This window comes from Caulobacter sp. BE264, from assembly GCF_031457805.1.
Taxonomy (GTDB): domain Bacteria; phylum Pseudomonadota; class Alphaproteobacteria; order Caulobacterales; family Caulobacteraceae; genus Caulobacter.
On sequence record NZ_JAVDXI010000003.1, the window covers coordinates 333,757 to 390,606 of the forward strand.

General features: G+C 67.5%; 51 protein-coding genes, 1 tRNA gene and 1 riboswitch (2 of these 53 cut by a window edge). Of the genes, 12 read left to right on the plus strand and 40 right to left on the minus strand.

The features are described 5' to 3' along the window. From infB to rimP, 4 genes are all read right to left on the minus strand, one after another. Window positions 1-2,103, minus strand: partial view of a translation initiation factor IF-2 gene (gene infB, locus J2X45_RS09910; RefSeq protein ID WP_310214138.1) — the 5' portion only. The gene continues 924 nt to the left of window position 1, outside the view; 2,103 of the gene's 3,027 nt are visible here — the first part of the coding sequence; its start codon is at window positions 2,101-2,103; the stop codon falls past the left edge of the window. A 276-nt stretch (window positions 2,104-2,379) separates the two neighbouring features. Beyond that, window positions 2,380-3,030 carry an RNA-binding protein gene (locus tag J2X45_RS09915; protein WP_310214139.1) on the minus strand — a complete coding sequence of 217 codons (651 nt, stop codon included), beginning with the start codon at window positions 3,028-3,030 and terminating at the stop codon, window positions 2,380-2,382. Between the two features lie 78 nt (window positions 3,031-3,108). Then, window positions 3,109-4,761 (minus strand): transcription termination factor NusA, encoded by a 1,653-nt coding sequence (gene nusA / locus J2X45_RS09920; RefSeq protein ID WP_310214140.1) that lies wholly within the window; start codon window positions 4,759-4,761, stop codon window positions 3,109-3,111. Window positions 4,762-4,763: 2 nt separating this feature from the next. Next, window positions 4,764-5,339 carry a ribosome maturation factor RimP gene (rimP, locus tag J2X45_RS09925; protein ID WP_268066133.1) on the minus strand — a complete coding sequence of 192 codons (576 nt, stop codon included), beginning with the start codon at window positions 5,337-5,339 and terminating at the stop codon, window positions 4,764-4,766. Between the two features lie 258 nt (window positions 5,340-5,597). On the opposite strand from rimP, the gene ppa reads away from it, so the two are divergent. Beyond that, entirely contained in the window at window positions 5,598-6,131 is a 534-nt protein-coding gene (ppa, locus tag J2X45_RS09930) for an inorganic diphosphatase (protein WP_062097522.1), read from the plus strand. Window positions 6,132-6,173: 42 nt separating this feature from the next. Here ppa and trmB read toward each other — a convergent pair whose 3' ends face one another. The 15 genes from trmB to J2X45_RS10005 all read right to left on the minus strand — a co-directional run bounded on the left by trmB (window position 6,174) and on the right by J2X45_RS10005 (window position 18,622). Next, window positions 6,174-6,854, minus strand: a complete 681-nt coding sequence (gene trmB, locus J2X45_RS09935; RefSeq protein WP_310214144.1) for a tRNA (guanosine(46)-N7)-methyltransferase TrmB — start codon at window positions 6,852-6,854, stop codon at window positions 6,174-6,176. A 119-nt stretch (window positions 6,855-6,973) separates the two neighbouring features. Continuing rightward, complete coding sequence (gene metK, locus J2X45_RS09940) at window positions 6,974-8,197, minus strand: methionine adenosyltransferase (RefSeq protein WP_310214146.1); 1,224 nt, start codon at window positions 8,195-8,197, stop codon at window positions 6,974-6,976. Between the two features lie 120 nt (window positions 8,198-8,317). After that, window positions 8,318-8,752, minus strand: coding sequence for a helix-turn-helix transcriptional regulator (locus J2X45_RS09945; protein WP_310214147.1), 435 nt, complete (start codon window positions 8,750-8,752; stop codon window positions 8,318-8,320). Between the two features lie 28 nt (window positions 8,753-8,780). Further along, window positions 8,781-10,373, minus strand: coding sequence for an apolipoprotein N-acyltransferase (gene lnt / locus J2X45_RS09950; protein ID WP_310214149.1), 1,593 nt, complete (start codon window positions 10,371-10,373; stop codon window positions 8,781-8,783). Next, window positions 10,370-11,287, minus strand: coding sequence for a hemolysin family protein (locus J2X45_RS09955; protein ID WP_310214150.1), 918 nt, complete (start codon window positions 11,285-11,287; stop codon window positions 10,370-10,372). Before J2X45_RS09955 ends, lnt begins: the two co-directional genes overlap by 4 nt. 8 nt (window positions 11,288-11,295) lie before the next feature. Further along, on the minus strand, window positions 11,296-11,763 hold the full coding sequence (gene ybeY / locus J2X45_RS09960) for an rRNA maturation RNase YbeY (protein WP_310214417.1): 468 nt from the start codon (window positions 11,761-11,763) through the stop codon (window positions 11,296-11,298). Window positions 11,764-11,782: 19 nt separating this feature from the next. After that, complete coding sequence (locus J2X45_RS09965) at window positions 11,783-12,727, minus strand: PhoH family protein (RefSeq protein WP_310214151.1); 945 nt, start codon at window positions 12,725-12,727, stop codon at window positions 11,783-11,785. Further along, a complete protein-coding gene (gene miaB / locus J2X45_RS09970) occupies window positions 12,724-14,070 on the minus strand; it encodes a tRNA (N6-isopentenyl adenosine(37)-C2)-methylthiotransferase MiaB (RefSeq protein WP_310214152.1) in 1,347 nt (448 codons plus the stop codon). The genes J2X45_RS09965 and miaB overlap by 4 nt, the downstream gene beginning before the upstream one ends. Before the next feature lie 239 nt (window positions 14,071-14,309). Next, on the minus strand, window positions 14,310-15,059 hold the full coding sequence (locus J2X45_RS09975; RefSeq protein WP_310214154.1) for a DUF3800 domain-containing protein: 750 nt from the start codon (window positions 15,057-15,059) through the stop codon (window positions 14,310-14,312). A 63-nt stretch (window positions 15,060-15,122) separates the two neighbouring features. Continuing rightward, complete coding sequence (locus tag J2X45_RS09980) at window positions 15,123-15,530, minus strand: Fur family transcriptional regulator (RefSeq protein WP_010917946.1); 408 nt, start codon at window positions 15,528-15,530, stop codon at window positions 15,123-15,125. A 45-nt stretch (window positions 15,531-15,575) separates the two neighbouring features. Further along, window positions 15,576-16,028: a ribosomal protein S18-alanine N-acetyltransferase gene (gene rimI, locus J2X45_RS09985; protein WP_310214157.1), complete on the minus strand. Its 453-nt coding sequence runs from the start codon at window positions 16,026-16,028 to the stop codon at window positions 15,576-15,578. Between the two features lie 8 nt (window positions 16,029-16,036). Next, complete coding sequence (tsaB, locus tag J2X45_RS09990) at window positions 16,037-16,672, minus strand: tRNA (adenosine(37)-N6)-threonylcarbamoyltransferase complex dimerization subunit type 1 TsaB (RefSeq protein WP_310214159.1); 636 nt, start codon at window positions 16,670-16,672, stop codon at window positions 16,037-16,039. Window positions 16,673-16,675: 3 nt separating this feature from the next. Then, window positions 16,676-17,308 (minus strand): DUF1131 family protein, encoded by a 633-nt coding sequence (locus tag J2X45_RS09995; RefSeq protein ID WP_310214162.1) that lies wholly within the window; start codon window positions 17,306-17,308, stop codon window positions 16,676-16,678. Between the two features lie 85 nt (window positions 17,309-17,393). Then, a complete protein-coding gene (locus tag J2X45_RS10000; RefSeq protein WP_310214164.1) occupies window positions 17,394-17,981 on the minus strand; it encodes a malonic semialdehyde reductase in 588 nt (195 codons plus the stop codon). Between the two features lie 68 nt (window positions 17,982-18,049). Next, entirely contained in the window at window positions 18,050-18,622 is a 573-nt protein-coding gene (locus J2X45_RS10005) for a NifU family protein (RefSeq protein WP_096052919.1), read from the minus strand. A 121-nt stretch (window positions 18,623-18,743) separates the two neighbouring features. On the opposite strand from J2X45_RS10005, the gene J2X45_RS10010 reads away from it, so the two are divergent. Then, a complete protein-coding gene (locus tag J2X45_RS10010; protein WP_310214167.1) occupies window positions 18,744-20,012 on the plus strand; it encodes a cytochrome P450 in 1,269 nt (422 codons plus the stop codon). A gap of 75 nt (window positions 20,013-20,087) precedes the next feature. Here J2X45_RS10010 and trpS read toward each other — a convergent pair whose 3' ends face one another. The 8 genes from trpS to tsaD all read right to left on the minus strand — a co-directional run bounded on the left by trpS (window position 20,088) and on the right by tsaD (window position 26,637). Further along, window positions 20,088-21,122, minus strand: coding sequence for a tryptophan--tRNA ligase (gene trpS, locus J2X45_RS10015; RefSeq protein WP_310214169.1), 1,035 nt, complete (start codon window positions 21,120-21,122; stop codon window positions 20,088-20,090). 78 nt (window positions 21,123-21,200) lie between these two features. Continuing rightward, window positions 21,201-21,248: a hypothetical protein gene (locus tag J2X45_RS10020; RefSeq protein ID WP_310214420.1), complete on the minus strand. Its 48-nt coding sequence runs from the start codon at window positions 21,246-21,248 to the stop codon at window positions 21,201-21,203. A 42-nt stretch (window positions 21,249-21,290) separates the two neighbouring features. Then, on the minus strand, window positions 21,291-22,853 hold the full coding sequence (gene murJ, locus J2X45_RS10025) for a murein biosynthesis integral membrane protein MurJ (RefSeq protein WP_310214422.1): 1,563 nt from the start codon (window positions 22,851-22,853) through the stop codon (window positions 21,291-21,293). 170 nt (window positions 22,854-23,023) lie between these two features. After that, window positions 23,024-23,797: a class I SAM-dependent methyltransferase gene (locus J2X45_RS10030; RefSeq protein ID WP_310214171.1), complete on the minus strand. Its 774-nt coding sequence runs from the start codon at window positions 23,795-23,797 to the stop codon at window positions 23,024-23,026. 57 nt (window positions 23,798-23,854) lie between these two features. Next, window positions 23,855-24,223 carry a Rieske (2Fe-2S) protein gene (locus J2X45_RS10035; protein ID WP_310214174.1) on the minus strand — a complete coding sequence of 123 codons (369 nt, stop codon included), beginning with the start codon at window positions 24,221-24,223 and terminating at the stop codon, window positions 23,855-23,857. A 4-nt stretch (window positions 24,224-24,227) separates the two neighbouring features. After that, window positions 24,228-24,509: a YciI family protein gene (locus J2X45_RS10040; protein WP_310214176.1), complete on the minus strand. Its 282-nt coding sequence runs from the start codon at window positions 24,507-24,509 to the stop codon at window positions 24,228-24,230. A 17-nt stretch (window positions 24,510-24,526) separates the two neighbouring features. Then, entirely contained in the window at window positions 24,527-25,537 is a 1,011-nt protein-coding gene (locus tag J2X45_RS10045) for an NAD(P)H-dependent glycerol-3-phosphate dehydrogenase (protein WP_310214177.1), read from the minus strand. Further along, entirely contained in the window at window positions 25,534-26,637 is a 1,104-nt protein-coding gene (gene tsaD, locus J2X45_RS10050; protein ID WP_310214178.1) for a tRNA (adenosine(37)-N6)-threonylcarbamoyltransferase complex transferase subunit TsaD, read from the minus strand. Before tsaD ends, J2X45_RS10045 begins: the two co-directional genes overlap by 4 nt. A 72-nt stretch (window positions 26,638-26,709) precedes the next feature. Here tsaD and hemC point away from each other — a divergent pair, with 72 nt between their 5' ends. The 6 genes from hemC to J2X45_RS10080 all read left to right on the plus strand — a co-directional run bounded on the left by hemC (window position 26,710) and on the right by J2X45_RS10080 (window position 31,319). Continuing rightward, window positions 26,710-27,678, plus strand: a complete 969-nt coding sequence (gene hemC / locus J2X45_RS10055) for a hydroxymethylbilane synthase (protein ID WP_310214179.1) — start codon at window positions 26,710-26,712, stop codon at window positions 27,676-27,678. A 4-nt stretch (window positions 27,679-27,682) separates the two neighbouring features. Continuing rightward, window positions 27,683-28,369: a uroporphyrinogen-III synthase gene (locus J2X45_RS10060; RefSeq protein ID WP_310214181.1), complete on the plus strand. Its 687-nt coding sequence runs from the start codon at window positions 27,683-27,685 to the stop codon at window positions 28,367-28,369. 43 nt (window positions 28,370-28,412) lie between these two features. Continuing rightward, window positions 28,413-29,309 (plus strand): hypothetical protein, encoded by an 897-nt coding sequence (locus J2X45_RS10065; RefSeq protein WP_310214183.1) that lies wholly within the window; start codon window positions 28,413-28,415, stop codon window positions 29,307-29,309. Beyond that, window positions 29,306-30,841: a heme biosynthesis HemY N-terminal domain-containing protein gene (locus J2X45_RS10070; RefSeq protein ID WP_310214184.1), complete on the plus strand. Its 1,536-nt coding sequence runs from the start codon at window positions 29,306-29,308 to the stop codon at window positions 30,839-30,841. The genes J2X45_RS10065 and J2X45_RS10070 overlap by 4 nt, the downstream gene beginning before the upstream one ends. A 41-nt stretch (window positions 30,842-30,882) precedes the next feature. After that, a tRNA-Thr gene (locus tag J2X45_RS10075) sits at window positions 30,883-30,958 on the plus strand. A gap of 64 nt (window positions 30,959-31,022) precedes the next feature. Then, window positions 31,023-31,319, plus strand: a complete 297-nt coding sequence (locus J2X45_RS10080; protein WP_310214186.1) for a hypothetical protein — start codon at window positions 31,023-31,025, stop codon at window positions 31,317-31,319. A gap of 61 nt (window positions 31,320-31,380) precedes the next feature. Here J2X45_RS10080 and J2X45_RS10085 read toward each other — a convergent pair whose 3' ends face one another. The 6 genes from J2X45_RS10085 to J2X45_RS10115 all read right to left on the minus strand — a co-directional run bounded on the left by J2X45_RS10085 (window position 31,381) and on the right by J2X45_RS10115 (window position 38,884). Next, window positions 31,381-33,579 carry a 3-hydroxyacyl-CoA dehydrogenase NAD-binding domain-containing protein gene (locus tag J2X45_RS10085; protein WP_310214189.1) on the minus strand — a complete coding sequence of 733 codons (2,199 nt, stop codon included), beginning with the start codon at window positions 33,577-33,579 and terminating at the stop codon, window positions 31,381-31,383. A gap of 126 nt (window positions 33,580-33,705) precedes the next feature. Then, the gene (locus tag J2X45_RS10095; protein ID WP_310214191.1) at window positions 33,706-34,911 is read right to left on the minus strand and encodes an acetyl-CoA C-acetyltransferase; all 1,206 of its coding nucleotides are present in this window, start codon (window positions 34,909-34,911) and stop codon (window positions 33,706-33,708) included. A 63-nt stretch (window positions 34,912-34,974) separates the two neighbouring features. Next, window positions 34,975-35,361, minus strand: coding sequence for a hypothetical protein (locus tag J2X45_RS10100; protein WP_310214192.1), 387 nt, complete (start codon window positions 35,359-35,361; stop codon window positions 34,975-34,977). After that, window positions 35,358-36,521, minus strand: a complete 1,164-nt coding sequence (locus J2X45_RS10105) for an acyl-CoA dehydrogenase family protein (protein ID WP_310214193.1) — start codon at window positions 36,519-36,521, stop codon at window positions 35,358-35,360. Before J2X45_RS10105 ends, J2X45_RS10100 begins: the two co-directional genes overlap by 4 nt. Window positions 36,522-36,523: 2 nt before the next feature. After that, window positions 36,524-38,317: an acyl-CoA dehydrogenase C-terminal domain-containing protein gene (locus J2X45_RS10110; protein WP_310214195.1), complete on the minus strand. Its 1,794-nt coding sequence runs from the start codon at window positions 38,315-38,317 to the stop codon at window positions 36,524-36,526. Window positions 38,318-38,404: 87 nt separating this feature from the next. Next, window positions 38,405-38,884 (minus strand): MerR family DNA-binding transcriptional regulator, encoded by a 480-nt coding sequence (locus J2X45_RS10115; protein ID WP_310214198.1) that lies wholly within the window; start codon window positions 38,882-38,884, stop codon window positions 38,405-38,407. Window positions 38,885-39,076: 192 nt separating this feature from the next. Here J2X45_RS10115 and J2X45_RS10120 point away from each other — a divergent pair, with 192 nt between their 5' ends. Further along, window positions 39,077-39,718, plus strand: coding sequence for a helix-turn-helix transcriptional regulator (locus J2X45_RS10120; protein ID WP_310214200.1), 642 nt, complete (start codon window positions 39,077-39,079; stop codon window positions 39,716-39,718). Window positions 39,719-39,751: 33 nt separating this feature from the next. Here J2X45_RS10120 and J2X45_RS10125 read toward each other — a convergent pair whose 3' ends face one another. From J2X45_RS10125 to pgm, 3 genes are all read right to left on the minus strand, one after another. After that, window positions 39,752-39,961 (minus strand): hypothetical protein, encoded by a 210-nt coding sequence (locus J2X45_RS10125; protein ID WP_096052901.1) that lies wholly within the window; start codon window positions 39,959-39,961, stop codon window positions 39,752-39,754. Between the two features lie 180 nt (window positions 39,962-40,141). Beyond that, window positions 40,142-41,800 carry a lysine--tRNA ligase gene (locus tag J2X45_RS10130; RefSeq protein WP_310214202.1) on the minus strand — a complete coding sequence of 553 codons (1,659 nt, stop codon included), beginning with the start codon at window positions 41,798-41,800 and terminating at the stop codon, window positions 40,142-40,144. Window positions 41,801-41,971: 171 nt separating this feature from the next. Then, the gene (gene pgm, locus J2X45_RS10135; protein WP_310214204.1) at window positions 41,972-43,609 is read right to left on the minus strand and encodes a phosphoglucomutase (alpha-D-glucose-1,6-bisphosphate-dependent); all 1,638 of its coding nucleotides are present in this window, start codon (window positions 43,607-43,609) and stop codon (window positions 41,972-41,974) included. Window positions 43,610-44,514: 905 nt separating this feature from the next. Continuing rightward, window positions 44,515-44,595: riboswitch (ZMP/ZTP riboswitch) on the plus strand. A gap of 25 nt (window positions 44,596-44,620) precedes the next feature. On the opposite strand from pgm, the gene purH reads away from it, so the two are divergent. Beyond that, window positions 44,621-46,210 carry a bifunctional phosphoribosylaminoimidazolecarboxamide formyltransferase/IMP cyclohydrolase gene (gene purH, locus J2X45_RS10150; RefSeq protein WP_310214205.1) on the plus strand — a complete coding sequence of 530 codons (1,590 nt, stop codon included), beginning with the start codon at window positions 44,621-44,623 and terminating at the stop codon, window positions 46,208-46,210. A 19-nt stretch (window positions 46,211-46,229) separates the two neighbouring features. After that, window positions 46,230-46,982, plus strand: a complete 753-nt coding sequence (locus J2X45_RS10155; protein WP_310214207.1) for a prolyl oligopeptidase family serine peptidase — start codon at window positions 46,230-46,232, stop codon at window positions 46,980-46,982. Here J2X45_RS10155 and J2X45_RS10160 read toward each other — a convergent pair. The 3 genes from J2X45_RS10160 to J2X45_RS10170 form a co-directional block, all read right to left on the minus strand. Continuing rightward, window positions 46,965-48,167, minus strand: a complete 1,203-nt coding sequence (locus tag J2X45_RS10160; protein ID WP_310214209.1) for a DUF418 domain-containing protein — start codon at window positions 48,165-48,167, stop codon at window positions 46,965-46,967. The two genes, J2X45_RS10155 and J2X45_RS10160, sit on opposite strands and share 18 nt — an antisense overlap. 114 nt (window positions 48,168-48,281) lie before the next feature. Further along, window positions 48,282-53,108, minus strand: a complete 4,827-nt coding sequence (locus tag J2X45_RS10165; RefSeq protein WP_310214211.1) for an NAD-glutamate dehydrogenase — start codon at window positions 53,106-53,108, stop codon at window positions 48,282-48,284. A 284-nt stretch (window positions 53,109-53,392) separates the two neighbouring features. Continuing rightward, window positions 53,393-54,502, minus strand: a complete 1,110-nt coding sequence (locus J2X45_RS10170) for an AI-2E family transporter (protein ID WP_310214213.1) — start codon at window positions 54,500-54,502, stop codon at window positions 53,393-53,395. Between the two features lie 103 nt (window positions 54,503-54,605). Between J2X45_RS10170 and J2X45_RS10175 the strand changes: the two genes are divergently transcribed. Continuing rightward, entirely contained in the window at window positions 54,606-56,150 is a 1,545-nt protein-coding gene (locus J2X45_RS10175) for a DUF853 domain-containing protein (protein WP_310214215.1), read from the plus strand. Between the two features lie 46 nt (window positions 56,151-56,196). Here the strand turns inward: J2X45_RS10175 and J2X45_RS10180 are convergent, their stop codons facing one another. Further along, window positions 56,197-56,850, minus strand: the 3' end of a protein-coding gene (locus tag J2X45_RS10180; protein ID WP_310214217.1) for an EAL domain-containing protein. 1,776 nt of this gene lie beyond the right edge of the window; only the last 654 of its 2,430 coding nucleotides appear in the window; its start codon lies beyond the right edge, outside the window; it ends in the stop codon at window positions 56,197-56,199.

Sequence of the window (56,850 nt, forward strand, 5' to 3'; positions counted from 1 at the left end):
CAGGACGGTCGAAACAGCGCCGCGACCCTTGTCCAGCTTGGCCTCGATCACCACGCCGTCGGCGGTGCGGTCGGGGTTGGCCTTGAGGTCCAGGACTTCAGCCTGCAGCAGGATGGCGTCGAGCAGGTCGTCCAGACCCGTGCGCGCCTTGGCCGAGACCTCGATGATCTGGGTGTCGCCACCCAGGCTTTCGACGACGATCTCGTGCTGCAGCAGCTCGTTGACCACGCGGGTCGGGTCCGAGCCCGGCTTGTCCATCTTGTTGACGGCCACGATGATCGGCACCTCGGCGGCCTTGGCGTGTTTGATCGCCTCGATCGTCTGGGGCATCACGCCGTCGTCACCAGCCACGACCAGCACCACGATGTCGGTGATGTTGGCGCCGCGGGCGCGCATCGCCGAGAAGGCGGCGTGGCCTGGCGTGTCGAGGAACGTCACGCGTTGGCCGTCCTTCAGGCGAACCTGATAGGCGCCGATGTGCTGGGTGATGCCGCCGTGTTCGCCAGCCGCCACGTCCGTCGAACGCAGGGCGTCGAGCAGGCTGGTCTTGCCGTGGTCGACGTGACCCATGATCGTCACGACCGGAGGGCGCGGCTCCATGTGATCGTCGATGTCCTCGGCGCCGATGAAGCCTTCTTCGACGTCGGCCTCGGACACGCGCTTGACGGTGTGACCAAACTCGGTGGCCACCAGCTCGGCGGTGTCGTTGTCGATGACGTCGTTGATCTTCAGCATCACGCCCTGACGCATCAGGAACTTGATGATGTCGACGCCGCGCACGGCCATCCGGTTGGACAGCTCCTGGACGGTGATGACGTCCGGGATGACGACTTCACGCGCGACGCGGGCCTGTTCGGCCACGCCGCCGCGACGCTTTTCCTTTTCACGTTCGCGAGCCCGGCGGACCGAGGCGAGCGAACGCATCCGGTCGGCGGAATCCCCGTCGCCAGCGACAGCCTGGATGGTCAGGCGGCCTTCGCGGCGCTGCGGGGCGCCCTTGACGCGCGAGACGGCCTTGTTCGGCGCGGCGCTCTTGCGGCGATCATCATCCTCGTCGGGGCGACGGCTGACTTCACCGCCAGGACGCGGAGCCGAGCGCATGGCGCGCTGGATTTCCGGCGTCGCCGGGGCCGAGGCGGGCACGCCAGGGCGAGGACCCCGGGGCGGACCGCCGGGACCGCGCGCGCCACCGGGGGCCGGGCGCGGAGCCAGGGCCGAGTAACGCACAGTCTGCTGCGGACGATCGCCTTGCGGGCGGTCACCTTGCGGGCGGTCGCCGCGATAGCCGCCGCGATCGCCCTGCGGACGGTCGCCGTCAGGACGGGGACCGCGCGGACGGTCACCCTCGGGACGCGGAGCGCGTTGGCCGAAGTTGGCGCCCGCATCGGGGCGCGGAGCGCGCTGGTTGAACGGGCGGTCGCCTTGAGGGGCCGGACGATAGGTCGTCGTGCTGGGACGATCATCGCGCCGATCGCGGCTGGGCTCGTAGGTCCGGGTCTGGCCCGGCGCGGCGGGGCGCGCGTCTTGACGCGGGGAGTCCTGGCGCGGCGCCGACGGGGCGGCTGGAGCCTGGGCCACGGGGCGCGGCGCCTGCGGGGCGGCCGGCGGCGGCGTCACGGGAGCCGCAGGGGCGGCCGGAGCTTGAGCGACGGGCGGCGGAGCCGCTGCGGCGCGTTCAGCGGCGGCCTTGGCGGCGGCTTCACGTTGGGCGGCTTCCGCCGCCGCGCGGGCGCGAGCCTCGGCGGCGGCCTGTTCGGCCGCCTGGCGGGCCTGGGCCTCCCGGGCGGCGTCGACGACGCGCTGGCGGGCGCGCAGTTCTTCCTGCGACAGGCCACCGGCCGAACCGCCACCACCGCCGCCTTGCGGCTGCGACGGACGCGGCGCGGGCGGATCGCCCTGGCGACGCTCGGCCGAGGACGGCGCGGCAAGATTGCCTGCTGCAGGCGCGTGGGTGCGCGTCCGCTTGGTTTCCACCACCACCGTCTTGGTCCGGCCGTGGCTGAAGCTTTGCTTCACGACCCCAGCGCTCACTGAGCCCTGGCGGGGCTTCAGGGTCATCGGGGTGCGTCCGCCGGGTCGGCCGTTTTCGTTCTCGTCGCTCATGCGCTCGCTTGTACTTCCGCCGGGCGGTACCCGGCTAAAAAACCGTTCGTTCCATGTGAGAAAGGGGCCCGGACGTACCTCCAAAAGGAAGCCGTTTCCCCGACCCTTCACTCACGAGCCCGGCCGAACACCTGGGCTCACTCAAAGATTCTAGAGCTTTTCCATCTCACCGGAGGCCCGGTGGGATGGAAAAGCTCTAGCGCCTGCCAAGGTCGGCGAACCGACCGGGCGGACAGGCCCGCCGTCTTGTCCAGGGACCGCCATAGGCGAAGACCCCTAGTCGTTCTCGCGTCCGTTCGCCGACCATTCGGGAGGCAGAAGCGGGCGGAAGCCGGATAAACGCTCGACATCCAAAGTCCAGCGTTCGATCCCACGCCCAGCGAGAAGCGCCGTGTGTATCACATTCTCCCCGCCCAAGGCCAAACCCAATTCGTCGGAATTGAATGCGCCCAGCAGTCGCGGCTGATTTGCGGCCCTTCGGGCGGCCGCCAGGACCTTGCGGCGACCGTCTTCGGCGCCGTCCGAGGCCTCGATCAGCCAGGCGACCTTGCCCGTTGCGAGAGCGGCCACGACCTTTTCGAACCCGGAAATAATGGCCCCAGCCTTACGCGCAAGCCCCAGGCCCTCAAGAACGCGCCGCGCCAGAAGCGCCTCGACCTGGTCGGCCAGATCCGCCGGCGGCGTCAGCTTGGTCTTGGCGGCGCGCGAGAACAGCCCTTTTTTGGCGGCGGTCGTGATCGACTCGCGGTCGGCGCCGACCCATATGCCGCGCCCGGGAAGCTTACGCGCCAGGTCCGGCACCACAACGCCGTCCGGCCCGGCCACGAACCGGACCAGGCGCGCCTCGTCGGTCGCCTCGCCCAGGACGATGTCCTTGCGCAGGCGATTGGCTTCGGCGTGGGTCCTGGACGCGGGGGCTTCGGTCATGGTCTTGCGGGCGGCCTTAGGAGCGCGAACGGCCCCGCGGATTGCTCCGCGAGGCCGCCCAGCACAGCGCCTGGGCGCTTAGGCCTCTTCCTGCTCAGCGGTGACGTCGCCTTCAGCGGCGGCCTGTTCAGAGGCGTCGCCCTCGACGCCTTCGTATTCCGGCTCAGGCGGAGCCTCGACCCAGCCCATGGCGATACGAGCGCGCATGATCAGGGCCTCGGCGTCTTCCGGCGACAGGTTGAAGCTTTCCAGGATGCCCGGCTCGCGCACGCGCTCGCCGCCCTTGTTCTCGAACCAGCCGCGCATGTCGTCGGGCACCAGACCGGCGAGATCTTCGACCGACTTCACGTCGCCTTCGCCCAGAGCCACGGCCATGGCCAGGGTCACGCCCTCGATGGCCAGGACCTCGTCCTCGACGCCCAGCGCCTTGCGCTTGGCGTCCAGCTCGGCGGCTTCCTTCTCGAGGAATTCGCGGGCGCGAGCCTGCAGCTCCTCGGCGGTTTCTTCGTCGAAGCCTTCGATCGAAGCGATTTCATGCGGCTCGACATAGGCGACGTCTTCCACCGCCGCGAAGCCCTCGGTGACCAGCAGCTGGGCGATGACTTCGTCGACGTCCAGGGCTTCCTGGAACAGGGTCGTGCGCTCGGCGAACTCGCGCTGACGGCGCTCGCTCTCCTGGCTTTCGGTCATGATGTCGATCTGCCAGCCGGTCAGCTGCGAGGCGAGGCGGACGTTCTGACCGCGACGGCCGATGGCCAGCGACAGCTGCTCGTCCGGCACCACGACTTCAACGCGCTCGTCTTCCTCGTCCATGACGACCTTGGAGACCTCGGCCGGGGCCAGGGCGTTGACGATGAAGGTGGCTTCGTCTTCCGACCACTGGATGATGTCGATCTTCTCGCCCTGCAGTTCGGCCACGACGGCCTGAACGCGTGAGCCGCGCATGCCGACGCAGGCGCCGACGGGGTCGATCGAGCCGTCGTTGGAGATGACGGCCATCTTGGCGCGCGAGCCCGGGTCGCGAGCGACCGCGCGGATCTCGATGACGCCGTCATAGACTTCCGGCACTTCCTGGGCGAACAGCTTGGCCATGAAGCCGCCGTGGGCGCGGCTCAGCATGATCTGCGGGCCCTTGGTCTCGCGGCGGACGTCGTAGATATAGGCGCGGATGCGGTCGCCGACGTTGAAGTTCTCGCGCGGGATCGACTGGTCGCGGCGCATGATGCCTTCGCCGCGGCCCAGGTCGACGATGACGTTGCCGTATTCGACGCGCTTGACGCTGCCGTTGACGATCTCGCCGACGCGATCCTTGTACTCGTCGTACTGACGCTCGCGCTCGGCCTCGCGGACCTTATGCATGACGACCTGGCGGGCCATCTGGGTCTGGACGCGGCCGATTTCGAACGGCGGCAGGATCTCTTCGTAGACCTTGCCGATCTCGGCGTCGCGCCAGGTGCGCTTGGCGATCGAGAACGGCATCTTGCCAATCTCGCCTTCCAGATCGGTCTCGTCGGCGACGACTTCGATCACGCGCTTTTGCGTCGTCTCGCCCGTCTTCGGGTCGATCTTGACGCGGATGTCGTGCTCGGCGCCGTAGCGGGCGCGGGCGGCCTTCTGCAGCGCGTCCTCGATAGCCTCGATGACGACTTCCTTCTCGATGCCCTTTTCCCGGGCGACCGCGTCGGCGATCTGCAGGAGTTCAAGCCGGTTGGCGGCGATGCCGATGGCCATGGTCAGTCCTCTTCACTTTCGGACAGGTCTTCGTTTTCGGATTCGAGGCGGGCGGCCCGTTGCTTGGCCCCCCGCTCCATCAGGGCGTCGGTCATGACGAGCTTGGCGTCGATGACCCACGCGAAGGGGAAGTAGACGGTGACGTCGTCCTCGCCCTCGATGTTCAAGCCCACCTGGTCGTCCTCGACGCCGGCCAGCTCGCCCTTGAAGCGCTTGCGGCCCTCGGCCACGCGGTCAAGTTCGATGCGAGCCTCAAGGCCGGCATAGTCGTCGAAGTCCTTCAGGCGGGTCAGCGGCCGGTCGATGCCGGGGCTGGAGACTTCCAGGGTGTATTCGCCGGCGATCGGATCGGCCGCGTCGAGCACTTCGGAGACGGCGCGCGACAGCTTGGCGCAGTCCTCGACGTTCATGTCGCCGCCGCTGCCATCTTCCAGCAGCGGGTGCTCGGCCATGATCTGCAGTCGGCGTTGCTCGGTCCCGCCCATCAGGCGCAGACGGACAATCTCGTAGCCGAGGCTCTCGGCCACGGGATCGAGCATCTCGATCAGGTCACGGTCTTCCTGCGTCTTCCCGCGCACGGTCTCTCAACTCAAGTTCTGGGCCGGCGGCGCTGAGACCGTTCGGCCAAACAAAAAGCGGCAGCCTTTCGGGCCGCCGCTCGAAAGCGCCATCTAGCGCTAACGGACGATGTAGAACGCTTTGTAGGCGAATTGCCGGCCGTTGTCGACTCATGGCGGGGAAATCTCCGGAGTCGTCTTCCGCGTCGCAGCATTTTGGGCCTATAAGCCCAGCCGCGCAGGCCGCTCCCCAAGGGCCGCATCTGATAAAGAGTCAAAATGGACCTGTCCAAGATCGCCGTCGGCGTGAACCCGCCGTACGACCTGAACGCCATCATCGAGATCCCGCAGGGCGGGGAGCCGGTGAAGTACGAGATCGACAAGGAAAGCGGCGCCCTGATGGTCGACCGTTTCCTGCATACGGCGATGTTCTATCCGGCCAACTACGGCTTCATCCCGCACACCCTGGCCGACGACGGCGACCCTGCCGACATCATGGTGGTGGGTCCGACCCCGGTGGTGCCCGGCGCGATCATCCGCTGCCGTCCGATCGGCACCCTGATGATGGTCGACGAAGCCGGCTCGGATGAAAAGATCCTGGCGGTGCCGGTCGACAAGCTGCACCCGTTCTACACCGGCGTGACCAGCTGGCGCGACCTGCCGACCATCCTGACCGAGCAGATCGCCCACTTCTTCCAGCACTACAAGGACCTGGAAAAGGGCAAGTCGACCAAGATCACCGGCTGGGCCGATCCGGACGAGACCGCCGAGATCATCCGCACGGCGATCAAGCGCTATAATGAAAGCTACTGAGTTCTGAAGGGCCGGCCGCAAGCCGGCCCTTTTTCTTGGCCCCTACGCGCGGATGAAATCCAGGAACACCGGCGCGCAGTCGCCCAGCTTCTTTTCCTCATAACGCGTGGTCACGTGATCGGCCGGGATCGCGTTGCGGTCCGCCGCCTCATCGGCGAAGCGGAAGCCTGGATCAGCCAGAACACGTTCGGTCGTCCACTCGGCGTAGTCGGCCCAGTCGGTGGCGAAGCGCAGCGCCGCGCCGGGCTTCATCACGCGGGCCAGCTTGGCCACGAATTCCGGCTTGATCAGGCGGCGCTTGTTGTGGCGCGCCTTGTGCCAGGGGTCGGGGAACATGATGAAAACCCGGTCCAGACAAGCGTCGGGCAGCCAGTCGACCACGTCGCGGGCGTCGCCCTCGTGGATGCGGACGTTGTTGAGCGCCTGCTCCTCGACGTGACGCACAGCGCTGGCCACACCGTTCACGAAGGGCTCGGCCCCGATCACCAGGGTCTCGGGATTGCGGCCTGCCTGGGCGGCCATGTGCTCACCGCCGCCGAAGCCGATCTCGAGCCAGACGGCCTTGGCCCCCGGCATCAGGTCGAGCGGCTGGAACGGCCCCTGGGGGACGGCGATCTCAGGCAGCAGGGTGTCCAGCAGGGCCTGCTGGCGCGGCTTCACTGGGCGCGACTTCAGACGGCCGAACGAGCGCAGTGGCCCATGGGGTTGTTGGGGGTTGGTCATGGGGGCCTAATAGCTGTCATCCCGGACGGCCGAAAGGCCGATCCGGGACCGCGACGAGCGCCAGCGTTTCTGGCGGTCCCGGCTCGGCGCGCTCCGCGCTTGGCCGGGATGACAGATTTTTACACCAGGCCCTTCAGGTCGCCCACCAGATCGGTCTTCTCCCACGAGAAGCCGCCTTCATTGTCCGGCGTGCGGCCAAAGTGGCCGTAGGCGGCGGTGCGGGCGTAGATCGGGCGGTTCAGTTGCAGGTGCTCGCGGATCGCGCGCGGGGTCGCGCCGCCGATCAGCTGAGGCAGGGTCTTTTCCAGTACCGCCGGATCGACCTTGCCGGTGCCGTGCAGGTCGACGTGGAACGACACCGGCTGGGCCACGCCGATGGCGTAGGCGATCTGGATGGTGCAGCGGTCGGCCAGACCTGCGGCCACGACGTTCTTGGCCAGGTAACGGCAGGCATAGGCGGCCGAGCGGTCGACCTTGGTCGGGTCCTTGCCCGAGAAGGCGCCGCCGCCGTGCGGCGCCGCGCCGCCGTAGGTGTCGACGATGATCTTGCGGCCGGTGAGGCCGGCGTCGCCGTCCGGGCCGCCGATCTCGAAGCGGCCGGTCGGGTTGACCAGCCATTGGGTCTTCTTGGTGATCAGGCCGTCCGGGAAGATCGGCAGGATATGCGGCTTGATCAGCTCCAGCACGCGCTTGGAGGTCGCGGCCTTGCCGTCGATCTTCTTCTTGTGCTGGTGCGAGACGACGATCGAAACCACGCGCTGCGGGCGGCCGGCGCCGTCATACTCCAGCGTCACCTGGCTCTTGGCGTCGGGCTCAAGTTCCGAAAGCTCGCCCGAGTGGCGCAGCTCGGCCAGGCGCTTGAGGATGTTGTGGCTGTACTGCAGCGTGGCCGGCATCAGCTCCGGGGTTTCCGTGCTGGCGTAGCCGAACATGATGCCCTGGTCGCCGGCGCCTTCGTCCTTCTTGTCGGTGGCGTCCACGCCCTGGGCGATATGAGCGGACTGGCCGTGCAGGAAGTTCGAGTATTTCGCCTTCTGCCAGTGGAAGCCCTTCTGCTCGTAGCCGATGTCCTTGATCGCCGCCCGGACCTTGGGCTCCAGCGAGCCAAGGATATCCTTGGTCAGCTGCTTGTTGGCCTTCTTGTCACCGTCCGGCTTGCCGGCGCGGACCTCACCGGCCAGCACGACGCGATTGGTGGTCACCAGCGTCTCACAGGCGACCCGCGCCTCGGGATCGACCGAGAGGAAGGCGTCGACCACAGTGTCGCTGATCCGATCGGCGACCTTGTCGGGGTGGCCCTCGGAAACGCTCTCGCTGGTGAAGATGTAGGACGAACGGCTCAAGAGACAGCTCCGGTCATGAAGACACGCACGGGCGCGCGGGCGCCCAGTTGGAGTCCAGTTAGACCAGAATCATATAAAGATATGTTTATGCGAGCAAGGCGAGCTTATCTAACAGCCGCATCAGTCGTCGGTCTCAGCGGCTGCGTCTTCCGCCGCCATGGATCGCACCAGCTCCAAGATCCGGCGACGAACCCTTTGCCTGCCGATCTTGGGAAACAGCGTGGCGAGCTCCAGCCCCTCCGACGTCATCAACAGGTCGTGCGCGAAGGGCTCCCCGCGCTCGGCCATGCCGCTGCTTGTGGTGTCCTCGAGGCCCTCGAAGAAGTAGTCCACGGGCGACTGCAAGCTCTTGGCGATCTCGTAAAGCTTGCTGGCGCTGACCCGGTTGGCGCCCCGCTCGTATTTCTGAACCTGTTGAAAGGTGAGGCCCAGGTCCTCGGCGAGCCGCTCCTGGCTGACGCCCAGGATCCGCCGACGCATGCGAATACGGGCGCCAACATGCAGGTCGACGGGATTGGGGCGGCGTTCGGTGTCCGACGGTTCGCTCATGCCCACGCCAGAAGCTGAAACTTGATTTTCAAGTTCAGCTTAAGTTTCGCCGGCGCGCAATAGAGGATGAGGTTTTGACGATCCAAGGGCGAGCTGATGCAACCCCTGATATGAGTATAAACACCAGAAGCGCCAAATCTCCGAAGTCGTCATAGGGCGTAACCTGGCCCATACCCGGTATTTGCGCGTCGATGACGCCACTTTTTCCTAACGCGAGCGATGCCGCAGGTACGATTCGCCCGCGCGCATCGACAACGGCGCTGATACCGGTCGGTGTCGCGCGCAACATCGGTTTGGCGCTTTCGATCGCACGATAGCTCGCCAGGTTCAGATGCTGAGGCGGGCCGGAGGTAACGCCGAACCAGGCGTCGTTCGAAACATTGATCAGGGCTCGGACATTGGGATCTGGCTTGGCCAAGCCTGGAAAGAGGCTTTCGTAGCAGATCAGGGGTTGAACCACGAGATCAGGCGAAACCTGTAACGGCGCGGGCGAGGGGCCTGTGGCGAAGCCGTCGCCAAGGTGCGCCAGGCTCTTGAAGCCGATCGCGGTCAGGAACCTGTCTGCGGGCAGGTACTCGCCGAATGGCACCAGGCGGTGCTTATCATAGACGCCGACCAGTTCGAGGTCCGCAGCGGTGCGTCGCAAGGCGATCAGGCTGTTGAAGTAGACCGCACGATCGGCGGGACCCTCGTAGCGGTAGCCGCCGATCAGCAACAACTGTCCAGGACGCAAGCTGTCGGTGATCGCCTGACGCACCCAGGTTCCTGGCGCGAGATAGTCGTTGATCGCGGCCGGCAGCGCGCCTTCGGGCCAGATCACGATGTCAGCGGGCTTGTCCGGATAGGGCTTGGCGGTCAGCGACACATAGGCCTGGACGATCTGGGAGAAGCGCACGGCGTCCCACTTGGCGTCCTGCTGGATGTCGGCCTGAACGATGCGCACCGTGGTCGGCGCGCCTGTCGCGACGGGGCGCGATAGCGCGACCGCGCCATAGCCATTGAGCCCGATCAAAGCACTGACGGCGATTCCCAGCGCGATCCGGCCGGCGCGACCCTCGCGCCAGACGGCGGCGGCGGCGGCCATGGCCAGGGTGATCCAGGTCAGGCCATAGGCGCCGACCAGAGCGGCGGCCTGGGAGGGGGGCGAGCCTGCGCGCCAGGTCTCGCCCGGCAGGTTCCAGGGAAAGCCGGTCAAGACGTGTCCGCGCGTCCACTCCAGAGCCGCGAACGCGCCGGCGAAGACCAGCACGCGCGTCACGCCGGTCGGCCGGACGAGACGGTAGATCAGGGCGGCGAGACCCCAGAACAGGGCAAGACCGGCCGCCATCGCCGAGACCGCGAACGGGGCCATCCAGCCCTGGTTGGCGGCGTCGACCATAAAGGCCTCGCCGATCCACCAGGTGCCAAGGCCGAAATAGCCAAGCCCCGCGAGCCAGCCCCGCCAGAACGCCGAGCGCAGCGGACGTTCGACAGAGGCGTCATCGATCAAGAGGAGCAGCGCCGCGTACCCTAACAGGCCGGGCAGCAGTCCGAACGGCGGGTGCGCCAGGGCGGCCGCAAGGCCCGAGGCCAGCGCCAGCAGCGGTCCGCTCCAGCGGCGTTCTCGAAACTGTGTCCAGGTCTTCACGAGGACATTGCGTCGCTTACGGGCGTTTCGAGGGCGGTGTCCGAGACGGGTCGGGTCGGGCCGCCGCGAACCCGGACGCGCCGAACCCTGCGCGGGTCAGCTTCGACGACCTCGAACTCGAACCCGTCCGGATGGGCGATCACCTCACCGCGCTGGGGCACGCGCCCGGCCAGGGCCACGACCAGGCCCGCCACCGTGTCGATATCCTCGTCCATGTCGGGAGGCGCGAGGTCGTGGCTTAGGGCGGCCTCCAGCTCTTCGAGCGGCGCGCGGGCGTCTGCGTCAAACACGCCGCCCGGGCGCGCGATCACAGCCACGGCGGTGGCGTCGTCGTGCTCGTCGTCGATCTCGCCGACCACGGCTTCGATCAGGTCTTCCATGGAGACCAGCCCGTCGGTGCCGCCGAACTCGTCGATGACGAGGGCCATGTGAATACGACTGGTGCGCATGCGGAGCAGGAGGTCAGCGGCCTTCATCGAAGCAGGCACGTACAACGCGTCGCGGCGCAGCTTGTTCAGCACCAGATCGCCCGGCGCGGGCCGCTTGGCCTCGTCGGCCAGCAGGCGGAACACATCCTTGACGTGGACGACGCCGACGGGATCGTCGAGCGTCTCGCGATAGATCGGCATGCGAGAGTGTTCGGCTTCGGCGAATTGGGCGGCGACAGCTTCGAACGGGGTCGACAGCTCGACAGCGACGATGTCGGCGCGCGGCGTCATCACGTCGGCGACCCGGAGGCTCTGGAACGCCTCGGCCTGATCCACGAGGTCGACCGCCGCCGACGACGCCGGGGTTTCGGGCGGACGAGGCGACTCCACGCCGCCCGTCAGTCGCTTGCGCATCCGTCGGAAAAACGCCCGCACGCCCCGGCTTCGACGGGCGGCGGGCGGTTGACTAGGCTCGTCGCTGGGCATGGCCCTGGTCAGCGTCCCTCTTCATCGCTGGCGTAGGGGTCAGGAACGTCCAGACCCGCCAGGATTTCGCGTTCGAGCGCCTCCATGGCTTCCGCCTCGTCGTCGCGCTCGTGGTCATATCCTAGGAGATGAAGCACGCCGTGCGCCACCAGATGTTGCAGATGGTGGGCGAGCGGCTTGCCTTGCTCGGCCGCTTCGCGCGCGCAGACCCCATAGGCGAGCGCGATATCGCCGATCTGACCTTCGGGATTGGCTTCCGGCCCCTGGGGGGACGGGAAGGACAGGACGTTGGTCGCATAGTCCTTCTGGCGAAAGTCGCGGTTCAGGGTCTGCACGCTGTCATCATCGGTCAGCAGGATCGTGATCCCCTGGCCCTCGATGTCCTCGTGCGCGTCCAGCACCGCCTGGGCGGCGCGCCAGACCAGCGCCTCGGTGTCGGCTTCCGCCGTCGTCCAGGCCGGGTCCTCGATCTCGATATCAACGGTAATAGTCATGTTACCGGGGAGTACTCTGCGCCGCGTCCGCGTCATAGGCCTTGACGATGCGTTCGACGAGCGGATGGCGCACGACGTCGGAGGCGGTGAACCGCGACACCGCGACGCCCTCGACGCCTTCCAGAATCGACACGGCGTGGGCGAGGCCGGAGTCGCGCGGGTTCAAGAGGTCCACCTGCGTCGGGTCGCCGGTCACGACCATCCGCGCGCCTTCGCCGATGCGGGTCAGCACCATCTTCATCTGCAGGCGCGAGCAGTTCTGGGCTTCGTCGACGATGACGAACGCGTGCGCCAGCGTACGGCCGCGCATGAAGGCGATCGGCGCGACCTCGATCTCCAGCTTCTCGCGGCGGCGGCGCAGCTGGTCGGCGCCCATGATGTCGGTCAGGGCCTCCCAGACCGGCGCCATATAGGGATCGACCTTCTCGTTCAGGTCGCCCGGCAGGAAGCCGAGTTTTTCGCCGGCCTCGACGGCGGGGCGGGTGACGATCAGGCGATCGACTTCGCCGCGCATCAGCATGCCCGCGCCATGGGCCACGGCCAGGAAGGTCTTGCCGGTGCCGGCGGGACCCAGGCCAAAGACCAGCGGATGGCTGGCCATCCGCTCCAGATACTGGGCCTGGCTCTTGGTCTTGGGCGAGACATTGCCCTTACGAACCGCGCGCGGAGAGGCCTGGCCGCTGGTCTCATGCGCGCCGCCGATGGCGATCCGCACATCGGCATCGACCACCTCGTCGCCGGCGTCGGCGCGAGCGGCCAGGGTCTGCAAGGCGCGCTTGGCGCTGGTGCGGCCGCGTGCGTCGCCGGTGATGGTGACACCGCCGCCCGGCGTCTCGATCAGCACCTTGAAGGCGTCCTCGATCAGGGCGGCGTGACGGCCGCTGGGGCCGGAGACGGCGTGGACCGCGTCATCCGACAGCGGCAGGAACTCAGGGGTGCGGCTCAAGCGGTCTCCAGCACGGGTTCAAGACGGCCCGCCAGGCTCATCTTGGCGGCGCTCTCGATATGGACGGGAACGATCTTCCCGATCAGATGCTCCCCGCCTTCGGCGTGGACGGCCTGCAGATAGGGGCTGCGGCCGACGATCTGGCCAGGGTGACGCCCGGCCTTCTCGAACAGCACCGGCAGGACCTTGCCAACTTGGCTGGCGTTGAACGCGCGCTGCTGTTCGTCGAGCAGCTGGTTCAAGCGCTCCAGCCGTTCGGCCTTGACCGCTTCGTCGACCTGACCGGGCATGGCCGAGGCCGGCGTGCCCGGTCGGCGCGAATATTTGAACGAGAAGGCCGACGCAAAGCCGACCTCGCGGACCAGCTCGAGGGTCTTCTCGAAATCGCCGTCGCGTTCGCCGGGGAAGCCGACGATGAAGTCGCCGCTCATGGCGATGTCGGGCCGGGCGGCGCGGATCTTCTCGATCAGCTTCACATAGCTCTCGGCCGTGTGGTCGCGGTTCATGGCCTTGAGAATCTTGTCGCTGCCCGCCTGAACCGGCAGGTGCAGATAGGGCATCAGTTCCGGAAGCTCGCCGTGGGCCTCGATCAGGTCATCGCCCATGTCGCGGGGGTGGCTGGTCGTGTACCGGATGCGGTCCAGGCCGTCGATCTTGGCCAGCTGGCGCACGAGCTTGGCCAGGGTCGAACCATCGCCGTCATAGGCGTTGACGTTCTGACCCAGCAGGGTGACCTCGCGCACGCCGGCGCCGGCCAGGCGCCTGGCCTCCTCGACGATGTCGTTCACCGGCCGCGACCACTCGCCGCCGCGCGTATAGGGCACCACGCAGAAGGTGCAGAACTTGTCACAGCCTTCCTGCACGGTGAGGAAGGCGGTCACGCGGGTGACATGGCGCTCGGCCGGCAGCGCGTCGAACTTCTCATCGGCGGCGAAGTCGGCGGCCAGGCGTTCGCCGGTCGCGCGGTGGGCGCGGGCGATCAGCTCGGGCAGCTGGTGATAGGCTTGCGGACCCACGACCAGATCGACCGCCTTCTGGCGGTTCATGATCTCCTTGCCCTCGGCCTGGGCGACGCAGCCGGCCACGGCGATGGTCATGCGACCGCCGGCCTCGGCCTTCCGGTCCTTCATCTGCTTGATGTAGCCGAGTTCGGAATAGACCTTCTCGGTGGCCTTCTCGCGGATGTGGCAGGTGTTCAGCACCACCAGGTCCGCGCCCTCAGGCTCATCGACGACCCCATAGCCCAGCGGGCGCAGGACGTCGGCCATGCGCTCGCTGTCATAGACGTTCATCTGACAGCCGTAGGTCTTGATAAAGAGGCGCTTTTGCGGGGTCTCGCTCATGCGGCGAGGTTATGGGGTCGAGAGGCCCGTTCCGCAAGGGCGGCGGGATCGCAGCCAAAGCTCAAGGCATCCGTTGTGGGTCAATCAAATCGAGTCGCGCGGACTCCGAACAGTCGAATTGTCAAGCATCATTATTGACAATTCAAAAACTTGCGATAAATACAATAGCGTAGTCTGAAACTGGGCACGACCTAGAAGTAGGACCGCACCGGGGAGGAGCTGCGGCTTCTCCCCCTTTTCTAGAGCGCTACTATACCCAAGTCGCTCGTTAAACTCGCTCTCAAATTGAGCACCGGTCGCAGCCTATCATAATAGTTCTTAGCTCCAATCTTCCGCACGTACGAACACGGATTCATTTTCTGATGAAGAAAATAGGCACATACGTCGGCGGATTGGATGAAGTAGCTCGTGGCTGAATCCTTTGGATGTGGATCTTCGATAACCCGCAGTAGAGGGAGGTCTCGATAGCCTCCCCCGTGCATGTTTGGAACGGGATTGTAGACCGCCATTTTGCGCACCATGTTCTGCAGCTTCTGGCCATCAGTGTTGTCGACGAACACCATACCCTTGTCGGCGCGATGCCGCCCTGGGAAGTTGCCATATCCAATCGTGTTTTCGAAACGCTGAAAAAGCGCCTGCCACGCCCGCGCGAAGACGTCATAAGTGTCAGGCTTCCCCGCCTTATCAACGACAACCGACGTAATGGATATAAAGTCAATCTTGGCTAGCTCATCAATATATTGCCTGAGTATTGCTAGACGAACATGCTTTGGCATCCCATCGACGGGAGCACGCCTAACATAGTCAGAGGCGTGAACTTCGGTCCGGACTGGCAGCCCATGAACATCGCGCATTATTCGCCGAAAGGACACCAAGCGACTATGCAGGTCCTTCCATCGGCTCTCGTGTACGGTTATGCCGACGAGCGAGAAATAGCGGGTGGGCGAACGCGACAAGCCAATGTCGCCGCTCTCATCGACATACATCATGTACATTTAGCCAAGCTAACACCGCCCAGCCAATACTAGCAATAGTAGCAGGGAGGTGGCCTACTACTCCTCCAACGGCATCCCGTAGAGCTCGAGGCGGTGGTCGATCAGCTTGTAGCCGAGCTTCTTGGCGATCGCGTGCTGCAGGGCCTCGATCTCCTCGTCCACGAACTCGACGACCTTGCCGGTCTTCATGTCGATCAGGTGGTCGTGGTGATGGTCCGGGCTCTGCTCATAGCGCGAACGGCCGTCGCGGAAGTCGTGGCGTTCGATGATGCCGCTTTCCTCGAACAGGCGCACGGTGCGGTAGACCGTGGCGATCGAGATGTGCGGATCGATGGCGTGGGCGCGGCGGTGCAGCTCCTCGACGTCCGGATGATCCTCGGCCGACGACAGCACGCGCGCGATGACCCGACGCTGGTCGGTCATGCGCATGCCCTTTTCGATACAGGCCTTTTCGAGTCGATCCACGGCGGAGCCTCCGTCTGAGTCGCCGGCAAGATAGGCGGTTGACCTTTAAGTGTTAAGCGCCCGTCGCATCACCAGCGCGTCCTTGGCGCCATCGGGATGGGGATAATAGCCCTTGCGCAAACCCACCTTGAGGAAGCCGGTGGTCTGGTAAAGCGCGATGGCGGCGAGGTTGTCGGCGGCGACCTCCAGGAACATCGCCTCGGCCTTGGTCTCCGCAGCGATCCCGGCGGCCACCTCGACCAGGGCCGCGCCCCAGCCGCGCCGGCGGGCGGCGGGATCGACCGCCACGGTCAGGATCTCCGCCTCGCCGGCGATCGCGCGGCACAGGATGAAGCCCTTGGCCTCCGCCGGCTCGCCGGCCTCGCCGAGGATCGCGAAGGCGCCCGGGGACTTCAGCAGGTCGTCGAACTCCAACGCCGTCCAGGGGCGGTCGAAGGCCTTGTCGTGCAGGTCGGCGAGATCGAAGGCGGCTTCTGAGCCGACGGGACGCAGGTTCATGCTGAAGTCTAGGTCGTAGGCAGGGTTGCGTAAGGCGCGCGCAGATAGAGCGGCCGGGGGGTATAGGCCGGAGCGGGTCGGCTGGCGGCCAGGCGCGCCACGGCCACGGGATCGGGCGCGGCGGGGGTCAGGATCACCGCCCCCCTCATGGTGTCGGCCAGCAGCGGTGCGCCCGAGCCGATCAGGGTCGCTGGGCCGCCCCGATACAGCTCAACAAGGCGCGCTGAGGCTTCGCCAAGGCCCAGGGCGTCGGGCGCCATCACGGCTGCGCCGTCGACGAAGGCCTGCATATAGACCTGCTCCATGCGCGCATCGATCAGGGCCACGGCGAAGCCCTTCGTCCCGAAGGCCAGGCTCTCCAGCGTGTTCACACCCACACAGGGGATCGACAGGGCGGTGGCCAGACCCTTGGCGAAGGCCAAGCCCACCCGCAGGCCGGTGAACGAGCCGGGACCCACCGTCACCGCGATCCGTGACAGGTCGGCGAAGGCGACGCCGGCTTCGGCAGCCGTCTCGCGCGCCAGGATGCCGATGCGCTCCTGGTGCCCGCGGGTCATCGGCTCCGAACGCTTGGCCAGCACGCGCTCGCCGTCGACGATGGCGACAGAACTGGCGCCCAGGCAGGTGTCGATCGAGAGGATCATCGATCAGGCCGCGCCGACGACCGCGCCCTCGGCGGGACGCCAGATCAGGGCGTTGAGCTGGCCCTTGGCCTTCAGGGCGGCCTCCGACGGCAGGCCGGCCTTGGTCCAGCCCGGGACGCCGAAGACGTAGGACACCTGCGGCGCGTCAGGGCGCACGCAGATCGTCATGTTGATCTCCCGTCCTGCGCCAACCCGGCACTGGTCGAGCGTAAAGCCCAGCTCGCCCCACTTGGCCAGGAGCTGTTCGTCGCGGGGGCCGCGCGCATCGCCGGCCTCGACGCGGACATAGGCGATGTCGCCATCGTCGCTCTTGCCGATCTCGGCCAGCGGCGTGTTGTCCTGTTCGACATTGATGATCGGCAGGGCCGGGCCTTCGCCGGAATGCAGGAAAGCCTGCTCGACCTTGGCCTTGGGGAACAGAACCTTCAGCGTCGCCAGGTCGAAGGCCACCGCGCTGTTGATCGGGCCGACGCCGTCGTTGCTGACCTTGAGCGGACCGCCCGCATAGGGCGCGACAGCCAAGGTCGTCGCGCCTTGGCCGGCCTCTTCGGTCGTCGGGGCCTTGTCGGTCTTGGCCGGGCCACAGGCGGCCAGAAGCACGAACGGCAGGGCGAGATAGCTGTGGCGGAGGGTCATGGGATCCTTCTAGCGAATGTGCGTCCTGCGCACAAAACGCTTGTCGCCCGGACGTGGCTTCACGCCCGGGCGATTGTGATCCGGATCAGAGGATCTTGGCGGCTTCGTCGAAGTCCAGGCGCGGATTGCGCGGGAACAAGCCCTCGTCCGTGCCGTGGCCGATCGAGACGATGAAGTTGCTCTTGATGCTGGTGCCGGCGAAGAACTCGGCGTCGACGCCGGCGTTGTCGAAGCCCGACATCGGACCGACGTCCAGGCCCAGCGCCCGCGCGGCGATCATGAAATAGCCGCCCTGCAGCGAGCTGTTGCGCAAAGCGCCCCATTCCTTGGCGACCGGATCGTTAAACCAGTCCTTGGCCCCGGGCGCATGGGGGAAGAGCTTGGGCAGGGTTTGCGGAAAATCGAGATCGTAGCCGACGATCACCGTGCAGGGCGCCTGCAGGATCTTCGGGCCGTTCGAGCCGGACGACAGCTTGGCCAGGCGCGCCTTGGCGTCGGCGGAGGTCAGGAAATAGAAGCGGGCCGGGGTCGAATTGGCGGCGGTCGGACCGAACTTGGTCAGGTCGTAGAGCGCGCGAAGGGTCGTTTCCGGCAGCGGCTCGGGACTCCAGCCATTGTGGCTGCGCGCCTCGGTGAAAAGCTGGGCGAGGGTGGCGTCTTCGAGCTTGGCCATGGAAAGTCCTTCCGTAACTGCAGGCGTTACGATGTAGCGCCCTGGAGGGGCGGATCAACCTGGAAAGATCAGAGCGTCTGCTCGACCCGCGTCACTTCGGGGACGTAGTGCTTGAGCATGTTCTCGACGCCTGATTTCAGCGTCGCCGACGAGGACGGGCAGCCCGAGCAGGCGCCGCGCATATGCAGCCAGACCACGCCCGTCTGAGGCTCGAAGCGCGAAAAGACAATGTCGCCGCCGTCCTGGGCCACGGCCGGACGGATGCGCGTATCGAGCAGTTCCTTGATCTCGGCGACGATCTGCGAGGTTTCCTCGTCGTAGTCGCCCTCGTCGTGGCCGCCGCTCTCGGCGTTCTGGTCCAGCAGCAGGGGACGGCCGCTGGTGAAGTGGTCCATGATCGCCGCCAGGATCGGCGCTTTCAGGTGCGGCCACTGGGCGTCCTCGCCCTTGGTCACGGTCAGGAAGTCGGGGCCGAAAAACACCCGCGTCACGTCGCCGAGGTCAAATAGCGCCTTGGCCAAGGGCGAGGCGTCACCTTCCTCGGGCGTGCGGAACTCGCGTGCGCCCTCACCCAGCACTTCGCGGCCGGGAAGGAACTTCAGGACCTCGGGATTGGGGGTGGTTTCGGTCTGAATGAACATGCGCCTGAAATGGACCTCGCGATGTCGTGACGCAAGGGCGTCGAAAGTACGCATTTTAAAAGTGACACAGGCGTCATTTTCTGGCGTGATGTCGCAAAACACCGATCCGCGGGAGGATCTCATGAGCGACGGTTCGATCGACCTTAAGGCTGACGCGCGGGCGCGAGCCTATTCCATTCCCCTCGAAGACTATCATGTCGCCGACCCGGCCCTGTTCCAGGCCGATGCGATGTGGCCCTATTTCGAGCGCCTCCGGAAGGAAGCGCCGGTCCACTATTCGAAGGGGGACGAGGAGGTCGGCCCGTACTGGTCGGTCACCCGCTACAACGACATCATGACCGTCGACACGACCCACCAGGTCTTCTCGTCGGACGCGCACCTGGGCGGCATCACGATCCGGAACTTCGACGAGGACTTCGTCCTGCCGATGTTCATCGCCATGGACCAGCCCAAGCACGACATCCAGCGCAAGACGGTCAGCCCGATCGTCTCGCCGCAGAACCTGGGTCGTCTGGAAGGCATCATCCGCGAGCGGGTCTGTCAGATCCTCGACGCCCTGCCGATCAATGAACCTTTCGACTGGGTCGACAAGGTCTCGATCGAGCTGACCACCCAGATGCTGGCCACCCTGTTCGACTTCCCCTGGGAAGAGCGCCGCAAGCTGACCCGCTGGTCCGACATCGCCACCGCCTCGCCCGAAAGCGGCCTGATCGAGAGCGAGGATGCGCGCCGCGCCGAGCTGCTGGAGTGCCTGGCCTACTTCACCAATCTCTGGAACGAGCGGGTGAACCTGACCGAGCCGGGCAACGACCTGATCTCGATGCTGGCTCACGGCGAGGCCACCCGCGACATGCCGCCCATGGAGTACCTGGGCAATGTCATCCTGCTGATCGTCGGCGGCAATGACACCACCCGCAACTCGCTGACCGGCGGCCTCTACGCCCTGTCCAAGAACCCGCAGGAAGAGGCCAAGCTGCGCGCCGATCCCAGCCTGATCCCGAACATGGTCTCGGAGATCATCCGCTGGCAGACGCCGCTGGCTCATATGCGCCGCACGGCGCTGGAAGACTTCGAGCTGGCCGGCCAGACGATCAAGAAGGGCGACAAGGTCGTGATGTGGTACGTCTCGGGCAACCGCGACGACACGGTGATCGAGGACGCCGACAAGTTCATCATCGATCGCCCGAACGCCCGCCGCCACCTGTCGTTCGGCTTCGGCATTCACCGCTGCGTGGGCAACCGTCTGGCCGAGATGCAGCTGCGGATCGTCTGGGAAGAAATCCTCAAGCGCTTCCCGAAGATCGAGGTGCTGGAAGAGCCCAAGCGGGTCTATTCGACCTTCGTGAAGGGCTATGAGCGCATGATGGTGCGGATCCCCGAGCGGATCTGATCGGCGTCGCGATCGTGAAAAAGCCCCGCGACAGACGTCTGGCGCGGGGCTTTCTTGTTTCAGCTCGATAGGGGGTCAGGCGCCCCAGAAGCCGACCAGCTTCTTGACCTCGGCCAGCGTCGGGGCGGCGGCCTCGCGGGCCTTTTCGGCGCCCTTGGCCAGGATGGCGTCCAGCACCGCCGGATCGCCCAGCAGGCCGCGCATCCGCTCGCCGACCGGCGCCAGACTTTCGACCGCCAGTTCGGCCAGGGCCGGCTTGAAGGTTCCAAAGCCCTTGCCGGCGTACTCGGCCAGCACCTGGGCCTTGGTCTTGCCGGCCAGGGCCGCGAAGATGCCCACAAGGTTGTCGGCTTCGGCGCGGGTCGCCAGTTCCTCGACCGTTTCCGGCAGCGGTTCCGGGTCGGTGCGGGCCTTCCTGACCTTGGCCGCGATGTCGTCGGCCGTGTCGGTCAGGTTGATGCGCGAATAGTCCGACGGGTCGGACTTGCTCATCTTGGCCGAGCCGTCGCGCAGGCTCATGACCCGCGCGCCGGGGCCCTGGATCAGCGGATCGGGCAGCGGGAAGAAGCCGGGCGCATTGAAGTCGTGGTTGAACTTCTGGGCGATGTCGCGGGTCAGCTCCAGGTGCTGCTTCTGGTCCTCGCCGACCGGCACGTGGGTGGCCTTGTAGATCAGGATGTCGGCGGCCTGCAGCACCGGATAGGTGTAGAGGCCCACCGAGCTGCGCTCCTTGTGCTTGCCGCTCTTCTCCTTGAACTGGGTCATGCGGTCCAGCCAGCCCAGGCGCGCGACGCAGTTGAAGATCCAGGAGAGCTCAGCGTGCTCGCGCACCGCCGATTGCGGGAAGATCGTCGCCTTGTCGGGGTCCAGGCCCGAGGCGATGTACGCTGCGGCGATCTCGCGGGTCTGCTGGGCCAGGGCCGCCGGGTCCTGCCAGACGGTGATGGCGTGCAGGTCGGCCACGAAGATGAAGGTGTCGATCTCGTGCTGCAGGCGGGTGAACTTCACCAGTGCGCCCAGGTAGTTGCCCAGGTGCAGCGCGCCCGAGGGCTGGACGCCGGAAAGCACGCGGGGCGGGCCCGCATAGGTGACGGGGGCTTGGTCGGTCATGGCTTCAGCCTTGGATCTTGAAACTTGGAATGGCGAGCGCTGCGGCGCGAACCGCATCCTGAGATGCGGCGATCAGGGTTAGAGTGAGCCGCGCCATCGCGGCGCGAGCAATCCGATCGCGGCCATGGAACGCTGGTTACCGCTCCGGGCTGCGCAGGGCAAGCCGGCTCAGCGGCCGGCGCCCCGTCGCAGCACGGTCCTGGCTTCGGCCAGGGTCACGCCGCCGGACGCCAGCAGAAGCAAGGGATAGAGCCCGGCGGCGAGAACGCAGGTCGCCAGGATGGCCAGCTCCTTGGCCGATCCAACACCGATCGCCAGGATCGGCGCCTCAAGCGCGGCGCGCCAGTGCGACATCGCGGCCAGGATCAGGCCCAGGGCAACGCTGGCCGCGAGCACCCGAACGATCTTGCCCCAGGCGGCGGCGCTGGGGGCGTAGTCGCCGCGCTTGTTCAGGGTCAGCGCCATCTGCAGCACATTGATCCACGAGGCGGCGCTGGTCGCCGCCGCCAGGCCGGGCACGCCCATGACCGGGAACAGGGCCAGGCCCAGGCCGATGTTCACCGCCACCGAGATCAGGGCGAAGCGCATCGGACCCTTGGTGTCGCCCCGGGCGAAGAAGGCCGGCGACAGAATGCGGGCCAGCACGAAAGCCGGGGTGCCCCAGCCGTAGTGCAGCAGGGCGTTGGCCGTCTGGCGCGCATCGAACACCGTGAACTCGCCGCGGGTGAACAGGCCGTCGATCAGGAAGAAGGGGATGCTGAACAGGGCCACGGCCGCAGGCAGGGTCAGCGCCAGGGCGAAGACGATGGCCTGATCCATGGCGCCTTGCGCCTCGGCGCGGTCTTCGGCGGCGACGGCCCGCGAGAGGCGCGGCAGCAGAGCCACGCCGATGGCGACGCCGACGAGCCCCAGCGGCAGCTGGTAGAGGCGGTCGGCGTAGGCCAGCCAGGTCCGCGCGCCGTTCACATGACTGGCCAGCACGCCCGAGATGGTGATGTTGATCTGGCTGGCGCTGGCGGCGATGGCGCCCGGTATGGCCAGGGCGATGAGGCCCTTGATCTCCGGCGTCAGGCGCGGAAGCCGCCAGCGGATGGTGGCTCCGGCCTTACGCACGGCCCAGACCAATAGCCCGACCTGAGCCAGTCCCGCCGCGAAGATGCCCCACGAGGCGGCGACGGCCGCGTCATGGGCGTTGCGGGTCGGGATCACAGCGATGAGCGTCACAAGGTTGAGCAGGATCGGCGCTGCGGCCGAGACGATGAACTTGCCCCGCGCGTTCAGGACACCCGACAGCAGGGCTACGATCGCCATGCAGGGCAGATAGGGCATGGTGATCTGGGTCAGGATCACGGCCAGCTTGTACTTGTCGGTGCCAAAGCCGAAGCCCGGGCTGATCACCATCATCAGCCACGGCATGGTCGCCTGGGCGATCAGGGTCAGGCCCACCGTAAAGGCGGCGATGGTGGCCATGGCGTCGGCGGCCAGCTTGTCGGCCACCTCGGCCCCGTCGCGGTCCAGGGTCTTGGAATAGGCCGGCACAAAGGCCGCCGCGAACGCCCCCTCGGCGAAGATCCGCCGGAACAGATTGGGGAACATCTGCGCGGTGTTGAAGGCGTCGGCCGCGAAATTGGCGCTGGCCCCCAGGAAGTACGAGATCACCAGATCGCGCACGAACCCCATTAGCCGACTGACCAGGGTCAGGCCCGAATAGATCGCCGAGGACCGGATCATGCCGGGGGCTTTTTTCGGGGCGGAGGCGGGCGGCGCGGTGTTGGTCACGCCCGGCTTCTGGGCGCTGGACGCAGGGGCGTCAAGGGCTGCTCTGAGGCCCGCCAAATTGCGGCTTTGGATAGGATCAGCATCGATTCGATTGGCCTGGGCGGCGGCTGGGCGCCGAGACCCTAGCGCGGGATCTCAGCGGTCTTCACCAGCGCGACCTGACGGTAAACGGCGGCGATCTCGAAGTAGCGACCGAAGGCGGCGTGGAACTGGTCCACGGCCTGCTTCACGCCCGGCCCGCCGATCTCGCTGATGTCGTGCCAGTAGTCGTCCAGCACCATCATGCCGCCCACGCTGAGCAGGCTGGCGCAGAAGCACAGGTCGATCAGCACGGCCAGCGCCGTATGGCTGCCGTCGACATAGATCAGGTCGAACTGCTCGCCCCGCTCCAGCATCTGGGGCAGGACGTAGGTGGAGAAGCCCTTGTGGGTCGAGAGGCTCCTGAAGCCGCACTTATCCATGTTGCGTCGGAAGCGCGGCTCGACGGCGAGGTACTTTTCTTCGGGGTTTAGGGCCTCATCGAACCAAGGATCAATGACCGTGACCGCCAGACGGTCGGGCAGCAGCCAGTCCATGAAGGCCAGGTTCCGACCCTCATAGGCGCCGATCTCCATATAGCGGATCGTCTCGGTCGCCGGGCGCTTGGCCGCGAAGTCGCGCAGCAGCGGCGCCACGAACGGGATGTTGTTGCTGGCCCAGGTCGAGGTGAACTCGAAACCCTTGTCGGCGGCGTGGGCGTTGAAGGCCTCGACCACGGCGTGGTCGCGCGGGCCGCCCAGCATGGTCTTGGCGAGGTTGGGCGCTAGGCGCGGATTGACCTTGGTCAGCGAGCGCAGCTTCGAGAGGCCGCCGCGATGGGTCACCGTCTCAGCGTCGAAGTGCATGTCGGCGGTCATGGTCCCGGCTCCTCCATCGGTTGCGGGGGAGACTAGGACCAAGGTCTTAAGGAAGGGTCAGGCCGTGACGACCTGTCCGTCGCGCACCGCGACGGGCCAGGGCGTCAGGCGGGCGCTGGTCGGACAGGGCCCGGCTACGCAGCCGCCGTCCTCGATGCGAAACAGCGCCGCGTGGCCCGCGCACAGGATCAGGTCGTTGTCGCGGGTCAGGTAGCGTCCTGCAAAGCCGGCCAGCGGCCAGCCGGCGTGCGGGCAGCTGTCGACATAGCCGACCAGGACCTCGCCCTTGCGGACCACGAAGCCCGCGAACATCGTGTCGCCCTCGCGCCAGCGAAAGCCCTTTGACCCGGGCGAGCCGATCTCGTCCAGACTACAAAGCACGGTCCCCGCCGGGGGACGGGCGGGATTATCCTCGGCGTCCCACAAGGGTCTAGAGCGCGCCGATCGCCACGCGCCAGGGGCGGACCTCGACGCTGTCGAACACCCCAGCGGTGGTGAACGGGTCGTTGTCGGCCTGGGCCTGGGCGGCGGCCAGATCCTCGGCCTCGACGATCAGCAGCGAGCCGATCGGATTTCCGTCGTCGCCCAGCAACGCGCCGGCCAGCTTCAGGCCGCTCGACTGGTTGAGATAGTCGAGGTGGGTGGGGCGGGTGGCCAGGCGGGTCTCCAGCGCGCCGGGCTTGTCTTTGCAGATGATGGCGAAGAGGGCCATGCGGGCGGTCCTTTGGGTCAGGCTTCAGGTTTCAGGGGGCGCGACAGCAGGCCGGCGATCGCCGCGTCGACCGCGACCTCACCCGCCAGGATGGCCGCGACGGCTTCGCAGATCGGGGCCTCGACGCCGACCTTGCGGGCCAAGGCGCGCACGGCGGGGGCCGAGGCGACGCCCTCGGCGACCGAGACCTTGCCGGCCAGCGCCTGCTCCAGGGTCAGGCCCTGTCCCAACGCGAGGCCGACGCTCATGTTGCGCGATTGCGGGCTTGAACAGGTCAGCACCAGATCCCCCAGGCCGCAGAGGCCGGCGACGGTCTCCGGCCGCGCGCCCAGCGCCACGGCCAGCCGGGTCAGCTCGGCGAAGCCCCGGGTGATCACCGTGGCGTGGGCGTTGCGGCCCAGGCCCTTGCCCTCGACGATGCCGCAGGCGATGGCCAGGACGTTCTTGACCGCCCCGCCGGCCTCGGCGCCGATCAGGTCGCTGGCGGTGTAGGGGCGGAAGGTCGGGATGAAGAGCGCCTCGGCGATGGCGCGGCCCAGGGCCTCGTCCTCACAGGCCAGGGTGACGGCGGCGGGAAGATTGCGGGCGACCTCGCCGGCGAAGCTGGGCCCCGACAGCACCGCGATCGGCGCGCCCGGCAGGCTTTCCGCCGCCACATCGGTCATCAGCTTCAGCGAGCCCTGCTCAACGCCCTTGGAGCACAGCACGACGGGCGCGGTCGCCTTGCGATGCGGCGCGAAGGCGGTGAGGGCCGCGCGCAGGTGTTGCGCCGGGGCGACGGCCAGGATCAGGTCGCAGTCGGCCAGGTCCGAGAGCTCGGCGACGGCCCTGATCCCCGGCTCCAGCGCGACACCCGGCAGGAAGACCGCATTCTCGTGCGCCGCGTTGATCGAGGCCACGACCTCGGGCTCGCGGGCCTGCAAGGTGACCGCAAGGCCCGCCCGGGCCGCGACCTGAGCCAGGGCGGTGCCCCAGGCTCCGGCGCCGATGACGCCAACCTGCTTGAAGGTCATGGGCTGCGACGTCATGCCTTGGCTCCCTTGCGTCCATAGGCGTTGGCGGGATTGGCCAGCGCGGCGGCCTCGTCCAGCGGCCAGCGCGGGCGGGCGACGGCGTCTAGGTCGTCCGAAATTCCCAGCGCCAGTCGTTCGGCCCCCGCCAGGGCGATCATGGCGGCGTTGTCGGTGCAGTAGGCCAGCGGCGGGGCGGCGAACGAGAACCCGTTCTTCTCGCAGTCGGCCAGCAGGGCTGCGCGCACCGCGCCGTTGGCGGCCACGCCGCCCGCGACGACGAAGCGCAGGTCGTCCCGCCCGTGGTCTTCCTTGTAGAGCTTCATCGCCCGATCGACCCGCTCCGACAGCTGGCGGGCGATGGCGGCCTGGACGCCGGCGGCCAGATCGCGGCGCTCGTCGCCGGTGGTCAGGGTCTCGGCGATCCGCGCCGCCGCCGTCTTCAGGCCCGAGAAGGAAAAGTCGCAGTCCTTGCGGCCCAGCAGGGCGCGGGGCAGGGCGTAGCGGGCCGCATCGCCGCCCATGGCCAGCTTCTCCAGCGCCGGGCCGCCGGGATAGGGCAGGCCGAGACTCTTGGCGATCTTGTCGAAGGCCTCGCCCGCCGCATCGTCGATGGTGGTGCCGAGGCGACGGCAGGCGCCGACGCCCGACACCTCCAGAAGCTGGCAATGGCCGCCGGACACCAGCAGCAGCAGGAACGGATAGGCGATGTCCGCGCCCAGCCGCGCCGAGACGGCGTGGCCCTCCAGATGGTTCACAGCCACCAGCGGCACGCCGCGCGCCAGGGCCACCGCCTTGCCGAACGCCAGGCCCACCATGACCCCGCCCACGAGGCCCGGCCCCGCCGTGGCGGCGACGCCGTTCAGGTCTTCGAAGCCGACGCCCGCCGTCCGAACGGCCTCGGCGGCGATAGCGTCGATCGACTCCACGTGGGCCCGGGCGGCGATCTCCGGCACCACGCCGCCAAACGGCGCGTGCTTTTCAAACTGGGTGCCGATCACCGACGACAGCACCGTCACCGTCCCGTCCGCAGCGCGGCGCACGACCGAGGCTGCGGTTTCGTCGCAACTGGTCTCGAGGCCGAGGATGAGAAGGTCGGATTGCTTAGGGGATGTCATCAGGTTGCGGGCTTTCCGCTGCTCCTGTAGCAGCGAAGAACAAAATTCGTCTCCGCAGGTAACGTTCAGACCGTGTCCCGGCAACCTCCCATCCGCATCGGCGCGCGCGGCTCGAAGCTGTCCCTGGCCCAATCGGGCCTCATGCAGGCGCGGATCGCCCACGCTCTGGGGGTCCCGGCCGGGGCGTCCAAAGAGGAAATCGAGGCGGCGGCCCCGCTGATCCCGATCGTCACCAGCGGCGACCGCATCCAGGACCGCCGGTTGATGGAGATCGGCGGCAAGGGCCTCTTCACCAAGGAGATCGAGGAGGCTCTGCTGGACGGGCGTATCGACTGCGCCGTCCATTCGCTGAAGGACATGCCGGCCGAGCTGCCGCCGGGACTCGTGCTGGCCGCGACGCCCGAGCGCGAGGACCCGCGCGACGCCTTCATCAGCCACATCTGCGAGCGGCTGGAAGACCTGCCCAAGGGCGCGCGCCTGGGCACCGCCAGCTTGCGTCGCCAGGCCCAGGCCCTGCATGTGCGGCCGGACCTCGAGATCGTCATGTTGCGCGGCAATGTCGACACGCGCCTGGCCAAGCTGGAACGCGGGGAGGCCGACGCCATTCTGCTGGCCCAGTCGGGCCTTAACCGCCTGGGCCTGGGTCACCTGACCAGGAGCTGGCTCGACCCCGACGCCTGTCCGCCTGCGCCGGGCCAGGGCGCCCTCGTCATCGAGACCCGCGCCGAGGATATCGGCGCGCCGTGGCTTGAGGCGGTCCGCTGCCAGGAAACGACGATCGCCGTGGCCGCCGAGCGCGGCGCCCTCCTGGCGCTGGAGGGCTCGTGCCGCACCGCCATCGGCGCGCGTGCGATCCTGGACGGTGCGCGGCTTTCCATGATCGTCGAGGCCCTGACCCCCGACGGCGCCCGGCGCTTCCGGCGCGAAGGCCAGATCATCCTTACCGGCGCTGACAATGTCGGCGAAGCCCGCGCCTTCGGGCTGACGCTCGGGGCAGAGGTCCGCGCGGCGGGCGGCGACGCCATCGTCCTGCCGGAATAGAGCCTTGCACTCGGGCGCGCCGGTCTGGATCACCCGCGCCCAGCCTGGCGCCACGGCGACAGCCGAACGCGTGGCCGCGCTGGGCTTTTCGCCGATTGTCGATCCGCTGCTGGCAGTCCAAGCGATCCCGGTGACAATCGATCTGGCCGGCGTGGCTGCGCTGGCCTTCACCAGCGTAAACGGCGTCAAAGGCTTCGTCCGCTGTTGCGTGCGGCGCGACCTGCCCGTGTTCACGGTGGGTGCGGCTACGGCCAAGGCCGCCCAGGACGCGGGCTTTTCCCAAATCCGCAGCGCCGATGGCGATGTCGAGGCCCTGGAGCGGCTGGTCGCCGAGGCTCGGCCCGGGCCGGTGCTGTGGGCGGGCGCCGAGGCGCCGGCTGGCGACCTTGTGGCAGGTCTCCGTGCGCGGGGCTTGGAGGCGCGAGGCGTCGCAGTCTACGCCACGGTCGAGCGTTCGCCATCGATCGCCACCCTGGCCTTGCTCGACGCGCCGCTGACCGTGCTGATCCACTCCCCGCGCGCCGCGCGCGTGCTGGCCCGGGTTCTAAGCAACCGCACCCACGCCGACCTGCGTCTCCTATGCCTCTCTCGGGCGGTCGCCGCCCCGCTGGCGGAGGTGGGCGAACCGCGTTTTGTGACCTTCGCGCCGCGTCCGGACGAATCCGCACTGCTCGAACTGCTGGGAGCTTGAGCGCGGCGTTGCGCGACGCGGCGGGGTGGGGCACGAATGGACCATGAACGCCGATGCCGATCCCGTTGAAATCGCCGCGCCCAGCGATCCGGCGCTCTACGCCCGCCGCCGGGTGATGGGGCCGGGCGTATGGGCCTGGCTCTTCCTCTGTCTCGTCTGCGTCGCCCTCGGCGCCGGCGTCGCCTGGTTCGGGCCCTCCTGGTTCTCGGCCAAGCCCGCTGCGCCCGAGGCGGCCGTCTCGGCCAGGCCGAGCCCGAGCCCGATCCCCGAGCGGGTGGCGGCGGGAACGGCGCTCCCGCTGGAAAGCTCCGGGTCTTTGGCGCCGGCGCCCGCGCAGGCCGAGGTCGAACGACTCAACGGCCGAATCACCGCCCTTGAGGCCAGCCAGAAGACCGTGGCCGACGCCGCCGTCGCCGCGCTCGCCGTCGCGACCTTGGCCGAGGCGGCGGAAACCTCGCGGCCGTTTGGTCCGGAACTGCTGGGTCTGCAGCGGGTGCTGCCCGGCTCGCCTGACCTGCGCGCCCTTGAACCGCTTTCACGCACCGGCGCCCCTACCCGCGCGGGCCTCGCCACCCAGTTCGGCAATCTGGCCGGCCGCGCCGCCAGCGCCGCGCGCAATCCCGGCGTCGAGGCCGACCTCTTCTCCCGGATTCGCTACGCGCTCTCCAGCATCGTTTCGATCCGCTATGTGGGCTCGACCAAGGGCTCGACGCCCGATGCGATGCTGGCCCGGGCCCAGGCGCTTTTGGACGAGGGCGACGTCGAGGGCGCGGTCGCTGCGCTCGATCCGCTCAACGACTCGTCGCGTGAAGTGCTTGCGCCCTGGTTCGTCGCCGCCAATCGGCGCATCGAGATCGACCGCCACGTGTCGGCTGTCCGCGCCGACGCCCTGGCCGAACTGGCGCGGGTCTCGCGCGCCTCCGCGCCGGTCGCGCCATGACCCGGGTCGCCTTCTCTCTCTTCCTGGTCGCCGTCGTCGCGGTCAGCGTTCTGGCCCTGACCGGCGAGCCAGGCCGCGCCTCGATGGAGTGGATGGGCTGGCGGGTCGAGATGACGGCCGCCGCCGCAGCGCTCCTGACCCTGTTCTCGGCGCTGATGTTCACCCTGCTTTGGCGCGGCGTGATCTGGATCGTCGAGGCCCCCCGCCGCGCGGCGCGGGCCCGGGCCGAGGCCAAGCGCAAGCAAGCGATCGAAGCGCTCTCACGGGGCTTCCTGGCCGTGGCGGCCGGCGACGGCTCCGAGGCCCGTCGTCTGGCGCAGAAGTCGTCCGAACTGGCGGAGGACGCACCGGCCCTGGTCCGCGTCCTGGCCGCGCAGGCGGCCGAGGCCGCTGGCGATCGCGGCGCCGCCAAGAGCGCCTACAACGCCATGCTCGGCTTTCCCGAGATGCGTTTGGCCGGCCTTCGCGGCCTGATGCTCGCCGCGCAGGCCGAGGGCGACCGCCTGGCCGCGATCCGTCACGCCGAGACCGCCTATGGCCTGGCGCGGACCGCGCGCTGGGCCTGGCGCGCGCTGCTGGAGGCCCGTCTCGAAGCCGGCGACTGGGCTGCGGCCCTGGAGCTCGTCCGCGGCGCGCTGGAGCGCAAGATCGTGTCTCCGGTCGTTGCTGAACGCAGTCGGGCGGCGCTGTTGGCCGCTTCGGCCGCCAGCCTCGTCGACGCCCCTGACCCCAAGGCCCGCGCCCAGGCGCTGGACTTTGCGACCCAGTCGGTGAAGCTCAAGCCCGACTTCGCGCCCGGTGTGGTGATGGCCGCCCGCCTGCTGGCGGAAGACGGCAAGACCGCCAAGGCCAGCGGCCTGATCGAGACCGCCTGGAAGGCTGACCCGCATCCGGCGCTCTGGCTGGCCTATCGCGACCTGAAGACCAACGAGACGCCCAAGGCCCGCGCTCAGCGCCTGGCCGCCCTGGCCGCCCTCAAGCCCGAGGCGCGGGAAAGCCGCCTGCTGCGGGTGGAAAGCGCTCTGATCGGCGGCGATCCGGTCGCCGCCCGCGCCGCCGCCCGCCTGCTGGACGCTGAGGCCCCCACCGCCCGCTTCGCCGGCCTGATGGCGCGCGTGGCCGCCGCCAATGGCGACGCGGACGAGGCGCGCGCCTGGATCGCGCGGGGCGCGGCCGCGCCGCAGGAGCCGGACTGGTCCGATCTCGACCCCGAGGGGCAGGCCTTCGCCTATCAGCGCGACGATTGGGCGCGCCTGGCCGTCAGCTACGCCGAGACCGGCCAGTTGATCCACCCCCGCCACGAGCGGCGCGAGCGGACCATGAACGACTTGCCCGAGCTGCCGTCGGCCTATGCGGAGTCGACGCCGTTCATCCGCGCAGCCGAGACCGGCGGCGCCCTGCTGCCCATTCCCGACGACCCTGGCGTGTTTGACGCGCCCCCGGTTCCAGAGCCCCCGGAAGGCGGTCCGGCGCCCCGTCGCAATTCTGGTGCAAGACGGCGCTTGGCAAGTGGCTCGCGCGCCGCTAAATAGGCGCTCCCTTCGCTCTGAAGCGCCCGCTTCGGAGCCCGTGGGCCGCCTTAGCTCAGCCGGTAGAGCGGCGCATTCGTAATGCGTAGGTCAGGTGTTCGAGTCACCTAGGCGGCACCACTTCCCCATTAGAAACCGGAACTGCGCCCGGCGGCGGGCCGTTTGGATCTCCGAGGAGATTCGCATGGCTCACCCTGTCGACGCCGAGACTGCGCTTGAAGACGTGTTGGCGTTTCTCGCCCATCCGCCCGAACCGGGCGGCGCCGATGATGCGCGGTTTCGTGAGCGCCTGAGCCAGGTCATCTCGGCATCTATTCCGCTCGTCGACGGCGACGATCCGCAAGACGCGCCGGCGCTGCAGCTGGACGACGCGCTCCGCGAGCGGCTGGAACAAGCGCTGCGAGAGCGGCGCCGGAACTACTTCGGCGACCATCCGGACGGGATCGGCCCCACCCTGGGCATGGACGTCGGCAAGGCGTGACCGACGAAAAAGGGCCCGGCGTTTCCGCCGGGCCCTTCGTCATCGACCTTTGCGGGGCGCTTTACGCCGCGGTCTTCGCCTTGGCGCCGAAGCGGCCGTAGAAGGTCTCGCCCTTCTCGGCCATCTCACGCAGCAGCGCGGGCGGTGAGAAGCGCTTGCCGTACTTCTGGGCGAGCGCGTCGCAGGCCTCGACGAAGGCCTTGGCGCCGACGCTGTCGATCAGGCTGATCGGACCGCCGGTCCAGGGCGCGAAGCCCCAGCCCAGGATCGCGCCGACGTCGGCTTCACGCGGATCGGTGATCACGCCTTCCTCGAAGCAGCGGGCGGCCTCGACAGCCTGACGGTACAGCAGGCGGGTGCGGATCTCCTGGATTAGCGCCTGGTCGGCTTCGGCGATCTTCACCGGCATCAGGTCCGACAGGCCCTTCCACAGGGTCTTGGGACCGTTCTCCGGATAGTCGTAGAAGCCCTTGCCGTTCTTGCGGCCGTAGCGCTGCAGCTCGACCACCATCTTTTCGATGACCGGGGCGAACGGACGGTCCTCGAACTTGTCGCCGAGGTCCTTCTTGGTCTGCTGAGTGACCTTGTAGCCAAGGTCGAGAGCGACGTCGTCGTTCATCTCCAGCGGACCGCGCGGCATGCCGGTAGCGCGGCCGACATTGTCGATGATGGCCGGCGCGATGCCGTCGGCCAGCATCTCGAGGCCTTCCTGCACGAAGGTGCCGAAGCAGCGCGAGGTGTAGAAGCCGCGGCTGTCGTTGACGACGATCGGGGTCTTCTTGATCTTCAGGACGTAGTCGATCGACTTGGCCAGGGCCTCGTCGGACGTCTCCTCGCCCATGATGATCTCAACGAGGCCCATCTTGTCGACCGGCGAGAAGAAGTGGATGCCGATGAAGTTCTTCGGGCGAACGGACGCCTTGGCCAGGCCGGTGATCGGCAGGGTCGAGGTGTTGGAGCCGAAGATGGCGGTCTCGGCCAGCTGGGCCTCGGCCTTCTGGGTCACGTCGGCCTTGATCTCGCGGCTTTCGAACACGGCCTCGATGACCAGGTCGCTGCCCTTGACGTGCGCATAGTCGGTGGTCGGGGTGATCAGCGAGAGGACCTTGTCGGCCTTGTCCTGAGTCATCTTGCCGCGCGAGACGGCCTTCTTGAGGAGGTTCTCGGCGTAGGCCTTGCCCTTCTCGGCGGCTTCCTGGCTCTGGTCGATCAGCACGGTCTCGATGCCGGCCATGGCTTGGACATAGGCGATGCCCGCGCCCATCATGCCCGCGCCCAGCACGGCGACCTTCTTGGCTTCCGACGGCGGAACGTTGGCCGGACGGCCCGAACCCTTGCCCAGCTCCTGCAGGGAGAGGAACAGCGTGCGGATCATGCCCTTGGCCTGCGGCGACATCATCGTCTTCAGGAAGTAGCGGGTCTCGATGCGGATGGCCGCGTCGAACGGCACCTGCGTGCCTTCATAGACCGCCTTCAGGATGTTCAGCTGGGCGGGATAGTTGCCATAGGTCTGCTTGCGCAGCATGGCGTTGCCCATGATGAACACCTGGCCGCCGGTCGGGGTGTAGGGACCGCCGCCGGGCAGCTTGAAGTCCTTCTTGTCCCACGGCGCGACGGGGTCGCCCTTGGTCTTGACCCAGGTCTTGGCGGCCTCGACGACCTGCTCGACCGGGACGACCTCGTGCACGACCTTGTTGGCCAGGGCCTCGGCCGGCTTCATCGACTTGCCTTCCAGCAGGTAAGGCGCAGCCGCCATCACGCCCATCAGGCGCGGCAGGCGCTGGGTGCCGCCTGCGCCCGGCAGCAGGCCGACCTTGGCTTCCGGCAAAGCGAGCTGGATCTTCGGATTGTCGGCGACCACGCGATAGTGGCAGGCCAGCGCGATCTCGAGACCGCCGCCCATCGCCAAGCCGTTGATCGCGGCGGCGACCGGCTTGCCGCAGGTTTCCAGGGCGCGGAAGGCCTTGTTCAGCGCGAAGCCGGCGTCGTAGGCGGCCTTCAGGCCGGCCTCACCGCCAGCGCCGCCGCCCAGACCGCCGTTGCCGCCCAGTTCGCCCAGGTCGGCGCCGGCGCAGAAGCCCGTCGTCTTGCCCGAGGTGATGACGACGCCCTTGATCTCGGCGTCGGACTTGATGCGCTCGACGATCTCGCCGATCTCGCGGATGACCGAAGCGGTCAGGGTGTTCATCGAACGGCCGGGCACGTCGAAGGTGACGAGGGCCACGCCGTCGGAATCGACCTCGATCTTGAAGTTTTCCATGGGGATTCTTCCTCAGAATTCGATGTCATCCCGGCCGTAGCGCAGCGGAGAGCCGGGACCGCCGGAAGCCTGAGCTTTCCGAGGTCCCGGATCGGCCCTTCGGGCCGTCCGGGATGACAGGTTAAATCAGACGCGTTCGATGACCGTGGCGGTGCCCATGCCGGCGCCGACGCACAGGGTGATCAGGGCGGTTTCCTTGTCCGAGCGCTCCAGCTCGTCGAGGACGGTGCCCAGGATCATCGCGCCGGTGGCGCCGAGCGGGTGGCCCATGGCGATGGCGCCGCCGTTCACGTTCATCTTGTCGTGCGGGATATCCAGCGCCTGCATCATGCGCAGCACGACCGAGGCGAAGGCTTCGTTCAGTTCGTAGAGGTCGATGTCCTTGACCTCCATGCCCAGCTTCTTGAGCAGCTTTTCGCTGACCAGGGCCGGACCGGTGAGCATGATCGAGGGCTCCGAGCCGATCGAGGCCGCGCCCTTGATCTTGGCGCGGGCCTTCAGGCCGAGCGCCTCGCCCATTTCCTTGGTGCCGATCAGCACGCCGGCGGCGCCGTCGACGATGCCCGAGCTGTTGCCGGCGTGGTGCACGTGGTTGACGCGCTCCACCTGCGGATAGCGCTGGGTGACGACGGCGTCGAAGGCCATCTCGCCCATGCCCGTGAACGAGGGGTTCAGAGAGGCCAGGGTCTGCATGGTGGTGGAGCCGCGCACGGTCTCGTCATGGTCCAGCAGGGTCAGGCCCAGCTGGTCTTTCACCGGGATCACCGACTTCTTGAAGCGGCCGTCGGCCCAGGCGGCCGCCGCGCGCTTCTGGCTTTCGACGGCGTAGGCGTCGACGTCGTCTCGGGAAAAGCCATAGAGGGTGGCGATCAGGTCGGCCGACACGCCCTGCGGGGCGAAATAGGTCTTGAAGGCCGAGGAGGGGTCGGTCGGCCAGGCGCCGCCGTCGCTGCCCATCGGCACGCGGCTCATGCTCTCGACGCCGCCGCCGATGGCGAGGCCCGCTTCGCCCGAGGCGACCTTGGCCGCGGCCATGTTCACCGCTTCCAGGCCCGAGGCGCAGAAGCGGTTGATCTGCACGCCGGCGACGCTCTCGGCGTAGTCGGCGGTCAGGACGGCGGTGCGGGCGATGTCGCTGCCTTGCTCGCCGACCGGCGAGACGCAGCCCAGCACGACGTCGTCGACCTTGCTGGTGTCCAGGCCGTTGCGGTCGCGCAGGGCTTCCAGCACCTGGGTGGCCAGCGACAGGGCGGTGGTCTCGTGCAGCGAGCCGTCCTTCTTGCCCTTGCCGCGCGGCGTGCGCACGGCGTCGAAGATGTAAGCGTCAGCCATGGAATGGCTCCTTCCTGCGAAGCGTTGTTCGTGTCTTTGTCAGGCGACCGGTGGCCGGACGCCCTAGGGTTTCCAGTTGCCGATCGGATATTTTCCGATCGGCTCGCACTTCAGGCCGCTGGCCGAGGCCTTGGCCCGGTAGTAGAGGCGCGACCCGAACTCGGGCGGCGGCAGCGTGCAGGGCGTGAAGCCCGAGGTGGTCACTTCCAGCCGCCACTCGGCGATCTTGGACCGCAGCAGAACGTTGCAGACGTCCTTGCCGGGCGGCTGCAGCGGCAACTTGAACGCGCCCGGCTGCGGACGCTTGCCGACCAGTTCACCGGAAAAGGTCAGCGGGCGCGGGCCTTGCGCGGCGCGCACGCAGACCACGGCCGAGCGGGCGTCATTGCCGGCCGGCGGTTCGGCCCCTGCGGCGCCGGCCAGCAGGCCGGCCAGCAGCGATACGATCATAGCGTCCTCGCGATCAGGAGTTTCATGATCTCGTTGGTGCCGCCGTAGATGCGCTGGATGCGGCTGTCCTTGTACATGCGGGCGATCGGATACTCGTTCATGAAGCCGTAGCCGCCGAACAGCTGCAAGCAGCGATCGACGATCTTGTTCTCCAGGTCCGAGACCCAGTACTTGGCCATCGAGGCGGTGGCCGCATCGAGCTTGCCTTCCAGATGCTGGCCGATGCAGTGGTTGACGAAGACCTTGGCGACGGTCGCCTCGGTCTTGCACTCGGCCAGCACGAACTGGGTGTTCTGGAAGTCGATGATCGCCTTGCCGAAGGCCTTGCGGTCCTTGACGTAGGCGATGGTCAGCTCCAGCGCCCGCTCAATGGTCGCCATGCCCTGGACGGCGATGTTCAGGCGCTCCTGCGGCAGCTGGCTCATCAGCTGGAAGAAGCCCTGGCCCTCGTCCGTGCCCAGCAGGTTCTCGGTCGGGACCTTCACCTCGTTGAAGAACAGCTCCGAGGTGTCCTGGGCCTCCTGGCCCAGCTTGTCGAGGTTGCGGCCGCGCTCGAAACCTTCGGCGCCGTCGGTCTCGACGAAGATCAAGGACGTGCCGCGCGCGCCGCCGGTCGGATCGGTCTTGGCGACCACGCAGATCAGGTTGGCGGTCTGGCCGTTGGTGATGAAGGTCTTGGAGCCGTTGATGACGTACTGGTTGCCGACCTTCTTGGCGGTGGTCTTGATGCCTTGCAGGTCGGAGCCGGCGCCGGGCTCGGTCATGGCGATCGCCGAAACGAGCTCGCCCGTGGCCATGCGGGGCAGCCAGCGCTGCTTCTGCTCCTCGGTGCCGTAGTGGACGATGTACGGCATGACGATGGCGTTGTGCAGGCTGGCGCCGAAGCCGTCGACGCCCTTCTTGCCCAGTTGCTCCATCAGCACGACCTCGTGCCGGTAGTCGCCGCCGGCGCCGCCGTACTGCTCGGGCGTGGAGAGGCCGAGCAAGCCCGCCTCCCCCGCCTTGGTCCACATGTCGCGGTCGACGCAGTGGCTCTTGCGCCACTTGGCGACGGTTTCCTCAGGCGCGTGCTCGTCGAAGAACTTGCCGACCGCGTCCTCGAAGATCGCGATGTCTTCCTCGGCCATGAAGGCCGGCTTTTCAACGTTGAGCACGCTCATGATCAGAAAGCCTCCGCAGGCAGCGCCATCAGGGTCGCCGAACCGGTCTTCAGCTTGGCCAGATGCGACGCAGCGTCAGGCAAGATGCGTTCGATGAAATAGCGACCGGTCGTCAGCTTGGTCGAATAGAACGGGTCGGACGAGCCGGCCGCGATCTTAGCGTTGGCGGCCTTGGCCATCAGCGCCCACATATAGGCCAGGCCCGTCAGGCCGAAGAGGTGCATGTAATCGGTCGAGGCCGCGCCGGCGTTGTCGGGGTTCTGCAGGCCGTTCTGCATCAGCCACATCGTGCCGTCCTGCAGCTGGGCCTTCACGCCGCCCAGGGCTTCGATAAAGGGCTTCAGGGCCTCATCGGAATCGTTCTCGCCGATGAACTGATCGATTTCCTGGAAGAAGGTCATGACTGCGCGGCCGCCCTTGGCCGCCAGCTTGCGGCCGACCAGGTCCAGGGCCTGCACGCCGTTGGTGCCCTCGTAGATCAGGGCGATGCGGCAGTCGCGCATGAACTGGCTGACCGGGAAGTGCTCGGTGAAACCGCTGCCGCCATGCACCTGCACGGCGTTCGAGCAGACCTGGAAGCCCTTGTCGGTCAGGTAGCCTTTCAGCACCGGCGTCATCAGGCCCATATAGTCCGAAGACTTCTCACGGACCGCCGCGTCGGGGTGGACGTGCGAGAGGTCGCCGTGCAGGGCGGTCCAGAACAGGAAGGCGCGGCCGCCCTCGATCAGGGCCTTGCTCTCCAGCAGCATGCGACGCACGTCCGGGTGGACGATGATCGGGTCGGCCGGGCCGTCGGCGTTCTTCGGGCCCGTCAGCGAGCGGCCTTGCAGGCGATCCTTGGCGAAGGCGACGGCGGCCTGATAGGCCGCTTCGCCCTGGGCGACGCCCTGCATGCCCACGCCGAGGCGCGCCTCGTTCATCATGACGAACATGATCTTGAGGCCCGAGTTCTCCTCGCCGATCAGATAGCCCGTGGCCTCGTCATACTGCATCACGCAGGTGGCGTTGCCGTGGATGCCCATCTTCTCTTCGAGGCCCACGCACTTGGCGCCCTCGTTACGAGGGCCCACCGAGCCGTCGGCGTTCGGGATGAACTTCGGCACGATGAACAGGCTGATGCCCTTCACGCCGGCCGGCGCGCCCTCGATGCGAGCCAGCACGAGGTGGACGATGTTGTCGGCCATGTCGTGCTCGCCGGCCGAGATCCAGATCTTCTGGCCGGTGATCTTGTAGCTGCCATCGGCCTGCGGGACCGCCTTGGTGCGCAGCAGGCCAAGGTCCGTTCCGCAATGCGGCTCGGTCAGGTTCATGGTGCCGGTCCACTCGCCGGACACCATCTTGGGCAGGTAGGTCTGCTTCTGCTCGTCCGAACCGCCCGTGTGGATCGCCGAATAGGCGCCGTGCGCCAGGCCGGGATACATCGAGAAGGCCATGTTGGCCGAGCTCGACATCTCGCTGAACGCCAGGTTCACGACGTGCGGCAGGCCTTGGCCGCCATAGGCGGGGTCCGAACCGATGGCGGTCCAGCCGCCCTCGCAAAGCTGCTTGTAGGCGTCCTTGAAGCCCGGCGGCGTGGTGACGGTGTTGGTGACCGGATCCAGCTTGCAGCCCGTCTTGTCGCCGACCGTGTTCAGCGGCGCCAGCACCTCGCCCGTGAACTGGGCGGCGGCCTCGAGGATCTGCTCGACCACCTCGAACGGCGCGTCGGAGAAGCCCGGCAGGTCGCCGTGTTGGTCGATATTGAGCACGTCGCGCAGGATGAAGGCGTGATCGCGAACGGGCGGCTGATAGGTCATGGAACGGTCCTGGCTAGGATCGGGGGGAGGAAAGGCGGGCGGCCGCGTTGCGCGCTTTGTTAGCGGCGTCAGCGGCGCATAAGGACCCTACTTGCCCAGCATCGCATCGGCGTGGCCGTCGAGGCGGGCGCGCAGCACCTGCTCGTAGTCGGCCGCGCGGGGCAGCAGGTCGGGGCGGATCTCGGTGAGGCGGCGCTCGAGGCGGTTGCAGGCCTCGCGCAGCTCGATCAGGGCGTTGTCGATGTCGTCGCGCTGTTGCTCCAAGGCGGTGGCGCGTTCGCGGAACTTCTTCAGCGAGCGGGCCATCTGCGCCGCGCCCTCGTCGTTCTCGTCATAGAGATCGAGGAGTTCGCGGATCTCGGTCAGCGACAGGCCTACGCGCTTGCCGCGCAGGATCAGCTGCAGGCGGACGCGGTCCTTGTGGGAATAGACGCGGTTCAGGCCTTCACGGGCGGGGTTCAGAAGCCCCTTGTCCTCGTAGAAGCGCAGAGCGCGGGGCGTGGCTTTGAATTCGTTGCACAGCTGGCGGATCGTGAAGGTCCGCTCGGGGCGTCGCAGGTCGGCCATGGATGGAAACCTCCCAAGGAAGAGGGCCTGGCTACTGCGGCCGGGCCGCTTTGTTATCGTTGATCACCCTAAACCCGATCCTGTGACGTCGTCAACGCTTACGTAAACGTCAATCAACGCGCAGGCGATAGGTTTACTTTCCTAGTCCGGCGGGCGTATTTTCTCGCCGAAGGCCGATTGGAGGAGGAGCCGATGGCGACCCTGTCTCACGGCGAAATCTGGCGCGCGATCGACGCCCTGGCCGAGCGCTTCGACATGACGCCGTCGGCCATGGCCAGGATGGCGGGCCTGGATCCCACCAGCTTCAACCGCTCCAAGCGCGGTTCAGCCGAGACGGGCCACGCCCGCTGGCCCTCGACCGAGAGCCTCTCCAAGCTTCTGGAGGCGACCGGCGTCAACTTCTCGGAGTTCGCCGCTCTGACCGAGCGATCGCCGGTCCGTACGCCCGGCCGGCGGGGCGCGCCGCTGATCGATCTGGCGCAGGCGGGCAAGGATGGCTTCTTCGATGAGGCGGGCATGCCCGTCGGCGCGGGTTGGGACGAGGCGCCGGCTCCGGACCTGGGCGAGGGCCTCTTCGCACTGGAAGTGACGGGCGATGATCTGGCGCCGGTCTACCGCGATGGCGACCGCCTGCTGGTCTCCCCCACGCTGGAGCCGCGCAAGGGCGACCGCGTCGTGGCGCGCACCCACGGCGGCGAGGTTCTGGTGCGGGAGCTGGGCCGGGTCACCGCGCGGAGCATCGAGCTCCTGGCGCTGGATCGGGCGGGCGGCGAGCGCCTGCTGTCACGCGACGAGGTCGCCTGGATCGCGCGGATCGTCTGGGTCAGCCAGTAGGCCGACCCGAGACGGTAATCGTATCCGGAAGGATCAGGTGCGCGGGCAGCTGGCGTGGCTGTCCAGCAGCCAGGCGATCAGCGGGCCGGCGGCCGGATCGGCGCACGACACGTCCACGCGATAGGAGTTCCAGGTGTCATTGTGCGCCGCCTCGACCTGAGCGTCGGGGAATTGCTGGACGATCCCGCCGAGCAGGGAGTCGAATTCTTCGCGGTCGGTCGGACGCAGGGTGAACGAAGCCATGGGACGAAACCTTGAGGACTAATCTTGGTTCTGATGGTTCCAGCCTAGACCCCGAAACATGGGCATACCCTTAATCCCGGCGTCAGGCGGCGTTCATCCTCGTGGACATGGTGTCGCAGGTCGCGGGGATTCACCCGGGGCGACCTGCATCTTGCCGCCCCTCCCGTGAGGAGAGAGGCGCTAGCCCAGCTTCTCTTCGATCAGCGCGACGGTGCGGTCGATCCCGAAGATCGCCGCGAACGAGCCGAAGCGCGGGCCCTGGCTCTGACCCAGCAGCACTTCATACAGGGCCTGGAACCAGGCGCGCAGCGGGTCGAAGCCGTGGGTCTTGCCCACCTCGAACACCTCGTTCTGGATCAGCTCGGCGTCCTGCGTCCCGGCCGGCATGGCCTTCAGCTTGGCCAAGAGGTCCAGCATGGCGGCGCGTTCCTGGTCGCTGGGCGCGCGGAACACCTTCGAGGGCTTCACGAAGTCCTCGTAGTAGTTGATCGCATAGCCGGCCAGGCGGTCCAGCAGCGGCTGGCTTTCCGGCGAGGCGCCCGGGATGTAGCGCGACAGGAAGCCCCAGAGGATTTCCTTGGTCGAGGCGTCGGCGGCCGAAACCAGATTCAGCATCAGGCTGAAAGACACCGGCGAACCCTGCTCGGGCGGCTTGCCGCCGTGGATGTGCCAGACCGGGTTGTCCAGCTGCTTGGCCGGCTCCTGGCGGCCGAACGCGTCCAGCTGCTGCAGGTACTCGTCACTGGCCTTGGGGATGACGTCGAAATAGAGCTTCTTGGCCGACTTGGGGCTCTGGAACATGTAGTACGACAGGCTCTCGGGCGCGCCGTACCGCAGCCAGTCCTCCATCGACAGGCCATTGCCCTTGGACTTGGAGATCTTCTGGTTGTTCTCGTCCAGGAAGAGCTCGTAGTTGAAACCTTCCGGCGGAACCCCGCCGAGCGCCTTGCAGATCGCGCCCGAGGCCTTGACCGAGTCGATCAGGTCCTTGCCCGACATCTCGTAGTCGACGCCCAGCGCCGTCCAGCGCATGGCCCAGTCGGGCTTCCACTGCATCTTCACGTGGCCGCCGGTGACCGGGACCTCGACCTTCGAGCCGTCCTCGTCCTCGAAGACGATCGTACCCTTCTCGACATTGCGCTCCAGGGTCGGAACCTGCAGCACCTTGCCGGTCGACGGGCTGATCGGGAGGAACGGCGAATAGGTCGCGCGGCGCTCCTCGCCCAGGGTCGGCAGCATGACCTTCTGGATCGCGTCGAAGCGCTCCAGCGCGGTCAGCAGGGTCGCGTCGAACAGGCCGCCCTTGTAGCACGCGGTCGACGAGACGAACTCGTACTCGAAGCCAAAACCGTCCAGGAACGCGCGGAGACGCGCGTTGTTGTGGGCGCCGAAGCTGTCGTGGGTGCCGAACGGGTCGCGGACCACGGTCAGCGGCTTGCCCAGGTCCTCGATCAGCGGCTGCTTGTTCTCGATGTTGTCGGGAACCTTGCGCAGGCCGTCCATGTCGTCGCTGAAGGCGATCAGGCGGGTCGGAATGGCCTCGTCGGTCAGGGCGCGGAAGGCGCTGCGCACCATCGTGGTGCGCGCAACCTCGCCGAAGGTGCCCAGGTGCGGCAGGCCCGACGGCCCATAGCCGGTCTCGAAGATCACGGCCTTGGCCAGCGCCGGATAGGCTTTCACCGCCTCGTCGGTCTTGCCGGCGTCGATCAGCGCCTTGGCGGCCTCCTGGTCGGCGCGGTCGGGGAGGCGCACGCGCAGGACGCGGGCGATCGTGGCGCGCGCCTGCTCGAAGGGCCAGGAGCGGGCGTCACGGGCGAGGGGGGAGAGGCCTTCAAACATGGCGCGGCGTATAAACCGTGCGAAGGCGCAGGGCTAGGGCGGAGCCGAAACTGTCATCCCGGAAGCCTCGCAGAGGCTATCCGGGACCTCGGAAAGCGCGGCGCTTGCGGTGGTCCCGGCTCGACGCGCTGCGCGCTTGGCCGGGATGACAGGACGACAGTTTGAGAGGCCTCAGCCCTTCAGCGCCCCCGCCACCACCTCGCGGGCCTCGGCCTGGACCTGTTTCAGGTGATCGGGGCCCAGGAACGACTCCGCATAGACCTTGTAGACGTCCTCGGTGCCCGAGGGGCGCGCGGCGAACCAGGCGTTCTTCGTGCAGACCTTCAGCCCGCCGATCGCCTCGCCATTGCCGGGGGCGGCGGTGAGGATGTCGGTGATCGCCTCGCCGGCCAGGGTCTTGGCCGAGACGTCGCTGGGGCTGAGCTTGGAAAGACGCGCCTTCTCCTCGCGGCTGGCCGGGGCGTCGACGCGGGCATAGGCCGGCGCGCCGTACTTTTCGGTCAGGCCGACGTAGAGCTGGCTGGCGCTCTGGCCCGTCACCGCCTGGATCTCGGCGGCCAGCAGGGCCAGCTGGATGCCGTCCTTGTCGGTGGTCCACACCCCGCCGTCGTGGCGCAGGAAGGCCGCGCCCGCCGACTCTTCGCCGCCGAAGCCGACCGAGCCGTCCAGCAGGCCGGGCACGAAGTACTTGAAGCCGACCGGCACCTCCAGCAGGCGACGGCCTAGGCCCGCCACGACGCGGTCGATCATCGAGGACGAAACCAGGGTCTTGCCGACCGCTGTATCCGCGCCCCAGCCGGGACGGTGGCTGAACAGGTACGAGATCGCGGCGGCCAGGTAGTGGTTGGGGTTCATCAGGCCGCCGTCGGGGGTGACGATGCCGTGGCGATCGGCGTCGGCGTCGTTGCCGGTGGCGACGTCATAGGCGCCGCCGCCCTTCATAATGCCGATCAGGTTGGCCATGGCCGACGAGGACGAGCAGTCCATCCGGATCTTGCCGTCGGTGTCGAGCGGCATGAACGCCCAGCGCGGATCGACGGCCTCGTTGACTACGGTCAGGTTCAGGCCGTGGCGCTCGGCGATCGCGCCCCAATAGGCGACGGCCGCGCCGCCCAGCGGGTCGGCGCCGATCCGCACCCTGGCCGCGCGGATCGCGGCGATGTCGATCACCGCCGGCAGGTCGTCGACATAGCGGCCGAGGAAGTCATACGCGCCGACGGCCTTGCGGGCGGTCTCGAACGGGACGCGCTTCACGTCCGCCAGGCCATGGGCGAGCAGCTCATTGGCGCGGGCGGCGATGGCCGAGGTGGCGTCAGAACCGGCCGGACCGCCGGACGGCGGATTGTACTTGATGCCGCCGTCGCGCGGCGGGTTGTGCGAGGGGGTCAGCAGCAGGCCGTCGGCCTGGCGCCCGCCCTGGCGGTTGTGGGTCAGGATGGCGTGCGACACCGCCGGCGTCGGGGTGAAGCCATCCTGGGCGTCGACCAAAGCCTCGACGCCATTGCCGGCCAGGACTTCCAGCACCGAGCGCCAAGCGGGTTCGGACAGCCCATGGGTGTCGCGGCCGACGAACAGCGGACCGGTCACGCCCTGGGCGCGGTATTCGACGATCGCCTGGGTGACGGCCAGGATGTGCGCCTCGTTGAACGCGCCGTCCAGGCTCGAGCCCCGGTGGCCCGAGGTGCCGAACACCACCTTCTGAGAGGAATTGGAGACGTCCGGCTGGATCTCGAAATAGGCGCTGATCAGCGCGTCGAGATCGACAAGATCTTCCGGAAGAGCGCGAAGGCCGGCGCGGTCGTGCATCAAGTCACCAGGCAGAGTTTGAACGAGGTTTGGACCTCTGAAGTCCTATAGGGCGCAGGAGACAATTTCACGAAATTTATAAGGGGCTCGTCTCCTTCCGCATCGGGGGATGGGATCTGCGATAACGCAATCCTCCCCCTAGCGGGGGAGGCGGCGCGAAGCGCCGGTGGGGGAAGTTCTGCGAACCCTGCCTCTTCCCCCTCCGTCCGCTACGCGGACACCTCCCCCGCTGGGGGAGGATTTTACGGGGATTGGCGGGCTTGAACGCTCGGAATTGGCGGAACCGAAGCTAGCAAAATCAACCACTTCTAACTTTTACGCGCCAACTTATCCCCGGCGTCAAAACCCGCTCCATACTCAATGCATCCCTGTCGCGGGGGAGGGCGTATGGATCCGGCCCAATACGGCGGCGGGGCTAGGTTGAGCGGGGCCGCGTTCGGCGCCCGGGAGGTTTGGTCTGGTCGTGCGGCTTACTCTTTAGGAGCGCGCACGAGGGGCCGGGCCGCTTGGGATCACGTCGGAGGCGGAGCGACAGGGCGGTGATCGTACAAGCCGCCTATCGTGGATCGTCGGGCTGGACACGGATGTAGCCGCTCCAGTTGGTCCGCGCCCGTCCGGGGGCTCCTGGGGTCCCGAGCTGAAAGACGCTCACGCCCCCCATCCTCACGGGCAAGAACAACCTGGCGGAGCGGACTGTCGAGCCGAAACGCAAAACACACTCACGGTCTCCGGGTTCGCCCGGCCGCTCCGTCGCCTCCCCATGAGCCTTCAGCGGTCACGCCGCGTGAAGCGGCGGACGCACGCCCCAAATCCTCCCCCGCGAGGGGGAGGATTGTTTGCCCCCCAGGGTAAGGGAGGGCTCTATCGGTCGCCGTCATTGACTCCCCCGCCCGCCCCCGTATTTTCCGCCGCGTTCGCGTGACTGGCGCTAGTGATGGGGAACCATCGGGGAGCGTGGACATCATATGCCGCGCGCCTGGGCTCCCTTTCTGAACCACACCAGAGGAGTCCGCCGTGCCCGCCGCCCCCGACTATCCGTCCGCCCCCGACCTCGTCGCTCCCAAGCGCGCCCTGCTGTCGGTCTCCGACAAGACCGGTCTGGTCGAGGCCGCCCAGACCCTGCACGCCGCCGGCGTTGAGCTGGTGTCGACCGGCGGCACCAAGGCTGCGATCGCCGCCGCCGGGATCCCGGTCAAGGACGTCTCGGACCTGACGGGCTTCCCTGAGATGATGGACGGCCGGGTGAAGACCCTTCACCCCATCGTCCATGGCGGTCTGCTGGGCGTGCGCGACGCGGCCGATCACGCCCAGGCCATGGCCGACCATGGCATCGGCGGCATCGATATCCTGTATGTGAACCTCTATCCGTTCGAAGCGACCGTCGCGAAGGGCGGCAGCTACGCCGAATGCGTCGAGAACATCGACATCGGCGGCCCGGCCATGATCCGCTCGGCGGCCAAGAACCACGGCTATGTCGCGGTCTGTACGGATCCTTCCGACCTCGCCGAGGTTCTGGACGCCCTGGAGGCCGGCGGAACGACCCTGGCGCTGCGCCAGCAGCTCGCGGCCCGCGCCTACGCCAGAACGGCGGCCTATGACGCGGCGATCTCGGCCTGGTTCGCGCAGGCGCTGGGCCAGGACTTCCCGGCCCGCAAGAGCATCGCCGGCGAGCTGCGCCAGACGATGCGCTACGGTGAGAACCCGCACCAGAAGGCGGCCTTCTACACCTTCCCCAACCCGCGTCCGGGCGTGGCTACCGCCAAGCAGCTGCAGGGCAAGGAACTCAGCTACAACAACATCAACGACACCGACGCGGCCTTCGAGCTGATCGCCGAGTTCGATCCGGCCCAGGGCCCGGCGGTGGCGATCATCAAGCACGCCAACCCCTGCGGCGTCGCGGTCGGTTCGACCCAGCGCGAGGCCTATGAGCGGGCCCTGGCCTGCGATCCGACCTCGGCCTTCGGCGGCATCGTGGCGGTCAATTCGCGCCTGACCCGCGAGGCGGCCGAAGCCATGGTCGAGATCTTCACCGAGGTGGTGATCGCCCCTGAGGCCGACGACGACGCCATCGCCGTCTTCGCCGCCAAGAAGAACCTGCGCCTCTTGGTCACCGGCGGCCTGCCCGACCCGCTGTCGACCGGCGACACCTTCAAGAGCGTGGCCGGCGGCTTCCTGGTGCAATCGCGTGACGACGCCCGCATCAAGGCCAGCGACCTGAAGATCGTGACGAAGCGCCAGCCGAGCGACGAGGAGGTGCGCGACATGCTGTTCGCCTTCACCGTCGGCAAGCACGTCAAGTCGAACGCCATCGTCTACGCCCGCGCCGGCCAGACCCTGGGGGTCGGGGCCGGCCAGATGAACCGCAAGGACAGCGCCCGGATCGCGGCCCTGCGCGCCGCCGACTTCGGTCTTGATCTGAAAGGCTGCGCCTGCGCCTCGGAAGCCTTCTTCCCGTTCGCGGATGGCCTGATCCAGGCGGCGGAGGCCGGCGCGACGGCGATCATCCAGCCGGGCGGTTCGATGCGCGATCCTGAGGTCATCGAGGCGGCCGATAAGCTTGGCCTTACAATGGCCTTCACGGGTGTGCGAGTGTTCCGCCACTAGATGATCCGATGAGGGACGAATGGATAGCGCCGCCTGGGGTGAAAAGGTCGCTAGGCACTCGCGGGTGTTCAAGCCTGCGGGGGCCGGCCCCTTCCCGGTGGCGCTGATCCTCCACGGTTGCGGCGGCAAGACGCCGTTTCTCGAGGAATACGCTCGCGTCGCCGTTCAGTCCGGCTGGGCGGCGGTCGTCGTCGACTCACTGAAGCCGCGCGGCATGTCGACGCTCGACGCCAAGCTCTTCGTCTGCACCGGCGTGGCGCTGCATGGCCTCAAGCGCGCGGCCGATATCTTCGCCATGCTGACCTGGCTGGAGACGCAAGGCTGGGCGGACGCCAGCCGCGTTTTTCTCGCCGGCTGGAGCCACGGCGGCTGGACGATCATGGATAGTTACGCCGTGGGCCGGAGCGCCGCGCGGGGCACGACCCTGGTCGACGCCGATCCCGCCAAGCTGCGTGCGCGGGTCAAGGGAACGCTGCTCGTCTATCCCTACGCCGGCTATGGATCGCTGACGGCCTCGCGGGGCTGGGGCGAGGGCGCGCCGCCGGTGTGGTCGGTGCTGGCCGGCAAGGACCAGGTCGTCGGCTGGAAGGCCCCGGCTAAGGCGCTGGACCGGTTGGTCGCCGATGGCTTGTCGGTCGATCGCGTCCTCCATGCCGACGCCACCCACGCCTTCGACGACAACCGCGCCAACGATCCCCGCGCCCGCTACCGTCCGGACCTCTTCGAGGCGGTGCAGGGCTATTTCGCCGGGGCGCTAGGCCGCTGCCTCTAGTTTCGGCCGGCGAAGCGGTGTCGGACCGCGATAGAGCCGCCGCCACAGCCACTCCAGCGGCCCCATCTCGAAGCGGTCCATCCACCAGCGCGACCACAGGATCTGGACGATCCAGATCCCGACCGTGATGGCGGCCAGCCCGGGCCGGTCGACCTCGCCATGCAGGTTCAGGCCGCGACCGCCATAGAAGATGGCGGTCATGATCAGCGACTGGGTCAGATAGTTGGTGAACGCCATCCGCCCCACCGGCGCCAGCGCCTTCGGGATCGCGCTCCAGAAGCCTCGCGAGCGGGCGGCGAAGACCATCAGGCTGGCATAGGCCAGGGTCGTCAGCGGCGCGGTCGCCATCTGGGCGGTCATCGCGACCATGCCCATCGGACGCGGCAGTCCCTGGGCCATGAACTGGACGAAGACGAAGCCGACGCCGGCCAGGGCCAGCAGGCCGATGACCAACAGGATCACATAGGTCCGCGTCCGCGCCTCGCCCGTGAGCAGGCCCAGCTTGAAACAGGCCAGACCGATCATCATCAGGCTGGCGGTCATCAGGAAGATGATCGGTTCGTTGGGCAGCAGGACGAGGCGATCCCTGGCGTTCTGGATCAGCGACTGCAGGAACGTCCCGCTGTACTGGATCTCAGCCAACTTGGCCTTGGCGACCCCGGCGCCCGCCGCCGCGCCCGCCTGGGCGCTCTCGCCGGGAGCCAGCAGCATCGCCACGGCCCCAGCGGTCATCAGCAGGGAGAAAGCAACCCAGATGCTGACGCCCGTCCAAAGCAGGCGCTTGGGGCTCCAGGAGCGGGCGAACATCACCGCAAAGCCAGCCAAGGCGTAACTCAGCAGCACGTCGCCGTACCAGATGGCGAAGCCGTGGAGCAGGCCGAACAGCAGCATCCACGACAGGCGCTTGCGCAGGATCGATCCCCGCGCCTTGTCGGCGCGTTCGCCGCCCACGAGGAAAATCGAGACCCCGAACAGCATCGAGAACAGGGTCACGAACTTCCGCTGGAACAGCCACTGGGTCACGAACCAGACGCCCAGCGTGTCGGGTTCCGTCCCGTGCGGCCACGACTTGACCGACTCAGCGATCCCGGGCGGCACGGCGAAATCCGGCGCGTTGCACAGCAAAATGCCCAGCACCCCGAGTCCCCGCAGGGAATCGAGCAGTACGATGCGATCCTTGGTCATGAGCTCCCCCTCGGGGAGACCCTGCCCCTTTGCGGCCGTGTCGACAACCAGGACGCGACGCGATGCAAAGGCCCACGGGCTCCCTGCGTGTGCGGAGAGCCCATGGGAACCTGGCTAGGTCGCGCTGGAAAGCTCGCGCAGCGCGGCGTTGGCGATGGTCAGCTTGGCGAACGTCCAGCCGCCGCCGGCCTGCTCGATGTCCTCGATCGTCCGCTTGACCGCACGGGGCCGATCCCCGCGAAGGGCGGCCCAGGACGAGATGGCCGCCTTGGCCGAGGCCTCGTCCTCGCCGGCCTGGGCGTTGGCGGCGAACTTCAGGACCTGCTGGGTGATCGAGGTCTGCTCGGTCAGCATGTCCTCGATCAGGCGACGAACCGCGAGGCGCTCGAAGGCGTCGCCGCCCACGAACGAACCGGCCGCGCCCCGCAGGCGATCAAAGCCGAAGGCGGCGCCGATCTGGTGATAGAGGCGGGCCACATTCTCGACGCTCCAGCTGGAGGCGTTGGCGAGGTCGACCAGGTCTGCCGCCGTCGTCAGCGGCTGAAGGGCCGCGACCGACTGGGCGAGCGACTCGGGGGCGCCGTCGGCGACATAGGTCTTCACCCGCTTGGCGACCGCCTTCTGCTCGAAGGGCGACAGGATGGACGGGGCCAGCGCCTTGAGCGCGGCGACCGACGGACCATAGGCGTCGACCAGCGCCTGGACGTTCGCGGCGTCGCGCTGGGCGCGGCGGGCCAGCCAGAAGGTCAGGCTGCGCAGCGCATAGGCCAGGGCCTTGTAGAGCGCGGTCTGACCCTGGGCCGAAGCCTTGTTGTCCAGGCCGTTGACCTGATCCCACAGCCTGTCGATTCCGAGGATCTCGCGGGCGGCGGTGAAGCCGACGACCACGGCGTTGACGTCGGCGCCGGCCGCAGCCTTCAGGCGGCTGACGAAGGTCGGACCGCACATGTTGACCATCTGGTTGCCGACCACGGTCGCGATGATCTCGCGCTTCAGTCGGTGCTTCTGCATGGCGTCGGCGTACTGGTCCAGAGCCTGGGGGAAGTAGCCCCGCAAGGTGCGTTGGAACCACGGATCGTCGGGCGACTGACTGGCGACGATCTCGTCGAAGAGATCCAGCTTGCCGTACGCCAGCAGCACCGCCAGTTCCGGACGGGTCAGGCCTCGACCGGCGGCCTTGCGCTCCAGCAGCGTCGTATTCGTCGGCAGCCCCTCGACGCGGCGATCCAGACGACCGCGTTGCTCAAGATCGACCATGTAACGGATCTGGGCGTCGACCTCGCTGACCGCATCGCTTTCCAGCAGGGTCAGGGCCAGGGTCTGATCGTAGTTGTGCGCCAGAACGTGGTGGGCCACGTCGTCGGTCATCGAGGCCAGCAGCGTGTTGCGGCTGTCGCGATCCAGCTGGCCGCCGCGCTCCAGGATCCCGGTGAGGATCTTGATGTTGACCTCATGGTCGGAGCTGTCGACCCCGGCCGAGTTGTCGATGGCGTCGGTGTTGATGCGTCCGCCGGCGTGAGCGAACTCGATGCGACCGGCCTGGGTCAGGCCCAGGTTCGCGCCTTCGCCGACCACCTTGACGCGCAGGTCCGCGCCGTTGATGCGGATGGCGTCGTTGGCCTTGTCGCCAGCGTCGGCGTTGGTCTCGCCCTTCGCCTTCACATAGGTGCCGATGCCGCCAAGATAGAGCAGCTCGGCCTTCGACTTCAGGATCGCCGTCATCAGTTCCGCCGGCGACACGGTCTCGGCCTTGATCTCGAGCATGGCGCGGACTTCAGCCGAGAGCGGGATGCTCTTCAGGCTGCGGGCGAAGACGCCGCCGCCGGCCGAGATCTTCGACTTGTCGTAGTCCTCCCACGACGAGCGCGGCAGCTTGAACATGCGATCGCGCTCGGCCCACGAGACGGCCGGATCCGGATTCGGGTCGAGGAAGATGTGGCGGTGGTCGAAGGCGGCCAGCAGCTTGGTCTGCTTGGACAGCAGCATGCCGTTGCCGAACACGTCGCCGGACATGTCGCCCACGCCCACGACGGTGAAGGGCTCGGTCTGGATGTCCTTGCCCAGTTCGCGGAAGTGGCGCTTGACCGCTTCCCAGGCGCCGCGCGCGGTGATGCCCATGACCTTGTGGTCGTAGCCGACCGAACCGCCCGAGGCGAAGGCGTCGCCCAGCCAGAAGCCGTAGCTTTCAGCCACGCCGTTGGCGATGTCGGAGAAGGTCGCCGTGCCCTTGTCGGCGGCCACGACCAGATAGGGGTCCTGTGCGTCATGCGCGATGACCGACGGCGGCGGCACGACCTGGTTGTCGGCGTCGATGTTGTCGGTGAGGTCCAGCAAGCCCGACAGGAAGGTCTTGTAAGCGCGGATCGCCTCGGCCTGGATCGCGTCGCGATCGCCGCCGCGCGGCAGTTGCTTCGGATAGAAGCCGCCCTTGGAGCCGACCGGCACGATGACGGCGTTCTTGACCTGCTGGGCCTTCACCAGGCCCAACACCTCGGTGCGGAAGTCGTCGCGGCGATCCGACCAGCGCAGGCCGCCGCGGGCGACCGGGCCAAACCGCAGGTGGACGCCCTCGACGTGCGGGGCCGAGACATAGATTTCGCGGTAGGGCTTGGGCGCGGGCAGATCTTCTAGCTCGCGCGAGGCGATCTTGAAGCTGATATAGGGCTTGGGCTCGCCATCGGCGCCCAGTTGATAAAAGTTGGTGCGCTGGATCGCGCCCACCAGGGCCGCCAGACGGCGAAGCACGCGGTCGGCGTCGAGGCTTTCCACAGCCTGCAACGCCTCGACGATGTTGGCCTGCACGGCCTTCGCCTGCTCCTGACGGCTCTTGAGGTCGACCTTGATGGCGGGGTCGAACTTCGTCTGGAAAAGATCCAGGATCAGGCGCGCGACGCCGGGATGATCGGACAGGGCCTGTTCCTGAACGCCCTGGCTGGGGTCCAGGCCCGACTGCTGGCGATAGCGCGCCAGAGCGCGAACCAGCGCGGCTTCGCGCCAACCGATCCCGAGCTCCAGCACGAGGCGGTTGAAGCCGTCGCTCTCGGCGCGGCCCGTCCAGATGGCGACAAAGGCCGCCTCGAAGGCCTGCTTGACGTCGGCGAAGACCAGATGCTCGCCAGCCTCGTCGCGGAGGACGAACTCATGCACCCAGACGGGTTGGCCATCAGGCGAAACCTTAAAGCCTTCCTCGATCAGGGCCTTGAGGCCCATGTGCTCGAGGATCGGCAGGACGTCGGCCAACGGCGCCGCCGCGCCGGGACGGTAGAGCTTGAAGCGGAACGTGACGGCGCTGTCGTCGTCGCGGCGGAAGGCGCGGACCCTGACCGCCTCGTCTTCGCGGAGGTCGTCGATGATCCCGATATCCGCCAGCGCCTCGGCGGCGTCGTACTGGTCGCGGTAGCCCGGCGGGAACGCATTGGCGTAGCGGGCCAGGAGCTGTGCGACGCGGCCGGACTGGCCCTCACGGATGACCGCCTCGAAGCGGTCGTCCCAGGTGCGGGCGGTCTCAGCGATCGCGGCCTCGACCGCGGCGAGATCTGGTTCGGCGTGGGCGCCGGGGGTGACGCCCAGAATATAGTGCACGCGGGCCAGCGGGGCGTCGGAGAAGCTGGGATAGTAGGCCGACACGCGGCCCTGGAACGCGTCGGCCAGGATCTGCCCGGCGCGGGCGCGCACGCCGGAGTCGTAGCGGTCACGCGGTACGAACATCAGCACCGAGATGAACCGGTCGAACGGATCGCGGCGCGTGAACAGCTTTACGCGCGGACGGTCGTAGAGGTGCAGGACGCCCAGCGCCATGGCCAGCAGCTGGTCTTCCTCGGTCTGGAACAGTTCGTCCCGCGGCCAGGTCTCAAGGATGTTGCGAAGGCGCTTGCCGTTGTGGCTGTCGGGATCCTTGCCGGCGCGCGTGAGCACGTTCCCAACCTTGCGGCGGATCAGCGGGACGGCGTTGGCCGGCGTCTCATAGGCCTCGGCGGTGAAGAGGCCCACGAACCGGACCTCGCCCGAGGGCTTGCCGTCAGCGCCGTAGCGGCGGACGCCGACATAGTCCATGTAGCCGCGGCGGTGGACGCGGGAGCGCAGGTTGGATTTCGCGACGACGATCGGCTCGCCAATGTCGATGTGCGTACGGATCTGGGCGGAAAGGATCGCCGGCTCGCTGCTGCGGCGCAGCACCGTGCGCGCCTGATCGCGCAGAACGCCGAGGCTTCCTTCCGGTTGGTAGAGCGGCTCTTCGGCCGCATAGCCGCCATCGGCGGTGCGGGGATACTCATAGGTGCGCGCGCCGAGGAAGACGAAGTGGTCGCGTTCCAGCCAGTCCAGAAACGCCATGTCCTCGGTCTTCTCGTCGCCGGAGACCGGCGCGGACGCGCTCATCAGCTCGTCAATCGTGCGGCGCATCAGCCCGCGCATGGCTTCGAAATCCTGGACGGCCATGGCCACGTCGCCGAGCACGTCGCGCACGGCTTGCACCAGGGCGTCTTCGCGGTCCTCACCCACCGGAGCCAGCCAGATCTGGATCATCGAGCGACGCACGCCGCCGCAATCCGACACCGGGTGGAACATGGCGCGGACCGAGAACCCCGCTTCGGTCACCTCGCCCATGATGCTGTCGACCAGGAACGGGCGGTCGGGCTGGACGATCTCCAAGACGTCCGAAGGCGTTGCGCCACCCTCGGCGCGACGAAGGCGGATCGCGGGTTGCGAGACGTCCTTCGACTCTTCGCCGAAGCGCCAGAACGCCGCGAGCGCTCGGGCGACATCCGCGCCATCCAGCCCGGGCAGCTCTTCTGCGGACCAGTCGTCCTGAGCCTGCGAGGCGAAATCAAGGGCGGCCGGAGAGAGGCTGTCCACCGTCGCGCCCAAGGCGTCGGCGAAGGCGCTCACAAGTGGGCCGATCGGAGCCTCAGCGGACTTGAGGTCATTTTTTTCACCGACCATGGGATTTCCTCGCGAATTTTTGGCCGCAACCTAGCCGCTTTAGGCTCTACTTCAACCGATACGTCGAAAAATGGAAACAAATCGTGCCGTTTCTGAGCGCTGCTGCGGAAACGGAAGCGCCGCCGGCTGGGGGAAGCCGACGGCGCAGGCCCGCTTCGGGGAAGCGCGGGCGTCTTCCGCTACGATGGTCGGCGGCCTTGCCTGCCGCCATCGGCGGTGTGTCCGGGTGGGGGCGCCGGACACACAAGAGATAGGCGCCAGGCGGCGCTGTTTAAGAGGCGCGGTCATTTCTTTTGCTTGGCGGCGGGCGCGGGCGTCTCGGGAACGCCTTGGGGATCGCCGTCCTCCGAGAGCAGGATCGCGATCCAACGCGAGCCCTCGAACTGCGCGAGGATGACCATCGCCGCGACGGTGAGGGGCGTTGACAGGAACATCCCCGGGACTCCCCAGAGCGCGCCCCACACCGCCAGAGACAGCAGCACCACGGTGGGGTCCATGTTCAGGCTGTCGCCCTGCATGCGGGGAAGGATGACGTTGCCCACCACGAAGAAGACGCCTTGCAGCGCGGCGAAGAGAATGACCGCGGGCCAAAGGCTGTCGGGAAACTGGATCAGCGCGAAAATGGGCGGCAGGAAGCAGCCGACGGCGCCGCCGAGGATCGGGACATAGGCGGCCAGAAAGATCAGGAAGGCCCAGAAGAACGCGTTGTCCAGGCCAACCAGCATCATGACGACGAACGCCGAAACCGCGATCATCAGGCCCGTCACGGTCTGGATCCAGAGATACTGCTCGACGCCGTCGCGAATGCGATGGAACATTTTCATGTTCGTCTCCCGCTCGGCGTGATGGGGAAACAGCGCCACGATTTTTCGGGCGAAGCCGCGGCGCGAGGCCAGGATGAAGCCCAGATAGATCAAGACCAGCACCGCGTTGGTGGCGAAGCTGTTGAAGGACTGCGCGACGTCCCCGAAGTAGCGCTGGGGGTTCCACTGCTTGACGAGGTCGCCGATGGTCGGCGCCACCGAGAGTTCGAGACCCGGCGCCAAGCGCGCCACGGTCGGCGTGAACCGGGCGATGATCGCATTCAGGCTATCAACGTACTGCGACGAGTGGTCGAAGAACTCCTTGCCGTTGTCGACCACGATCCAGATCGACATGCCAAACAGCAGCAACGACAGAATAACCGCCGTGGGCAGCGCCAACCGCTTGGGAAAGCGCGGCGTCTTGTCCGTGAGCACTCGCGCGAAGCTGTCGATCATCATGGCCAGGAACAGCGCCAGCGCGAGCGGCGTCAGAATGTCCTGCATCCACTTCAGCGTCGCCGCGCCGGCGATGACGGCCAGGAAGACCACGGCGTTGCGCGTCGTGAGCGACGGCGGGGCGGGAGCCGGCATTTGTAAAATTTCTCCAGATCGGCGACCGAGATTGCCCGCGCCGATTGGCGCGGCGCAAGGCCCCGTTTAGGGTCGAACGCGCATCGATGTAAGGAGTTTGCTCATGCCGCTGTCGATTGGCGAGAACGAGATTCTCGTCGGGCTTGGTGAAGGCCCGGTGACGCAAAGGCTCGATCGATCGAACCGGCACGGCGTGGTCGCCGGCGCCACCGGCACCGGCAAGACCGTGACCCTGCAGGTGCTGGCGCAAGCCTTTTCCGACGCCGGCGTGCCGGTCTTTGCGGCCGATGTGAAGGGCGATCTCTCCGGGGTCGCCATGCCGGGGACGCCCAGCGAAAAGATGCTGGCCCGCGCCGCTTCGATGGACCTCGTCCTGGCCCCCGCCGCGCCGCCGGTGATCTTCTGGGACCTGTTCGGTCAGAAGGGACACCCGATCCGCACGACCATCTCCGAGATGGGCCCGCTTCTGCTTTCGAGGCTGCTGGAGTTGAACGACGTGCAGGAGGGCGTCCTGACGATTGTCTTCCACGTCGCCGACAAGGACGGCCTTCTGCTTCTGGACCTGAAGGACCTTCAGGCCGCGCTGAAGTATGTCGCCGACAACGCCGATGAGATCGGCACGCAGTATGGCAATGTCGCGCCGGCCACGGTGGGCGCTATCCAGCGCAAGCTGCTGACGCTGCAGACCCAGGGCGCGGAGCACTTCTTCGGCGAGCCCGCGCTTGATCTGTCGGACCTGATGCGAACCGACGTGGCGGGGCGTGGCTACGTGAATCTGCTGGCCGCCGACCGTCTCATCCAGTCGCCCAAGCTCTATTCGACCTTCCTGCTCTGGCTTCTGTCGGAGCTGTTCGAGGTGCTGCCCGAGGTCGGCGACCCCGAGAAGCCGAAGCTGGTCTTCTTCTTCGACGAAGCGCACCTGCTGTTCAACGACGCGCCCAAGCCGCTGCTGGAAAAGATCGAGCAGGTGGTGAGGCTTATCCGGTCAAAGGGGGTCGGGATCTACTTCGTCACCCAGAACCCGGCGGACATCCCGGACGCCGTGCTCGGACAGCTCGGCGCTCGGGTGCAGCACGCTCTGCGCGCCTATACGCCGGCGGACCAGAAGGGCTTGAAGGCGGCCGCCCAATCATTCCGGGTCAATCCCGGCTTTGACACCGCCGAGACCATCCAGGCGCTCGGCGTGGGCGAAGCGCTCGTGTCGACCCTCGACGAGAAGGGCGCGCCTCGGGTCGTCCAGAAAACCCTGATCCGCCCGCCGGCCTCGCGCCTGGGGCCGCTGACGCCGCAGGAGCGGGCGGCGCTGCAGGCTCAAAGCCCGGTGGCGGGCGTCTATGACACCGCTGAGGATCGCGACTCCGCCTACGAGATTCTGCAGGGGCGCGCCGCCCAGGCGCAACGGCAGGCGGACGCCGCTCGCCAAGAGGCGGAAGCTGACCAGCGCGCCACCGCCGAGGCCAAGGTCCGGGAACGGGAGGACGCCCGTGAAGCGCGCGAGAGTCGGCCCCGCGCCTCTGGGCGCCAGACCATGGTCGAGGCTTTCGCGGTCACCTTGGTGCGCACGGTCGCCTCGCAGGCGGGTCGGGAGCTGATGCGCGGGCTTCTGGGCGGACTCAGCGGCGGCGTCAGCCGTCGACGTCGTCGCTAGAGCGCATGGGCTTTAGGTTGGACCCTCTAAAGCGTTCAGACAGGCTCTAAGCCGAACGCCTGGCCTTGCGCTTCGGGGCGGCGTCGACCTGAGCGTTCGCCAGGGTCCAGGCCCCGAGGGAGTCGACAGGCGCAGGCCGTCCGATCGCATAGCCTTGCAGTTCCGCGCAGTCTTCGCCCCGGAGAAACAGGATCTGCTCCTCGGTCTCGACGCCCTCGGCGACAACCGGGATTTCCAGGCTGCGCCCCAGGCCCAGCACTGCACGGACAATGGCCGTGGCGCGGTCGTGGCGATGGATGTTCTCGACGAAACTCTTGTCGATCTTGATCTTGTCGAACGGGAAGGACTGCAGCGTCGAGAGCGACGAGAAGCCGGTGCCGAAGTCGTCCATCGCGATCCGGACGCCCAGCGCCTTCAGGCGGCGGAGATTGTCGAGCGCGCGCTGATAGTCCTTGAAGAGCGCGCTTTCGGTGATCTCCAGCTCAAGGCGCGACGGCGACAAGCCCGTCGTGATCAACACCTCGTGCACGAGGGTCGGCAGGGCGGGATTATGAAGTTGGATCGGTGATAGGTTCACCGCGATGCGCAGCGGTTTCTCCCAGGCGGCCGCATCGGCGCAGGCGCGTCGCAGCACCCAGTCGCCCAGCGCCTCGATCAGTCCGTTCTCTTCCGCCACGGTGATGAAGTCCAACGGCGGGAT

Bases quoted from the DNA above. Each gene is read 5' to 3' on its own strand.
- J2X45_RS10045 (WP_310214177.1), bottom strand. From the start codon at position 25,537: ATGACGTCGCAGCCCATGACCTTCAAGCAGGTTGGCGTCATCGGCGCC.
- J2X45_RS09995 (WP_310214162.1), bottom strand. From the start codon at position 17,308: ATGACCCTCCGCCACAGCTATCTCGCCCTGCCGTTCGTGCTTCTGGCC.
- J2X45_RS10070 (WP_310214184.1), top strand. From the start codon at position 29,306: ATGACCCGGGTCGCCTTCTCTCTCTTCCTGGTCGCCGTCGTCGCGGTC.
- J2X45_RS10000 (WP_310214164.1), bottom strand. From the start codon at position 17,981: ATGGCCAAGCTCGAAGACGCCACCCTCGCCCAGCTTTTCACCGAGGCG.
- J2X45_RS09915 (WP_310214139.1), bottom strand. From the start codon at position 3,030: ATGACCGAAGCCCCCGCGTCCAGGACCCACGCCGAAGCCAATCGCCTG.
- J2X45_RS10130 (WP_310214202.1), bottom strand. From the start codon at position 41,800: ATGTTTGAAGGCCTCTCCCCCCTCGCCCGTGACGCCCGCTCCTGGCCC.
- J2X45_RS10175 (WP_310214215.1), top strand. From the start codon at position 54,606: ATGCCGCTGTCGATTGGCGAGAACGAGATTCTCGTCGGGCTTGGTGAA.
- J2X45_RS10115 (WP_310214198.1), bottom strand. From the start codon at position 38,884: ATGGCCGACCTGCGACGCCCCGAGCGGACCTTCACGATCCGCCAGCTG.
- nusA (WP_310214140.1), bottom strand. From the start codon at position 4,761: ATGGCCATCGGCATCGCCGCCAACCGGCTTGAACTCCTGCAGATCGCC.
- J2X45_RS10095 (WP_310214191.1), bottom strand. From the start codon at position 34,911: ATGGCTGACGCTTACATCTTCGACGCCGTGCGCACGCCGCGCGGCAAG.
- rimI (WP_310214157.1), bottom strand. From the start codon at position 16,028: ATGAACCTGCGTCCCGTCGGCTCAGAAGCCGCCTTCGATCTCGCCGAC.
- trmB (WP_310214144.1), bottom strand. From the start codon at position 6,854: ATGACCAACCCCCAACAACCCCATGGGCCACTGCGCTCGTTCGGCCGT.
- J2X45_RS09955 (WP_310214150.1), bottom strand. From the start codon at position 11,287: ATGCCCAGCGACGAGCCTAGTCAACCGCCCGCCGCCCGTCGAAGCCGG.
- J2X45_RS10100 (WP_310214192.1), bottom strand. From the start codon at position 35,361: ATGATCGTATCGCTGCTGGCCGGCCTGCTGGCCGGCGCCGCAGGGGCC.
- J2X45_RS10160 (WP_310214209.1), bottom strand. From the start codon at position 48,167: ATGACCAAGGATCGCATCGTACTGCTCGATTCCCTGCGGGGACTCGGG.
- ppa (WP_062097522.1), top strand. From the start codon at position 5,598: ATGGACCTGTCCAAGATCGCCGTCGGCGTGAACCCGCCGTACGACCTG.
- J2X45_RS10105 (WP_310214193.1), bottom strand. From the start codon at position 36,521: ATGAGCGTGCTCAACGTTGAAAAGCCGGCCTTCATGGCCGAGGAAGAC.
- J2X45_RS10170 (WP_310214213.1), bottom strand. From the start codon at position 54,502: ATGCCGGCTCCCGCCCCGCCGTCGCTCACGACGCGCAACGCCGTGGTC.
- J2X45_RS10005 (WP_096052919.1), bottom strand. From the start codon at position 18,622: ATGTTCATTCAGACCGAAACCACCCCCAATCCCGAGGTCCTGAAGTTC.
- J2X45_RS10155 (WP_310214207.1), top strand. From the start codon at position 46,230: ATGGATAGCGCCGCCTGGGGTGAAAAGGTCGCTAGGCACTCGCGGGTG.
- miaB (WP_310214152.1), bottom strand. From the start codon at position 14,070: ATGAGCGAGACCCCGCAAAAGCGCCTCTTTATCAAGACCTACGGCTGT.
- J2X45_RS10080 (WP_310214186.1), top strand. From the start codon at position 31,023: ATGGCTCACCCTGTCGACGCCGAGACTGCGCTTGAAGACGTGTTGGCG.
- J2X45_RS10030 (WP_310214171.1), bottom strand. From the start codon at position 23,797: ATGACCGCCGACATGCACTTCGACGCTGAGACGGTGACCCATCGCGGC.
- J2X45_RS10125 (WP_096052901.1), bottom strand. From the start codon at position 39,961: ATGGCTTCGTTCACCCTGCGTCCGACCGACCGCGAAGAATTCGACTCC.
- trpS (WP_310214169.1), bottom strand. From the start codon at position 21,122: ATGACCGACCAAGCCCCCGTCACCTATGCGGGCCCGCCCCGCGTGCTT.
- J2X45_RS09975 (WP_310214154.1), bottom strand. From the start codon at position 15,059: ATGATGTATGTCGATGAGAGCGGCGACATTGGCTTGTCGCGTTCGCCC.
- tsaD (WP_310214178.1), bottom strand. From the start codon at position 26,637: ATGACATCCCCTAAGCAATCCGACCTTCTCATCCTCGGCCTCGAGACC.
- tsaB (WP_310214159.1), bottom strand. From the start codon at position 16,672: ATGATCCTCTCGATCGACACCTGCCTGGGCGCCAGTTCTGTCGCCATC.
- J2X45_RS10165 (WP_310214211.1), bottom strand. From the start codon at position 53,108: ATGGTCGGTGAAAAAAATGACCTCAAGTCCGCTGAGGCTCCGATCGGC.
- J2X45_RS10085 (WP_310214189.1), bottom strand. From the start codon at position 33,579: ATGGAAAACTTCAAGATCGAGGTCGATTCCGACGGCGTGGCCCTCGTC.
- J2X45_RS10120 (WP_310214200.1), top strand. From the start codon at position 39,077: ATGGCGACCCTGTCTCACGGCGAAATCTGGCGCGCGATCGACGCCCTG.
- J2X45_RS10010 (WP_310214167.1), top strand. From the start codon at position 18,744: ATGAGCGACGGTTCGATCGACCTTAAGGCTGACGCGCGGGCGCGAGCC.
- J2X45_RS10110 (WP_310214195.1), bottom strand. From the start codon at position 38,317: ATGACCTATCAGCCGCCCGTTCGCGATCACGCCTTCATCCTGCGCGAC.
- J2X45_RS10065 (WP_310214183.1), top strand. From the start codon at position 28,413: ATGAACGCCGATGCCGATCCCGTTGAAATCGCCGCGCCCAGCGATCCG.
- J2X45_RS10040 (WP_310214176.1), bottom strand. From the start codon at position 24,509: ATGGCCCTCTTCGCCATCATCTGCAAAGACAAGCCCGGCGCGCTGGAG.
- murJ (WP_310214422.1), bottom strand. From the start codon at position 22,853: ATGATCCGGTCCTCGGCGATCTATTCGGGCCTGACCCTGGTCAGTCGG.